The organism is Candidatus Allofournierella merdipullorum (assembly GCF_048426865.1).
Lineage (GTDB): Bacteria > Bacillota > Clostridia > Oscillospirales > Ruminococcaceae > Allofournierella_A > Allofournierella_A merdipullorum.
Genome location: NZ_DBFNWJ010000004.1, coordinates 1 through 55,580 on the forward strand (window position 1 = coordinate 1; position 55,580 = coordinate 55,580).

53 protein-coding genes, 2 tRNA genes and 1 other RNA gene (1 of these 56 running past the window's edge) are annotated in these 55,580 nt (G+C 62.9%); 37 read left to right on the plus strand and 19 right to left on the minus strand.

Going from position 1 to position 55,580, the window contains the following annotated elements; genetic code table 11:
- The 3 genes from ACMNAY_RS00725 to ACMNAY_RS00735 form a co-directional block, all read left to right on the plus strand.
- Positions 1 to 853 (plus strand): glycoside hydrolase family 25 protein (locus ACMNAY_RS00725; RefSeq protein WP_418718012.1); only part of this gene is annotated, 853 nt, incomplete at its 5' end.
- A gap of 161 nt (positions 854 to 1,014) precedes the next feature.
- Positions 1,015 to 2,397 (plus strand): sodium-dependent transporter, encoded by a 1,383-nt coding sequence (locus ACMNAY_RS00730; protein WP_418718013.1) that lies wholly within the window; start codon positions 1,015 to 1,017, stop codon positions 2,395 to 2,397.
- Between the two features lie 69 nt (positions 2,398 to 2,466).
- Positions 2,467 to 3,633 (plus strand): MFS transporter, encoded by a 1,167-nt coding sequence (locus tag ACMNAY_RS00735; protein ID WP_418718014.1) that lies wholly within the window; start codon positions 2,467 to 2,469, stop codon positions 3,631 to 3,633.
- Here ACMNAY_RS00735 and ACMNAY_RS00740 read toward each other — a convergent pair.
- On the minus strand, positions 3,587 to 4,474 hold the full coding sequence (locus ACMNAY_RS00740; RefSeq protein WP_418718015.1) for an MBL fold metallo-hydrolase: 888 nt from the start codon (positions 4,472 to 4,474) through the stop codon (positions 3,587 to 3,589). The two genes, ACMNAY_RS00735 and ACMNAY_RS00740, sit on opposite strands and share 47 nt — an antisense overlap.
- 124 nt (positions 4,475 to 4,598) lie before the next feature.
- Between ACMNAY_RS00740 and ACMNAY_RS00745 the strand changes: the two genes are divergently transcribed.
- The gene (locus ACMNAY_RS00745) at positions 4,599 to 7,226 is read left to right on the plus strand and encodes a cation-translocating P-type ATPase (RefSeq protein WP_418718016.1); all 2,628 of its coding nucleotides are present in this window, start codon (positions 4,599 to 4,601) and stop codon (positions 7,224 to 7,226) included.
- A gap of 44 nt (positions 7,227 to 7,270) precedes the next feature.
- Here the strand turns inward: ACMNAY_RS00745 and ACMNAY_RS00750 are convergent, their stop codons facing one another.
- From ACMNAY_RS00750 to ACMNAY_RS00760, 3 genes are all read right to left on the minus strand, one after another.
- Complete coding sequence (locus ACMNAY_RS00750) at positions 7,271 to 7,678, minus strand: DUF3842 family protein (protein WP_394978054.1); 408 nt, start codon at positions 7,676 to 7,678, stop codon at positions 7,271 to 7,273.
- A gap of 19 nt (positions 7,679 to 7,697) precedes the next feature.
- A complete protein-coding gene (cls, locus tag ACMNAY_RS00755; protein ID WP_418718017.1) occupies positions 7,698 to 9,290 on the minus strand; it encodes a cardiolipin synthase in 1,593 nt (530 codons plus the stop codon).
- 130 nt (positions 9,291 to 9,420) lie between these two features.
- Complete coding sequence (locus ACMNAY_RS00760) at positions 9,421 to 10,200, minus strand: peptidylprolyl isomerase (RefSeq protein ID WP_418718018.1); 780 nt, start codon at positions 10,198 to 10,200, stop codon at positions 9,421 to 9,423.
- Between the two features lie 191 nt (positions 10,201 to 10,391).
- Between ACMNAY_RS00760 and ACMNAY_RS00765 the strand changes: the two genes are divergently transcribed.
- From ACMNAY_RS00765 to ACMNAY_RS00775, 3 genes are all read left to right on the plus strand, one after another.
- Positions 10,392 to 10,718 (plus strand): DUF1292 domain-containing protein, encoded by a 327-nt coding sequence (locus ACMNAY_RS00765; protein WP_394967897.1) that lies wholly within the window; start codon positions 10,392 to 10,394, stop codon positions 10,716 to 10,718.
- A gap of 7 nt (positions 10,719 to 10,725) precedes the next feature.
- Positions 10,726 to 10,933: non-coding RNA, 6S RNA (gene ssrS / locus ACMNAY_RS00770), on the plus strand.
- A 565-nt stretch (positions 10,934 to 11,498) separates the two neighbouring features.
- Entirely contained in the window at positions 11,499 to 12,572 is a 1,074-nt protein-coding gene (locus ACMNAY_RS00775) for a hypothetical protein (protein ID WP_418718019.1), read from the plus strand.
- Positions 12,573 to 12,719: 147 nt separating this feature from the next.
- Here ACMNAY_RS00775 and ACMNAY_RS00780 read toward each other — a convergent pair whose 3' ends face one another.
- Positions 12,720 to 13,355 carry a lactate utilization protein gene (locus tag ACMNAY_RS00780; protein ID WP_418718020.1) on the minus strand — a complete coding sequence of 212 codons (636 nt, stop codon included), beginning with the start codon at positions 13,353 to 13,355 and terminating at the stop codon, positions 12,720 to 12,722.
- Between the two features lie 117 nt (positions 13,356 to 13,472).
- Between ACMNAY_RS00780 and ACMNAY_RS00785 the strand changes: the two genes are divergently transcribed.
- Entirely contained in the window at positions 13,473 to 14,444 is a 972-nt protein-coding gene (locus tag ACMNAY_RS00785) for a hypothetical protein (RefSeq protein WP_418718021.1), read from the plus strand.
- Entirely contained in the window at positions 14,441 to 15,337 is an 897-nt protein-coding gene (locus tag ACMNAY_RS00790) for a DMT family transporter (RefSeq protein ID WP_418718022.1), read from the plus strand. The genes ACMNAY_RS00785 and ACMNAY_RS00790 overlap by 4 nt, the downstream gene beginning before the upstream one ends.
- A 48-nt stretch (positions 15,338 to 15,385) precedes the next feature.
- Here the strand turns inward: ACMNAY_RS00790 and ACMNAY_RS00795 are convergent, their stop codons facing one another.
- Positions 15,386 to 17,137: an ammonium transporter gene (locus ACMNAY_RS00795; protein ID WP_418718023.1), complete on the minus strand. Its 1,752-nt coding sequence runs from the start codon at positions 17,135 to 17,137 to the stop codon at positions 15,386 to 15,388.
- 541 nt (positions 17,138 to 17,678) lie between these two features.
- On the opposite strand from ACMNAY_RS00795, the gene ACMNAY_RS00800 reads away from it, so the two are divergent.
- The gene (locus tag ACMNAY_RS00800) at positions 17,679 to 19,325 is read left to right on the plus strand and encodes a phosphotransferase (protein ID WP_418718024.1); all 1,647 of its coding nucleotides are present in this window, start codon (positions 17,679 to 17,681) and stop codon (positions 19,323 to 19,325) included.
- The gene (gene yfcE / locus ACMNAY_RS00805; protein ID WP_418718025.1) at positions 19,322 to 19,864 is read left to right on the plus strand and encodes a phosphodiesterase; all 543 of its coding nucleotides are present in this window, start codon (positions 19,322 to 19,324) and stop codon (positions 19,862 to 19,864) included. Before ACMNAY_RS00800 ends, yfcE begins: the two co-directional genes overlap by 4 nt.
- A 59-nt stretch (positions 19,865 to 19,923) precedes the next feature.
- Here yfcE and ACMNAY_RS00810 read toward each other — a convergent pair whose 3' ends face one another.
- Together ACMNAY_RS00810 and ACMNAY_RS00815 are read right to left on the minus strand one after the other, a co-directional pair.
- A complete protein-coding gene (locus ACMNAY_RS00810) occupies positions 19,924 to 20,592 on the minus strand; it encodes a Crp/Fnr family transcriptional regulator (protein WP_394967909.1) in 669 nt (222 codons plus the stop codon).
- A gap of 25 nt (positions 20,593 to 20,617) precedes the next feature.
- Positions 20,618 to 21,181, minus strand: a complete 564-nt coding sequence (locus ACMNAY_RS00815) for a manganese efflux pump MntP family protein (protein WP_394967911.1) — start codon at positions 21,179 to 21,181, stop codon at positions 20,618 to 20,620.
- A 172-nt stretch (positions 21,182 to 21,353) separates the two neighbouring features.
- On the opposite strand from ACMNAY_RS00815, the gene ACMNAY_RS00820 reads away from it, so the two are divergent.
- From ACMNAY_RS00820 to ACMNAY_RS00830, 3 genes are all read left to right on the plus strand, one after another.
- Positions 21,354 to 21,428 (plus strand) — tRNA-Gly (locus ACMNAY_RS00820).
- Positions 21,429 to 21,454: 26 nt separating this feature from the next.
- Positions 21,455 to 21,541: transfer RNA gene (locus tag ACMNAY_RS00825), tRNA-Leu, on the plus strand.
- Positions 21,542 to 21,609: 68 nt separating this feature from the next.
- Positions 21,610 to 21,936 carry a DUF6054 family protein gene (locus tag ACMNAY_RS00830; RefSeq protein ID WP_418718026.1) on the plus strand — a complete coding sequence of 109 codons (327 nt, stop codon included), beginning with the start codon at positions 21,610 to 21,612 and terminating at the stop codon, positions 21,934 to 21,936.
- A 7-nt stretch (positions 21,937 to 21,943) separates the two neighbouring features.
- Here the strand turns inward: ACMNAY_RS00830 and ACMNAY_RS00835 are convergent, their stop codons facing one another.
- The 3 genes from ACMNAY_RS00835 to ACMNAY_RS00845 form a co-directional block, all read right to left on the minus strand.
- A complete protein-coding gene (locus ACMNAY_RS00835; protein ID WP_418718027.1) occupies positions 21,944 to 22,429 on the minus strand; it encodes a hypothetical protein in 486 nt (161 codons plus the stop codon).
- A gap of 119 nt (positions 22,430 to 22,548) precedes the next feature.
- Positions 22,549 to 24,408, minus strand: a complete 1,860-nt coding sequence (locus ACMNAY_RS00840; RefSeq protein WP_418718028.1) for a hypothetical protein — start codon at positions 24,406 to 24,408, stop codon at positions 22,549 to 22,551.
- Positions 24,408 to 25,301, minus strand: a complete 894-nt coding sequence (locus ACMNAY_RS00845; RefSeq protein ID WP_418718029.1) for a radical SAM protein — start codon at positions 25,299 to 25,301, stop codon at positions 24,408 to 24,410. The genes ACMNAY_RS00840 and ACMNAY_RS00845 overlap by 1 nt, the downstream gene beginning before the upstream one ends.
- Before the next feature lie 136 nt (positions 25,302 to 25,437).
- Here ACMNAY_RS00845 and ACMNAY_RS00850 point away from each other — a divergent pair, with 136 nt between their 5' ends.
- The 23 genes from ACMNAY_RS00850 to ACMNAY_RS00960 all read left to right on the plus strand — a co-directional run bounded on the left by ACMNAY_RS00850 (position 25,438) and on the right by ACMNAY_RS00960 (position 47,084).
- Positions 25,438 to 27,429 carry a fructose-1,6-bisphosphatase gene (locus ACMNAY_RS00850; protein WP_418718030.1) on the plus strand — a complete coding sequence of 664 codons (1,992 nt, stop codon included), beginning with the start codon at positions 25,438 to 25,440 and terminating at the stop codon, positions 27,427 to 27,429.
- Positions 27,430 to 27,468: 39 nt separating this feature from the next.
- Complete coding sequence (gene deoD / locus ACMNAY_RS00855) at positions 27,469 to 28,188, plus strand: purine-nucleoside phosphorylase (protein ID WP_394967922.1); 720 nt, start codon at positions 27,469 to 27,471, stop codon at positions 28,186 to 28,188.
- Positions 28,189 to 28,202: 14 nt separating this feature from the next.
- Positions 28,203 to 28,613, plus strand: a complete 411-nt coding sequence (locus ACMNAY_RS00860; RefSeq protein ID WP_394967923.1) for a cytidine deaminase — start codon at positions 28,203 to 28,205, stop codon at positions 28,611 to 28,613.
- Positions 28,614 to 28,836: 223 nt separating this feature from the next.
- Complete coding sequence (locus ACMNAY_RS00865; RefSeq protein WP_394967925.1) at positions 28,837 to 30,036, plus strand: BMP family lipoprotein; 1,200 nt, start codon at positions 28,837 to 28,839, stop codon at positions 30,034 to 30,036.
- 162 nt (positions 30,037 to 30,198) lie between these two features.
- Positions 30,199 to 31,743: an ABC transporter ATP-binding protein gene (locus tag ACMNAY_RS00870; protein ID WP_394967926.1), complete on the plus strand. Its 1,545-nt coding sequence runs from the start codon at positions 30,199 to 30,201 to the stop codon at positions 31,741 to 31,743.
- Positions 31,740 to 33,005 carry an ABC transporter permease gene (locus ACMNAY_RS00875; protein WP_394967928.1) on the plus strand — a complete coding sequence of 422 codons (1,266 nt, stop codon included), beginning with the start codon at positions 31,740 to 31,742 and terminating at the stop codon, positions 33,003 to 33,005. Before ACMNAY_RS00870 ends, ACMNAY_RS00875 begins: the two co-directional genes overlap by 4 nt.
- Positions 33,002 to 34,033: an ABC transporter permease gene (locus ACMNAY_RS00880; protein WP_394978023.1), complete on the plus strand. Its 1,032-nt coding sequence runs from the start codon at positions 33,002 to 33,004 to the stop codon at positions 34,031 to 34,033. The genes ACMNAY_RS00875 and ACMNAY_RS00880 overlap by 4 nt, the downstream gene beginning before the upstream one ends.
- 157 nt (positions 34,034 to 34,190) lie before the next feature.
- Positions 34,191 to 34,526, plus strand: a complete 336-nt coding sequence (locus ACMNAY_RS00885; RefSeq protein ID WP_394978021.1) for a hypothetical protein — start codon at positions 34,191 to 34,193, stop codon at positions 34,524 to 34,526.
- Entirely contained in the window at positions 34,516 to 34,707 is a 192-nt protein-coding gene (locus ACMNAY_RS00890) for a helix-turn-helix transcriptional regulator (RefSeq protein WP_330057853.1), read from the plus strand. The genes ACMNAY_RS00885 and ACMNAY_RS00890 overlap by 11 nt, the downstream gene beginning before the upstream one ends.
- Positions 34,708 to 34,722: 15 nt before the next feature.
- A complete protein-coding gene (locus ACMNAY_RS00895) occupies positions 34,723 to 35,229 on the plus strand; it encodes a tyrosine-protein phosphatase (protein ID WP_418718031.1) in 507 nt (168 codons plus the stop codon).
- 232 nt (positions 35,230 to 35,461) lie between these two features.
- Positions 35,462 to 37,378: a molecular chaperone HtpG gene (gene htpG / locus ACMNAY_RS00900; RefSeq protein ID WP_418718032.1), complete on the plus strand. Its 1,917-nt coding sequence runs from the start codon at positions 35,462 to 35,464 to the stop codon at positions 37,376 to 37,378.
- Between the two features lie 129 nt (positions 37,379 to 37,507).
- Entirely contained in the window at positions 37,508 to 38,167 is a 660-nt protein-coding gene (locus ACMNAY_RS00905) for an HdeD family acid-resistance protein (protein WP_394967939.1), read from the plus strand.
- Positions 38,168 to 38,177: 10 nt separating this feature from the next.
- The gene (locus tag ACMNAY_RS00910; RefSeq protein WP_418718033.1) at positions 38,178 to 39,077 is read left to right on the plus strand and encodes a lysostaphin resistance A-like protein; all 900 of its coding nucleotides are present in this window, start codon (positions 38,178 to 38,180) and stop codon (positions 39,075 to 39,077) included.
- 2 nt (positions 39,078 to 39,079) lie between these two features.
- Positions 39,080 to 39,544 (plus strand): nucleoside deaminase, encoded by a 465-nt coding sequence (locus ACMNAY_RS00915; RefSeq protein WP_394978012.1) that lies wholly within the window; start codon positions 39,080 to 39,082, stop codon positions 39,542 to 39,544.
- Complete coding sequence (gene ymfI, locus ACMNAY_RS00920; protein ID WP_418718034.1) at positions 39,541 to 40,263, plus strand: elongation factor P 5-aminopentanone reductase; 723 nt, start codon at positions 39,541 to 39,543, stop codon at positions 40,261 to 40,263. The genes ACMNAY_RS00915 and ymfI overlap by 4 nt, the downstream gene beginning before the upstream one ends.
- A 52-nt stretch (positions 40,264 to 40,315) precedes the next feature.
- Positions 40,316 to 41,284: a glycoside hydrolase family 25 protein gene (locus tag ACMNAY_RS00925; protein WP_418718035.1), complete on the plus strand. Its 969-nt coding sequence runs from the start codon at positions 40,316 to 40,318 to the stop codon at positions 41,282 to 41,284.
- A 90-nt stretch (positions 41,285 to 41,374) separates the two neighbouring features.
- Entirely contained in the window at positions 41,375 to 42,535 is a 1,161-nt protein-coding gene (locus tag ACMNAY_RS00930) for an AI-2E family transporter (RefSeq protein ID WP_418718036.1), read from the plus strand.
- A 62-nt stretch (positions 42,536 to 42,597) separates the two neighbouring features.
- Positions 42,598 to 43,158 (plus strand): N-acetyltransferase family protein, encoded by a 561-nt coding sequence (locus tag ACMNAY_RS00935; RefSeq protein WP_418718037.1) that lies wholly within the window; start codon positions 42,598 to 42,600, stop codon positions 43,156 to 43,158.
- Complete coding sequence (gene vanR / locus ACMNAY_RS00940; RefSeq protein WP_418718038.1) at positions 43,155 to 43,844, plus strand: VanR-ABDEGLN family response regulator transcription factor; 690 nt, start codon at positions 43,155 to 43,157, stop codon at positions 43,842 to 43,844. Before ACMNAY_RS00935 ends, vanR begins: the two co-directional genes overlap by 4 nt.
- On the plus strand, positions 43,837 to 44,931 hold the full coding sequence (locus ACMNAY_RS00945) for a sensor histidine kinase (protein WP_418718039.1): 1,095 nt from the start codon (positions 43,837 to 43,839) through the stop codon (positions 44,929 to 44,931). The genes vanR and ACMNAY_RS00945 overlap by 8 nt, the downstream gene beginning before the upstream one ends.
- A 119-nt stretch (positions 44,932 to 45,050) precedes the next feature.
- Entirely contained in the window at positions 45,051 to 45,872 is an 822-nt protein-coding gene (locus ACMNAY_RS00950) for a M15 family metallopeptidase (RefSeq protein WP_394977999.1), read from the plus strand.
- Between the two features lie 79 nt (positions 45,873 to 45,951).
- A complete protein-coding gene (locus ACMNAY_RS00955) occupies positions 45,952 to 46,509 on the plus strand; it encodes an RNA polymerase sigma factor (RefSeq protein WP_394977997.1) in 558 nt (185 codons plus the stop codon).
- The gene (locus tag ACMNAY_RS00960; RefSeq protein ID WP_418718040.1) at positions 46,506 to 47,084 is read left to right on the plus strand and encodes a hypothetical protein; all 579 of its coding nucleotides are present in this window, start codon (positions 46,506 to 46,508) and stop codon (positions 47,082 to 47,084) included. The genes ACMNAY_RS00955 and ACMNAY_RS00960 overlap by 4 nt, the downstream gene beginning before the upstream one ends.
- Positions 47,085 to 47,155: 71 nt before the next feature.
- Here ACMNAY_RS00960 and trxA read toward each other — a convergent pair whose 3' ends face one another.
- The 8 genes from trxA to ACMNAY_RS01000 all read right to left on the minus strand — a co-directional run.
- Positions 47,156 to 47,467, minus strand: a complete 312-nt coding sequence (trxA, locus tag ACMNAY_RS00965; protein ID WP_394976058.1) for a thioredoxin — start codon at positions 47,465 to 47,467, stop codon at positions 47,156 to 47,158.
- 91 nt (positions 47,468 to 47,558) lie between these two features.
- Positions 47,559 to 48,575, minus strand: a complete 1,017-nt coding sequence (locus tag ACMNAY_RS00970) for a hypothetical protein (RefSeq protein ID WP_418718041.1) — start codon at positions 48,573 to 48,575, stop codon at positions 47,559 to 47,561.
- A 99-nt stretch (positions 48,576 to 48,674) separates the two neighbouring features.
- A complete protein-coding gene (leuB, locus tag ACMNAY_RS00975) occupies positions 48,675 to 49,745 on the minus strand; it encodes a 3-isopropylmalate dehydrogenase (protein ID WP_418718042.1) in 1,071 nt (356 codons plus the stop codon).
- A gap of 1 nt (position 49,746) precedes the next feature.
- Positions 49,747 to 50,241 (minus strand): 3-isopropylmalate dehydratase small subunit, encoded by a 495-nt coding sequence (gene leuD, locus ACMNAY_RS00980; protein ID WP_394976055.1) that lies wholly within the window; start codon positions 50,239 to 50,241, stop codon positions 49,747 to 49,749.
- The gene (gene leuC, locus ACMNAY_RS00985; protein ID WP_418718043.1) at positions 50,242 to 51,504 is read right to left on the minus strand and encodes a 3-isopropylmalate dehydratase large subunit; all 1,263 of its coding nucleotides are present in this window, start codon (positions 51,502 to 51,504) and stop codon (positions 50,242 to 50,244) included.
- A 28-nt stretch (positions 51,505 to 51,532) separates the two neighbouring features.
- Positions 51,533 to 53,185, minus strand: coding sequence for a 2-isopropylmalate synthase (locus ACMNAY_RS00990; RefSeq protein ID WP_418718044.1), 1,653 nt, complete (start codon positions 53,183 to 53,185; stop codon positions 51,533 to 51,535).
- Between the two features lie 428 nt (positions 53,186 to 53,613).
- Positions 53,614 to 54,915, minus strand: coding sequence for a hypothetical protein (locus ACMNAY_RS00995; protein WP_418718045.1), 1,302 nt, complete (start codon positions 54,913 to 54,915; stop codon positions 53,614 to 53,616).
- Between the two features lie 13 nt (positions 54,916 to 54,928).
- Positions 54,929 to 55,580, minus strand: the final stretch of a protein-coding gene (locus ACMNAY_RS01000; RefSeq protein WP_418718046.1) for an MBOAT family O-acyltransferase. The gene runs 833 nt beyond the window's last position; only the last 652 of its 1,485 coding nucleotides appear in the window; its start codon lies off the right edge, out of view; its stop codon occupies positions 54,929 to 54,931.

Below are 55,580 nucleotides of genomic sequence, written 5' to 3' on the forward strand. Positions count from 1 at the left end.
CCCCGCCGCCACCGTGGTGCTGTTTAAGGACGGCAAGCCTGTGGCCAACAGCGCCTTCAAGCTCACCGCCACAGAGGTCACCCTGAAGGTGGTCTACAGCGGCTGGCAGCCCAGCTTTGAGAGCAAGGAAGCCTTCTACGACCCCACCACCCACGAGAAGCTGGTGAACACCGAGAAGGTAATCGCCGGCGTGAAGTATAAATTCAACGCCAACGGCGTTCCCACCGTCTCCAACTCCGGCAACGGCCTGGTGAAGGGCATCGACGTGTCCAAGTACCAGTACAACATCGACTGGAACGCGGTGAAGGCCAGCGGCATCGACTTCGCCATCATCCGCGTGGGCTACCGCGGCTACGGCACGGGCGCTCTGGTCGAGGACCCCTACTTCCGCAAGAACATCCAGGGCGCCAACGCTGCCGGCGTCAAGGTGGGCCTGTACTTCTACAGCCAGGCCATCAACGAGCAGGAAGCCGTGGAAGAGGCCAGCATGGTCATCCGCCTCATTCAGGAGACCGGCGGCCGCGTGAGCTACCCCATCTACTTCGACACCGAGAAGGTGGCGAACGATACCGGCCGTGCCGACGGCATCAGCCGTGACCAGCGCACCCGCAACGCCGTTGCGTTCTGCAACGCCATTCAGGGCGCGGGCTACCGCGCCGGCGTCTACAGCTATGCCTCCTGGTTCTACAACAACCTGAACATGGCCAGCCTCACCGGCTACAGCATCTGGATCGCTCAGTACCGCGACCAGCTGGACTTCAAGTACAACTACGACATCTGGCAGTACACCAGTTCCGGCACCGTGCCCGGCATCTCCACCCGCGTGGATATGAACGTGAGCAAGCTGGGCTGACAAAAAAGCGCAAAAGCCCCCGGGAACCATCGGTTTCCGGGGGCTTTTCTCTGTTTTCGGCTTGCAAGTGGAAGGCGGACTCGCTATAATAGAGAAGTACTGCGCTAAAGCGGCAAAATTGCGGGCCGCGGCAGCGTGTCAATTCACTGTGAGGTGTTATCATGCAGCGTGAGAATTTCAAATCTCGGCTGGGCTTTCTGCTCATCAGCGCCGGGTGCGCCATCGGCATCGGCAATGTGTGGCGTTTCCCCTATGTGGTGGGGCAGAACGGCGGCGGCGCTTTCGTTCTTCTCTATGTGCTGTTTCTTGTAACGGTGGGCGTTCCGGTGCTCACCATGGAGTTTGCCATCGGCCGCGCCAGCCGTAAAAGCTGCGTTCTGGCCTACCAGCAGCTGGAGCCCGCCGGCACCAAGTGGCACTGGCACGGCAAGGTGGCCATGCTGGGCAACTATGTGCTGATGAGCTTCTACACCAGCGTCACCGGCTGGATGCTCTATTACTTCTACCGCTCTCTCACCGGCCAGCTGGAGGGCATGGACACCGATCAGGTGGCCGATGCGTTCTCCGGCATGCTGAGCCAGCCGGTCACCATGGGCTTCTGGATGGTGATCGTGGTCGTGCTGGGCTTTTTGATCTGCTCCATGGGCCTGCAGAAGGGCGTGGAGCGCATCACCAAGTGGATGATGCTGGCCCTGCTGGCGCTGATCGTGGTGCTGGCGGTAAACAGCGTGCTGCTGCCCGGCGGCATCGAGGGCGTCAAGTTCTATCTGGTGCCCGACTTCTCTGTGATGGCCGGCGAGACCGCCCTTGAGACGGTGCAGAACACCCTGGGCGTGGTCACCGCCGCGCTGAACCAGAGCTTCTTCACCCTGAGCCTGGGCATCGGCGCCATGCTGATCTTCGGCAGCTATCTGGACCGCCGGCACAGCCTGCTGGGCGAGAGCGTGCGCATCGCCGGTCTGGACACCTTCGTGGCCTTCACCTCCGGGCTGATCATCTTCCCGGCCTGCATGGCCTACGGCATCCCGGCGGACAGCGGCCCCAACCTCATCTTCATCACCCTGCCCAACGTCTTTAACGACATGCCCGCCGGCCGGGTGTGGAGCAGCCTGTTCTTTTTGTTCATGAGCTTTGCGGCCTTCTCCACCATCATCGCGGTGTTTGAGAACATCCTGGCCTGCACCATGGACCTCACCGGCTGGAGCCGCAAAAAGGCGGCCCTGGTGAACGGCGTGGTGGTCACGTTCATCTCGCTGCCCTGCGTGCTGGGCTTCAACGTCTGGTCCGCCTTTGACCCCCGCGGCAACGGCTCCGGCTTTATGGATGTGGAGGACTACCTCATCAGCAACATCCTGCTGCCCTTCGGCAGCCTGGTCTATCTGTTCTTCTGCATCAGCCGCGTGGGCTGGGGCTTCAAGAAATACCAGGCCGAGGCCAACCAGGGCGAGGGCGCGAAGATCCCCAACTGGATGCGGGTATACGTCACCTACATCCTGCCCATCTTCGTGGCGTTCCTGTTTATCCAGAGCGTTCTGGCCTGGTAAAACGCCGCTGCATCACAAAAAACCAAGGGGGCGCCAAGGCGCCCCCTTTCTTTGAAAAGGAACTCCGTCATGTACACCCTGCTTCTCGCCGTTATCTACCTTGTGTTCATCAGCCTGGGCCTGCCGGACTCTCTGCTGGGTTCGGGCTGGCCCACCATGCGCCTGGTCTTTGACCAGCCTCTCTCCGCCGCGGGCATGGTTTCCATGATCATCACCGGCGGCACCATCTGCTCCAGCCTTCTGTCCGAGCGGCTCACCGCCCGCTTCACCACCAAAGGCGTCACCGTGGCCAGCGTGTTTCTCAGCGCCGCGGCCCTGTTCGGCTTTTCCATTTCCACCCGCTTCTGGATGCTCTGCCTCTGGGCGGTGCCCTACGGCCTCGCCGCCGGCTGCATCGACTCGGCCATCAACAACTACGTGGCCCTGCACTACCGCTCCCGTCACATGAGCTGGCTGCACTGCTTCTGGGGCGTGGGCACCGTCATCAGCCCCTGCGTCATGAGCTGGGCGCTCACCCGCTCCGGCTGGCAGCTGGGCTACCGCACGGTGGCGCTGATGCAGCTGGCCATCGGGGCGGTGCTGGTGCTCACCCTGCCTTTGTGGCGGGCCCACGGCGGCGGGGAGGAACAGTCTGCCCGCGCCGGGCAGGTGCTGGGCATCCGGGGCGCGCTGAAGATCAAGGGCGCGCCCACCCTCTTCGTGGGCTTCTTCGCCTATTGCGGGGCGGAGGGCACCTCCATCCTCTGGGCCAGCAGCTATCTGGCAGGGGAGCGGGGCTTCTCCGCCGAGCACGCGGCGGCCAGCGCGGCGGTGCTCTATGTGGGCATCACCCTGGGCCGTTTTATCTCCGGCTTCATTGCCGACAAGGTGGGCGACCGGGGAATGATCCGCCTGGGTACGGGAGTCGTCGCTGCGGCGCTGGCAGTGCTGGCGCTGCCCGGCGGGGGAGAGCTGGGGGCGCTTTTGGGCCTCGGGCTTCTGGGCCTGGGCAATGCGCCGGTGTACCCGGCCATCATCCACGCAACGCCCGCCAACTTCGGGGCGGAAAACTCCCAGGGCATCATCGGCATGCAGATGGCCAGCGCCTATGTGGGCTCCACCCTGATGCCGCCCCTCTTCGGCCTCATCGCGAACCGGGCGGGCCTTTTCTGGATGCCTCTCTTTCTGGCACTGCTCATCCTGCTGATGATCACCATGCTGGAGACCACCTTCCGCACCGTGGCGAAAAACAGATAAAAAGGCGGCGGGGACGCATTTGCGTTCCCGCCGCTTTTTTGTCACAGTTCAAAAACTTCCAGATCTTCCGGCACAAAAAGATTGCCGGAAAAGAGGGCGCGCCCTCGGCGGTGTAGAGGGCCTTGCGCCGGGCGATGTTCTTGTCCTCGGTGTGGTAGAGGATGAGGTTCTCCGCGCCCAGCTCCTGGGCCAGCCGGCAGGCGTCCGCCGCGGTGGAGTGGTGCTTTTGGTAGGGCTTGAACACATCCGCCTGGCTGGCAAGGCAGAAGGCCTCGTGGAGCAGCCAGCGGCTGCCCTTGGCGTAGGGGCGCTCGGCCTCGTTGTAAGGTTCGTCGCCGCAGCAGGTCAGCTTTCCGCCGCCGGGCAGGGTGATGGAAAAACCGAACTGGGCCGCCTTGGTGGAGCCGATGTCGAAAAAGGTGGCCGTCTGGCCCAGAAGGGGCAGGCTCTCGCCGTTTTCCACAGTCACCAGATGGAGGCGCGCGTCCAGAAATCGGGTCTCCTTTTCGCTCAGCAGAAGCCCCGCCATGGTGCGCAAAAGGCCGGTCACCTCTTTGTGGGAGTAGATGGCGGCCTCTCCCTCGTACTGGCCCCGGGCCATGCCCTGCAAGATCATCCGCATCAGCCACAAAATGCCGGTGATGTGGTCCAGATGCTTGTGGGTGACGAAGATGGAGCGCACGTCCTGCCAGCGCACCCCGGTGGCTTTCAGCTGGCGAAAGATGCCGTTTCCGCCGCCCGCGTCCACCAGCAGGTGGTCGGAGCCTTCGGTGAGCAGAAAGCAGGTGTTGTAGCACTCGGTCACGGCGGCGTTGCCGGTGCCGAGAATGGTCAGTTTCATGGGTCAGCCCTCCTTTGCTTCAGTATACCCCCTTGGGCCCCTTTGCCGCAAGGGGGCTAAAACGCCCCGCCGCCCCATATACATACAAAAGGACAAGGCATTGCAAAGGAGGAAGGCGGGAGCCATGGAGTATTATCGGCAGACAGCGCGGGATGCCTTTGCCGCCCTGGGCAGCGCCCCGGAGGGCCTGAAACCGGGGCAGGCGGCGGCCCGGCTGGCAAAAACAGGGCCCAACGAACTGCGCAGGGCCAAAAAGGAGAGTGTGTTCCAGCGTTTTTTGCAGCAGATGGCGGACCCGATGATCGTGGTGCTGCTGGCCGCGGCGGCGCTCTCCGCCCTCACCGCCGCCTGCGCGGGGGAGAGCTTCGCCGACGTGTTCATCATTTTGGCGGTGGTGCTCATCAACGCGCTGCTGGGCGTGTTTCAGGAGAGCAAGGCGGAAAAGGCCATCGAGGCGCTGCAAAAGATGACCGCCGCCCACAGCCGGGTGCTGCGGGGCGGCCGCCCGGTGACGGTGGCCAGCCGGGAACTGGTGCCCGGGGATGTGGTGCTGCTGGAGGCGGGCTGCGCCGTGCCCGCCGACGGGCGCATCGTGGAAGCCGCCGCGCTGAAGATCGAGGAGGCGGCCCTCACCGGCGAGAGCGTGCCGGTGGAAAAGACCACCGCCGCCCTGCCCGCGGGGCGCGCCGTGCCTCTGGGCGACCGGCACTGCATGGCCTATATGGGCAGCACCGTCAGCGGAGGACGGGGCAAATTGCTCGTCACCGCCACCGGCATGGACACCGAGATGGGCCGCATCGCCGGAGTGCTGGCGGCCACCTCCCAGGGCAAAACGCCCCTGCAGCAAAAGCTGGCGGCCCTCAGCCGGTCGCTCAGCGCGCTGGTGCTGGCCATTTGCGTGTTCATCTTCGGCTTCGGCCTGTGGCGGGCGGGCAGCACCGACCTGCCCACCGTGCTCTCCAGCTTCATGGTGGCGGTGAGCCTAGCGGTGGCGGCGGTGCCCGAGGGCCTGGCGGCGGTGGTGACCATCGTGCTGAGCATGGGAGTCACCCGCATGAGCCGCCAGGGGGCGGTCATCCGCCGCCTCACCGCCGTGGAGACGCTGGGCTGTGCCCAGGTCATCTGCTCCGACAAGACCGGCACCCTCACCCAGAACCGGATGGAAGTGCAGCAGAGCTTTGGCCCCGAGGCGGAACTGGCCAGGGCGCTGGCCCTCTGCTGCGACGCGGTGCCCGGCCCGGGCGGAACGGCGGAAGGGGAGCCCACCGAGTGCGCGCTGGTGGAGTACGCGGCGAAGCTGGGCTTTGCCAAAGCGGCCTTGACCGCCGCCGAGCCCAGGGTGGCGGAACTGCCCTTTGACTCCGCCCGCAAGCGGATGAGCACCTTCCACACCCGGCGGGGCAAGCCGGGGGTGATCCAGTACGTCAAGGGCGCGCCGGACGTGCTGTTGGAAAAGTGCACCCACTGGCTGAAAAACGGCGCGGCGGTGCCCCTCACCGCCGCCGACCGGGCAGCTATCCTGTCACGGAACCGGGCCATGGCCCAAAGCGCCCTGCGGGTTCTGGCGGCGGCGAAGCGGGAGTGGCCCGCCCTGCCCGCCCGCCTTGCCCCCGAAACGGCGGAGCGGGAACTGGTGTTCATCGGTCTTGTGGGCATGATGGACCCGGTGCGCCCCGAGGCCGCGGCGGCCATCGCCCGCTGCCGGGCGGCGGGCATCCGCCCGGTGATGATCACCGGCGACCATAAAGACACCGCCGCCGCCATCGGCCGGCAGCTGGGCATTTTGCAAAGCGAGAGCCAGGCGGTCACCGGCGCGGAGCTGGACCGGCTGAGCGACGCGGAACTCATCCGCCGCGCGCCCTCCCTCAGCGTCTACGCCCGGGTGCAGCCCCAACACAAGGTGCGCATCGTGAAGGCGTGGAAAACGGCGGGCTGCGTCACCGCCATGACCGGCGACGGCGTGAACGACGCGCCCGCTCTCAAAGCGGCGGACATCGGGGTGGGCATGGGCCTTTCCGGCACCGACGTGACCCGCAACGTGGCGGACATGGTGCTCACCGACGACAACTTCGCCACCATCGTCACCGCCGTGGCCGAGGGGCGGCGCATCTACGCCAACATCCGCAAGGCGGTGCAGTTTTTGCTGGCCAGCAACGCCAGCGAGGTGCTGAGCATCTTTTTCGCCACCCTGATGGGCGTGCAGCTGCTGGGGCCGGTGCATCTGCTCTGGATCAACCTCATCACCGACTGCTTCCCCGCCCTGGCGCTGGGCATGGAAAAGGCGGAACCGGGCGCGATGGACTGCCCGCCCCGCCGCCCCGGCGAGAGCATCTTTGCCGGCGGGCTGGGGTTGGACGTGGCCTGGCAGGGCCTCTTGGTCACCGGCCTGACGCTGGCGGCCTACTTCACCGGCGTGCGGCTGGAAACAGGGCTTTGGCAGCTGACCCAGAGCGGCACGGGGGTGAGCATGGCCTTTCTGACCATGAGCATGGCCGAAATTTTCCACAGCTTCAATATGCGCAGCCAGCGGGGCAGCGTGTTCGCCCTGCCCACCCACAACCCTTGGCTCTGGGCGGCCATGGCGGGCAGTCTGGTGTTGAGTCTGGGGGTGCTGGCCTGGCCGCCCGCCGCCGCTGCCTTCGGCTTTGCGCAGCTGGCCCCCGCCCAGTGCGGCCTGGCGCTGGCGTTGGCGCTGGCGGTGCTGCCGGCGGTGGAGCTGGGCAAAGGTCTGCTGCGCCTGGTTTCGAGATAACAAAAAGCCCGCGCCCCCAAAGGGGCGCGGGCCGTATGCCTTGCTCAAACAAATTCCAGAATGCGCCGGGCGGCGTCGCTGATGTAGTCCGCCAGGGGCAGCTCCGGCAGCCCCGCGATGGAGGCGCCGCACCGGGTGGCGGGAATGAGCACCTTGTGGGCGGTGCTGGAGGCGATGGCTGTGGCCATGGCCGGGCTGCACTCGCCCAGCATGCTGTTTGCCATCACCAGGCCGATGGGCCCGGCGATGATCTGGGCCTTGCCGGCGTTCCAGATCACCGCGTTCTCGCCGGTGGCCCCGGCGCTGGCCCCCGCCTTGAGCATGGCGGCGGTGGCGGCGGCATTGGTGCCCACCGCAATCACTTCGCCGGCATAGCCCCCGGCGCGGAGTTTTTCAATGAGCGAGCGGCCAAAGCCGCCGCCCTGGCCGTCGATCACAACGATTTTTGCCATTTGTCACGTTTCCTTTCTCTTATAAAAGCGGCGCGAACAGCCGCAGCAGGACCCGGAAGGCCCGCTTTGGCAGCGACACGTTTTTCACGTCTTCCCAGGTGACTTCGTGGCTCACCTGCATGCAGCGCACAAGGTCCGCGTGCACGTCCTGCACCATCCGCCCGCCATAGAACACGCAGCAGTTCTCAAAGTGGAGGTACAGGCTGCGGTAGTCCATGTTGGCGCTGCCCACCACGGCGGTCTTGTCGTCCGAGACGTACATCTTCGCGTGGATGAAGCCGGGGCTGTATTCAAAAATGCGCACTCCCGCCTTCATCAGCACCGAGTAGTAGCTCTGGGTCACCCAGTAGACGTATTTTTTGTCCGGGATGCCCGGTGTGATGATGCGCACGTCCACGCCGCTCTTGGCGATGAGACTCAAAGTCGTGATCATCTCGTTGTCCACCACCAGATAGGGGGTGGCGATGTAGACGTAGTCGGTAGCCTGCTGCAGAATGTTGAAGTAGACGTTCTCCGCCACCGCTTCCTCGTCCAGGGGTGAGTCGCCGTAGGGCTGCACCATGCCGTCGGCGGAAAAGCGCAGGGTGGGGGCGAACTGCTCCAGCCGGCTGGAATCGCCGGTGGTGAAGTCCCAGCTTTCCAAAAACAGGGCGGTGAGGTTGTAAACGCCGCTGCCCCGCAGCATCAGGCCGGTGTCCTTCCAGATGCCGAAGCGCTTTTTGCGGTTGATGTATTCGTCGGCGAAGTTGAGCCCGCCGATGAAGCCCACGTTGCCGTCGATGACGGTGATCTTGCGGTGGTCCCGGTGGTTGAACATGGTGTAGTCGGAGATGTGGGCCGACAGCCGGAAGGGGGAGAACCGGTGGCACTGGATGCCCCATTCCCGCAGCTGCTCGTCGTAGTCCTCCGGCATGGTGAGCATGCAGCCCCAGCTGTCGTACAAAAGGCGCACGTCCAGCCCGGCGGCGGCCTTCTCTTTCAGGATTTCAAGGGTGGTGTCCCACATATAGCCGGGCTTTAAGATGAAATACTCCATGAAAATGGAGCGCTCGGCCTTTTTCAGCTCTTCCAGAAAGCGGGGGAAGAACTCCTCGCCCCAGGCGTAGTATTCGCTCTGGGTGTCGGCGTAAAGGGGCGCGCCCGCGTTACGGATGAGGTAACGAGCGCTGCGGGCAAGGCTCTTGTCCTGCACTTCCAGCCGGCGCAGGGCCTCCGGGTCCTGGGGCAGGGTGCGGCTGAGGCGCGCGCAGATGGAGGCCATACGCCGCGCGTGGCGGTTGGTGGTGTTGCGGTGGCCCCAGAACAGATAGAACACCACGCCGAGGGGCGGCATCAGCAGGATGATGAGGATCCACATCATCTTGTAGGCGGGGTTGATGCCGTCGTGTTCCAGAAGGGCGATCACCGCCAGCACACTGACCACCACCGCCCCGATGTAGAAGGGAGCGGAAAAGCGCCCAAGCGCCACCGGGATGGAGAAGGTGAGCACGATCTGCAACAGCAGAAGGATGACAAAGAAGAAGGTGCGGGTGTAAAGGCCGCGGCCCAGCCGGCGCTTGGCTTTTGTGACCTTCTGCCGGGCGTTTTTCATCTGCTGCGAAGTGTTGGACACGGCGTTTCCCTCCTTTCTTCTGATACAACGAGGTTCTACCGGCTATTATAACACAAATCGACCCGCCGCACCAACGAAGGGACCGCCGGCGGCAAAAAAAGCCCCGGCAAAAGCCGGGGCAAAGCTGGTTTTATTCCGCGGCAGAGCCGGAAGCGGGCGCGGACGCCGGCTGGGAAGCCGGGGTCGGGTCGGGCGCGCCGTAGGTGGAGATGGTCACCGAGTTGATGGTCACCGGCTCCAGGATCTGGCCGTCCTCGCCTTTTTCACCGCCGGCGATGGCGTCCACCACGTCCATGCCCTCATAGACCTGGCCGAACACCGTGTCGGTGTTGTCCAGATAGGGCAGCCCGCCCACGGCGGCATAGGCGTCGATCACTTCCTGGCGCACCCCCGCGCCTTCCAGCGTCTCGCGGGCGGCTTTGTCCACGCTGGAGGGCAGCGCCTGCACAAAGTAGAACTGGCTGGTGGTGGAGGGGGCAGAGTCCGGGCTGTTGGCGGCACACAGCGCGCCGGCGTAGTGATGCAGCTTGTCGGTGTACTCGGCGGGGAAGGGGTTGCCGTTCCAGATGGTGGAACCGCCAAGCCCCGTGCCGGAGCCGTCGCCGCTCTGCACCACAAAGCCGTATTCCGCCCGGTGGAAGGTAAGGCCGTTGTAGTAGCCCTGGTTCACAAGGCCCACGAAGTTGTCCACTGCCATGGGCGCAAGGTCAGGGTAAAGCACCGCCCGGATCTCGCCGGCGCTGGTGTCGAAGATGGCGATGGTGTCGCCCTCGGCGGGGGCGGTGAACTGCACCTCGGCGGACTCATAGGCCTGCCGCTTGACGGTATCCCCAGGCTGAGGGTCGCCGCCGCAGCCGGCCAGCACCCCGGCGGCCAGCAGGCAGGCGGCAAGAAAAGCAAAACGTCGCATGGATATCTCCTTTAACTGGAAACAGAATGTATCAGTATTATAGCATACGCCGGGGCAAAATAGCAGGGGGAACACAAAAAGTTTCACATCCCGCGCCCGGCGATTGGGGATTGACGGCGAAAGCAAAACAAGGTACACTAAGACCAGAAAGAACCGGCGGCCCACCGCCGCCCGTGAAAAAGGAGAAAGCCATGGCCGAGACCAAAGTGCCCCCCACCGCGCAGGAAGAGGACGATTACACCCCCGATCTCATCACTCTGGAAGACGAGGACGGCAAGGAGCACGTCTTTGAGGTGATCGACGCGGCGGATCTGGACAACACCCACTATATGGCGCTGGTGCCCTATGTGGAGGACGAAAAGCAGCTGGAGGAGACCGAGGCCGAGCTGATCCTGATGAAGGTGGGCGAGGACGAAAACGGCGAGTATCTGGACATCGTCGAGGACGACGAGGAGCTCTACAAAGTGAGCAAGATGTTCGAAAAGCGCCTGCAGGAGTTCTTCGACATCGAGCAGTAAAAACGCGGCATTCCTGCCTTGTTCGATTTGTTGCGGCTTGATATAATCCTACTAATCAAATTCAGGGAGCCCGGCGGTTGACCGGCAGATTGCAGACCTCCCGCCCCGCGCATGCGCGGGCCAAGGCGGACGAAGGGAGCGAGAAACCGGGCACAGGGCACCCACCTGCCATTCGGTAGGTTTTGATTGGTCGCAGACGGCAAGGCGGGGCCTTATAGAAAGAAACAGGGACGCACCCAGATGGGCGCGTCCCTGTTTTTTGAGCAGAAAAGAAGGACACATGACGAACCAGTCATGTGTCCTTCTTTTCTGTAGAAGAATCCTCCAGATTATCCAAGGCATATTTAATGCACTGGACGGTTAGGCGATTCAAAGATATCCCCTCTTTGTTGCAGAGTTGCTCCATTCTGTCCACAAGTGATTTCTCAAGGCGGAACGTGCGGTTGACATATTCCTCCTTCTGAATTTTAAATGCCATAGACTCACCTCTGCTTTAATTGTAGATAAAATTGGAGATGTTTTATACACTGTGATATATTGTGCTATTTACACTTGAAAACACAGTGTATATGTGCTATTTTGAAGATAGACATAAACAAGATGGGAGGAGAAAAGCGGATCGACGCCTTTATACTGAAGCATGGCATTTTGAATCAGCAACATAAATGTCCGAAATGTGGGGAACATTTGGTGGAAACTGGTTGCGGGCATTAGTATCGCCCGTGTCGGTAAAGACAGAAAAGCGGCCTCCGAAAAGGCGGCCAAGGGAGGAAGAGTTTTATGTATGGAGCACGCCGATTCTTTCAAATGAAGTTTCTCGGTTTGGCATTGGCAGTCTTATGTGCAGTCAACCTGTCGGGCTGTGCTGCACCAGTGGAAGTTACCATGTCGAGTTCTGGAAAAACGGACGATCAGGGGAACGCATATATCTGCGTGGAAACAAATCTGCCCGATGGGACGGAACTTCTTCTTGCACTGAGCAACGATTCCTACTCCGCGCAAGCACAAGCCGCTGTCATAGATGGTCAAGCGGTTTTTGGCCCTCTAACCAATGGAGACTATCCTTTGAATGCTGGTGAGTATTTCGTGGATGTGGTTATGCCCTATGTTGCTGTGCAGGAAGAGAGTGTAAAACAAGTTCTGGGAAAAGGCGGGAAAAATCTGGCGGGCAGCCTTGTGGTCGAATCCGAATCGGATGGCAAGTACATTCAATACAACACGGAGTGGACAATGCCGTCTCTGCTTGATCCGCTGACTGATAGGGAAGCAGTGCTGTGCATGGGCGGCGCCAATGTTGCAATGCTTTATGCTGCACTGGCAGACGGCAATGATGCGGGGCCCTATGTGGTCCAACTGTCCTTTGAGCGGGCGATATATTCTTCAACGACTTCTGATATGTTGATTGACTATACGATGACGACATCACTGAACAACCAGGAGTATCCGCAGACAGGCGGAAAAGATGCATGCTTGATTTTGGAGGGGTTAGGGGGAACAGCGCCTAAGGGAACGATTATTGATGATTGGTTTATCTATGCCCCGTGGGCTGAAGTGATGTATGACCAGCCCAGCATTGATGCCGGTCTGGCGTATGAATACAGTGAGGAAGAACTGGAGCGTGTGAATATAGCCCTTGCGCAGTTTTTAGGATGGTTCAATACGGATGGCTCCTCACAGGAATTGACGGCTAATACGCCGAGTGGCGGATTCGACAGTGCAGACAGCAGCGAAGAATTGGCGGAAGGCGAATTCTGGTGCCTGGGCAAAAACGATACCTGCCAGAACAAAACATACCGTGCGGATGACCTTTATTGCGATCAGTGCGACCCCGATGATGACAACATGGAAGGCTGACAGGCAACAAGGATCGGAGCACTGCCATATACAGCTACACCCACCTGCCATTCGGTAGGTTTTGATTGGTCGCAGACGGCAAGGCGGGGCCTTATAGAGAAAAACAGGGACGCACCCAGATGGGCGCGTCCCTGTTTTGCGTTTGGTTCAAAAGCCCAGCGGCTCGCCCACCAGCAGCACTTTGATGCGTCCCGGAATGCGCTGGAAGCTGTGGATGGTGGTGGTGCAGCAGATGCGGGCCGGGCTGTGGCAGTGCTCGCATTTGCCGGTGACGGCGCAAGGGGTGGCGCAGGAAAGGCGCACCGTGTTGGCCGGCGCGGCAATGGCCTCCACCCGCTCCTTCGCGGCGTCCAGGTCCTTCACGATCTTGTTGCAGCCCACCACCAGCAGCACGTTTTCCGGCCCGAAGGTGATGGCCGCCACCCGGTTGGAGTTGCCGTCCACGTTGTAAATTTCGCCCGCCTCGGTGATGGCGTTGGCGCTGGCCAGATACCAGTCGGCGCTGAACACCCGGCGGTAGAGCTTGCCCAGCTCCTCGCCCGCAAGGCCAGTGCGGTCCAGAAACTCATAGCGCCCGCTGGCCAAAAGGTCCATGACCCCCGTCTCGGCCAGGGTCATGCTGCCGCCGTTTGCCACCGTGGCCCCCTCCGGGATGAGCTGCTCCACAAAGGCGCGCACCCCGGCGGCGTCGGGCAGATACCAGCCCTCCATGTTGTTGGCCTTCAGGGCGGCGATCACCCGTCTGGCCCGCTTTTCGATGTTGTCCTTCACAGCGTCGTGCATCTTCCGTTCCTCCTTGCGGCAAAGATTGCTTGTGCTCCCATTATACCACATTGACAGAAAGGTCGGAACGTGTAGAATAGAAGAAGACGCATTCTGCGAAAGAAGGAGAGCCGCCCCATGGCAAAACGACTGCGCGCCGGCGATGTGATCCCGGAGTTCCGCTTCGACACCCCCTACCACCCCCAGCAGAGCTTCTACCAGCTGCTGGAGGGGGACAAGCCGGTATTTCTGGTGTTTCTGCAAAACTTCGGCCACCCGCTCACCCGGAACTGCATCATGGAATACATCAAGTCCGCCGACGCGCTGCGCAGCGCCCGGCTGGTCTGCGTGGTGCGGACCAAGCCCCAGACCATCTCCAAAGCCATCCCCGAGGGGGCCATGCCCTACGAGCTGATGTGCGACGCCGAGGGCGTGCTCTACCGCTTTTTTGCCGTGCCCAGCGAGAAGAGCCGGCTGAAGTGCTTCTCCCTCAAGGCGATGAAGATCCTGAACGCGGCCAAAAAGCAGGGCTTCCATCCCCAGCCGGGGCAGGCCTGGCAGCTGCCGCTGACGCTGCTGGTGGGCCCGGCGGGCCGGGTGCTGCTGGCCCACTACGGCGCCACCCTCACCGACCTGCCCGAGGACTGCCTGGCCATGGAGGAACTGGCCGCCGACCTGCTGCCCACCCTGCCCGCCGAGTGGCTGGGGGCGGCGCCCGCCGCGGCGGACAGCTTTGCCGCCGCCTTCGAGGCGCCCGACGCCCCGACGAAGGGCGGCGAGGCGCCGCGGCCCGTCCCCGGGACGACAGCCCGGTCTGCCGCTCCCGCCGCCGGGGAGCAGGCGCAGCCGGAGGCTGCCGCCGGAAGCTTTGACACGGCGCTGGACGCCGTCGACGCCGCGCCGCCGGCCGCGCCTGTTCCCGAAGAGAAGGACGCGCCGCCCCGGGAGGAGAGCTTTGACACCGCCCTGGGCGACTTTGAGCTGCCCGACACCCCCGACGCGCCCGCCGCGCCCCCGGTGCGGCCCGAGGCCCCAAAGCCCCGGCGGTGGATCTGTCCGCCCTGGGGTTCGGCGCGGGCAATTGAGGCGGGGGAGGGACCGTATACTTGAAACAGGAACTGAAATATCTGCCGGTGCTGGCGCTCACCGCCCTGATCTGGGGCGTGGCCTTTGTGGCCCAGAGCGTGGGGGGCGAACATGTGGGCCCCTTCACCTTCAACTGCGTGCGCAGCCTGCTGGGCGGCGCGGTGCTGCTGCCCATGATCCCGCTGCTGGGCCGTCTGTCCGGCAACCGGCGGGAGGAGGCCGCCCCGGCCGACCGGAAAAACCTCTGGCTGGGCGGCGCTTTGTGCGGCATCATCCTGGGCCTGGCCAGCAGCCTGCAGCAGTGGGCGCTGGAATACGCCAGTGTGGGCAAGGCGGGGTTCATCACCGCTTTGTACATCGTCATCGTGCCGGTGCTGGGCATCTTTTTCCATCGCATGCCCGGCGCGCAGGTGTGGCTGGCGGTGGTGGTGGCCGTGGCCGGGCTCTATCTGCTGTGCTGGAGCGGCGGCGCCGCCCTCGGCCCGGGGGAGTGGATGCTGTTCGGGTGCAGCGCCCTGTTCAGCCTGCACATCCTCGTCATCGACCACTTCTCCCCCCTGGTGGACGGGGTAAAGCTCTCCTGCATCCAGTTTTTCGTGGCGGGGCTGTTCTGCGCGGTGCCCACCCTTCTCTTTGAAAAGCCCGCTGTGTCCGATGTGCTGGCCGCCTGGGCGCCCATCCTCTACGCCGGCGCGCTCAGCTGCGGCGTGGCCTACACCCTGCAGGTGGTGGCCCAAAAGCACGTGGAGCCCACCCTGGCCAGCCTGACCCTCAGCCTGGAGAGCGTGTTCAGCGTGCTGGCGGGCTGGCTGCTGCTCCACCAGACCCTCACCGCCCGGGAGCTGGCGGGCTGCGCGCTGGTGTTCTGCGCCATCGTGCTGGCCCAGCTGCCCTCGCGGAAAAAAGTGAAACACTAACAAAAGGGAGTTCCCCGCGGGGACCTCCCTTTTGTTTCATAAAAGCCGTTATTCCACATCCTGCAGGGCGGCGAACCCTTCCTCGCCGGTGCGCACCTTCACCACATTGTCCACGCCGTAGACGAAGATCTTGCCGTCGCCGATGTGGCCGGTGTACAGGGCCTTCTTGGCGGCCTCGATCACCGTCTCCACCGGGATGGTGCTCACCACCACCTCCACCTTCACCTTGGGCAGCAGGGTGGCGTCGATCTCCACGCCGCGGTACTTCTCGCCCGCGCCCTTCTGGATGCCGCAGCCCATCACCTGGGTCACGGTCATGCCGGTGACGCCGATGTCGTTCAGCGCCTTCTTCAGATGGTCGTAGCGGGACAGGCGGGAGATGATGACCACCTTGTGGATGCCGCTGGAGGAGGCCGCGGGGGCGGCCGCGACCTTCACGGCGGCCTCCTTCTGGGCGTCGCTGGCGGCCTCGTAGCGGTCGGCGCCCAGGTCGGTGTTCTCGTTCACATCCATGGTCATGGTGTTGGAGATGTCCATCAGGGCAAAGCCCGCGTAGGCGGAGGGCAGGCCGTGCTCGGTGGCGTCCAGGCCGGCGATCTCCTCCTCCTCGCTGACCCGCAGCCCGAAGATGGCCTTGATGAGCAGGAAAAAGACGGTCATGGTCACGCCGGTCCAGGCCAGCACGGTGACGATGCCCAGCAGCTGGGCGCCCAGCAGGTCAAAGCCGCCGCCGTAGAACAGGCCGGTCAGGCTGTCGTTGCCGGGGGCGGTGGTGGTGGCGAACAGGCCCACCGCCAGCGTGCCCCACAGGCCGTTGAAAAAGTGCACGGCCACCGCGCCCACCGGGTCGTCCACATGGAGCACGCTGTCCAGAAACCACACGCCGAACACCACCAGCACGCCGGCCACCGCGCCGATGACGATGGAGCCCAGGGCGTCGGTCACGTCGCAGGAGGCGGTGATGGCAACAAGGCCCGCCAGTGAGGCGTTCAGGCACATGGAGATGTCCGGCTTGCCGTAGCGCACCCAGGTGAACACCATGCACACCACGGTGGCCACCGAGGGCGCGACGGTGGTGGTGAGGAACACCGAGCCCAGCTGCGCCACGCTGGTGCAGGCGGCGCCGTTGAAGCCGTACCAGCCCAGCCACAGGATAAAGCAGCCCAGGCACCCCAGGGCCAGGTTGTGCCCCGGGAAGGCGTTGATCTTGACCACCTTGCCGCTGTCATCCCGCACGAATTTGCCGATGCGGGGCCCCAGCAGCTTTGCGCCGATGAGGGCGGTGAAGCCGCCCACCATGTGGATGGCGCAGGAACCGGCGAAGTCGTGGAAGATGGTGTTGGATGCCAGCCAGCCGCCGCCCCAGATCCAGTGGGCCTCGATGGGATACACCAGCGCGGAGATCACCGCCGAGTACACGCAGTAGGACAAAAAGCGGGTGCGCTCGGCCATCGCCCCGGACACGATGGTGGCGGTGGTGGCGCAGAACACCAGGTTGAACACGAAGTTGGACCAGTCGAAGCTTTCATAGGCGGTGAAGATGTCCAGCCCGGGCTTGCCGATGAAGCCCAGCAGGTCCTCGCCCATTAAAAACCCGAACCCGATCAGGATGAACACGATGGTGCCGATGCAGAAGTCCATCAGGTTCTTCATCAGGATGTTGCCGGTGTTTTTTGCCCGGGTGAAACCGGCTTCCACCATGGCGAAGCCCGCCTGCATCCAGAACACCAGCGCGGCGCCGATCAAAAACCAGACCGCAAAAAGCTCTGTATCAACAGCACTCATGATCTCTTGCGTCATACATTTCCTCCCCTTTCTCTGTGCGCCCCACCCCCGCAGGAGAGCGGGACGAAAAAGAAGGGAGATTTTCCCGAAGCCGCGGTCTTCGGAAAAATCTCCCTTGATTTGTTTTCGATTATAGCGCACCGCGGCAAAAAAACAAGCCGGAAAAATGCTTGAAAAAAGTCGGGTAAGACAAGCGGAAATTCTCTTTAACGCACAAAAGTGATAAAGCAAGGCGGCGCGGCGGAGGCACGCTGTACAAAAAACAAAGAATAAAGTTGAAAATATTTGGGCCTTGCCCCGCGGCCCCGGGCGCATGAACGGGCGGCGCCCTGCGCGGCCGCCACGCCCGCCGGGGCGTACACGCGGGGCGCGCCGCCCGGGAGAGCACACGCCGAACACCACCGGTGCGCCGGCCGCCCGCGCCGGGAAAAAGCGTGGCATGGCCGTGCGCAAAATTTGCAAAAGGGGCGCGGCCCGGTTGAAACCCCCGCCGCTTTCCTCTATAATAAAAAAGATGAAGCCCCGTTCTCGCGGGGCCGGAAAAGGAGACGACGCAATGCCGAATCTGTTGATCTTAGGCGCGGGCGGTTTCGGGCGCATGATCTACGAGAGCGTGGAGAGCACCCGCCAGTTTGACAAGATCGCCATGCTGGACGACGCCGCCAAGGGCCCCGAGGTGATCGGCAAACTGGTGGACTACACCGCCCTGCACGCGGAATATCCCTGTGCGGTGGCGGCCTTTGGCAACAACAAGCTGCGGGTGCAGTGGGTGGACCGCCTGCTGGAGGCGGGCTTTGTGGTGCCCACCATCATCCACCCCTCGGCGGTGGTCAGCCCCTCGGCGGTGATCGGCGCGGGCAGCTTTGTGATGCAGCGGGCGGTGGTGAACACCCACACGGTGCTGGGCAAGGGGTGCCTTGTCAACTGCGGGGCCATCATCGACCACGACACCGTGGTGGGCGACGGCGCCCACATCAGCCTGGGCAGCGTGGTGAAGGCCAACTGCACGATCGAGCCGGGCCGCAAGGTGGAGGCGGGCGAGGTGATCTTCGCCCAGCGCCGGGTCATCGACGGGGTGGACAGCCGTGAGCTGCAGGATGCCCTCTACGCCTTCGGCTTCGGCAACCAGTGCAGCTACGTCAAGCCCTTCGGCGCGGGCCACATCAACGAGACCTACGCGGTGTACATGCCCGGTGAGACGGGCGACGAGCTGAGCTATGTGCTGCAGCGGGTGAACACCCATGTGTTCAAGAATCCCAAGGAAGTGATGCAGAACATCTTCGGCGTCACCGAGTATCTGCGCACCGTCATCCGGGCGGAGGGGGGCGACCCCGACCGGGAGACTTTGAGCTACATCAAGACCAAGAGCGGCGAGAATTATTACCAGGACACCCGCGGCCTGCCCTGGCGCTGCTACAACTACATCGCCGACTCGGTGTGTTACCAGAGCGTGGAGACCCCCGAGCAGTTCTACCAGTCCGCCCGCAGCTTCGGCACCTTCTTAAAGCAGCTGGACGGCTACCCCATCGAGACGCTCCACGAGACCATCCCCAAATTCCACGACACCGAGAGCCGCCTGCGGGCCTTCAAGCGGGCGGTGCAGCGGGACGTGAAGAACCGGGTGAAGAGCTGCAAAAAGGAGATCGACTTCGTGCTGGAGCGGGCGGCGGACTGCAGCGTGCTGATGGACGGGCTGCGCAGCGGCAAGCTGCCTTTGCGGGTGACCCACAACGACACCAAGCTGAACAACATCCTCTTTGACGCCGCCACCGGCAAGGGCATGTGCATCATTGACCTGGACACCATCATGCCGGGCCTGGCGCTCAACGACTTCGGCGACTCCATCCGCTTCGGCGCCACCCGCGCGGCGGAGGACGAGCCGGACGTGAGCAAGGTGCACTTTGAGCTGGACCTCTTCGAGGCCTACACCAAAGGGTATCTGGAGACCGCCGGCGACGTGCTCACCGCCGCGGAAAAGGAGTATCTGCCCTGGGGCGCCCGGGTCATCACGCTGGAGTGCGGCATGCGTTTCCTCACCGACTACCTGCAGGGAGACGTCTACTTCAAGACCCAGTACCCCACCCACAACCTGGTGCGCTGCCGCACCCAGTTCAAGCTGGTGGCCGAGATGGAACAGCACTTCGACGAGATGAAGGCCATTGTGAAAAAATACAGTGAAATGCCCGGGGGAGAGAAAGAATGAAACTGCTCATCGCCTCCGACCTGCACGGGTCGGCTTACTATTGTGAAAAACTGCTGGCGCGCATTGATGCCGAACAGCCGGACAAAATTCTGCTGCTGGGCGATCTGCTCTACCACGGGCCCCGCAACGACCTGCCCCAGGGCTACGCCCCCAAGCAGGTCATCCCCATGCTCAACGGCCTGAAGGACAAGATCATCGCCGTGCGGGGCAACTGCGACGCCGAGGTGGACCAGATGGTGCTGGAGTTCCCCATCCTGGCGGACTACACCACCATCCTGCTGGAGAACGGCCGCACCCTGTTTGCCACCCACGGCCACCTCTTTGACCCGGAGCATCTGCCCCCGCTGCCGGCGGGCAGCGCCTTCGCCTTCGGCCACATCCATGTGAAGCACGCCGAGCGGCAGGGCGACACCCTCATCCTGAATCCCGGCAGCGTGTCCATCCCCAAGGACGGCAGCCACAGCTACATGGTCTACGAAAACGGCACCTTCACCGCCAAGACCCTCGACGGCGAGCCGGTGGCCAGCGTGGCCTTCTGAAAAAACAAAACGCGCGGCGCGGAAAGAACGTCTTTCCGCGCCGCGCGCTTTTTTGTTTGTTACCGCAGGCTGTCGCCGGCGATGGAGACAAGGCGCTCCTCGTCCAGCACCTGCAAACTGCCCCGGCCCAGCTTCACCAGACCCTCGGCGGAGAAATACCGCAGCATCCGGGTGATGACCTCCCGGGCGCTGCCCAGATGCTGGGCGATGGCGTCGTGAGTGAGGGCCAGCGTGGCCGAGCCGGTCAAACGGCTCTCCTCCACCAGAAAGGCCGCCAGGCGGCTGTCCAGATGCTTGTAAAGGATCTGGTCCAGCAGCCACATCACGTCGGAAAAACGGCTGGCGATGAGCTCGGTGGTGAAGTTCGCCACCGCCGCCGACTGGCGCATCAGCTCTTTATACACCGGCGCGGGAATGCGCCAGAACACCGTGTCCTGCTCGGCCTGCACCGAGATGTCGAACTGCAGGCTGTTCAGCATGCAGTAGGCGCTCATCAGGCATACGTCCCGGCTGAACAGCCGGTACAGCGTGACCTGCCGCCCGTCCTCCGACAAAGAGAAGCCCCGTAGCTGGCCGCTCACCAGCACCAGCAGGCCCACGCAGTCGGCGGTGCCGTTGTGGATGACCTCGCCCTTTTTCACATGCTCCAGCGTGGCGGTGCTCTCCAGCTTCGCCTGCTGCTGGTCGGTCAGTTCCTTCCAGAAGGGAAGATATTCCCGAAACTCCATGCCTCGCGCCTCCCGTCTTGTTCGTTCACAGGCTCAAAAAGCCCAGATGCTCCAAAAGGACCTTGATGCCGATGAGAATGAGCACAATGCCGCCCGCCAGCTCCGCGCCGCCCTTGTAGCGGGCGCCGAAGCGGTGGCCCACCCAGACGCCCACAGCGGACAGGCAGAAGGTGGTCACGCCGATGAAGCTCACCGCCCAGAGGATCTTCACGTCCAGCAGCGCAAGGCTCACCCCGGCGGCCAGCGCGTCGATGCTGGTGGCCACCGCCAGCGGCAGCATCTCTTTGGGGGAGAAACCCTTGTCCGCCGGGCAGGCCTGTTCCCGGGACTCCCGGATCATCCCCACGCCGATGAAGGCCAGCAGGCCGAACACCACCCAGTGGTCAAAGCCGCTGATGAACCGGGCGAACTGAGCGCCCAGAATGAAGCCCAGCAGGGGCATCAGCGCCTGGAACCCGCCGAAGTAAAGGCCGGTGATGACCATGTGGCCCGGTTTCAGTTTGGGCTGGCTGAGCCCTTTGCAGATGGACACGGCAAAGGCGTCCATGGAAAGACCCACCGCCAGAATAAAAAGCTCCGCAAGATTCATAAAAAACACCCCGCCGCGCCTTTGAACGCGCCTTTTGAAAAGTCTGTAAAACGGTTCCATTATAGCATGGATCGGCCGAAAGTAAAGGGAGAGCGGCGCCCCGGCAAAGGAATGAAAAAAAGTGCTTGCATTCGGCGGGGGGCTATGATATAATACAACTCGCAGCCGATGTGCAGGTGTCGTACAACGGCTAGTACATCAGCCTTCCAAGCTGAGGACGTGGGTTCGACTCCCATCACCTGCTCCAACAGCGGTTCGGCTGGCGATACACATGCGGATGTGGCGGAATTGGCAGACGCGCTAGATTCAGGTTCTAGTGGGGGCAACTCCATATGGGTTCAAGTCCCTTCATCCGCACCAGCGGCCCCGGTTTTTGACCGGGGCCGTTTTCTTTTACCAAACGCAAAACGGTGGAAGGAGCGAAGAGTATGGCAAAACTGGAAAAGACCCTCGCCGTCGATTTTGACGCGCTGCTGGCACGCATCGAGCAGGGCATTTTGGAGGGCAGCGTCTCCGCCTCGCTGGAGGCTTCCAGCGATTTTCGGGAGGACGGCGCCCGGTGCAGCGTGCGTGTGTTCGAGCGGTTCAGCTACGCCGGCGGCAACCGTCTGAGCATGAGCGTGACTCTGTTCCAGAGCGGGGAGGGGCCCGTTCACCTTTCCGCCATCACCGCCGGCGGCAGCCAGGCCCTGTTCTTCAAAATCAACACCTGGGGCGAAGAGACTTTTCTGGACAAGCTTCGGGAACTGCTGTAACGAAACGTCACAGCGCTGCCGGGGCCAGCTTCAGCACCGAAAGAGTGGCCGCGCCGGCGCGGTTGGCCACGCTGCTGTTGCAGGTCAGCCGCAGGCTGGCCGGCGCCGACAGATGCAGGATGAACGTGTTGGCCCCGGTGGCGCTGGAAGACCCGGCGCTCTCCTTGAAGTAGGCCCCGTAGAACAGATAGGGCGTGCCGTTGACGGAGGGCGTGACCTGCAGGTAACCGGCTTCCTCCAGCACGGGGGCAACGCTGTAGGAGATATAATAGTATCCCGGCAGCAGGTCGATCTGTTCATCGTTGGTCAGAACGATGCTGCCCGTCGGGTCCGCCACGCCTGTCACCCAGGGAATGGGCGCGCCGTTCTGAAAGCGCTTTTCAAAAATAAAAAAGGACGCAAAGGCAGTGCACGGCCTCTCGCCGGGGCATTGCTCCGGGCAGGATGTGCGGCAGCTGCAGCCGGCCCTGCCGGCGCGATCTGTTTTTTCCATTGTGGATTCCTCCCAACACAAAGTCTGATAAAACAGGATATGCCGCCGCCGGGCGGGAGGTGCCCCGGCAAATGAAAGGCCCCGCAGGACAACGCCCTGCGGGGCCTTCGGTTTATCATTTATTCCACCTGGTAGATCGCATAGTCGCCATGGCTGAAGGCCAGCGTGCAGTTTTGCTGATACCATTCTTCATCCGCGGCAAACTCACTGCGCTCAAACCCGCTGAATACCACGTAATCCACGCCCCACTCCTCCAGAAGGTCGGCGCTGGGCGTTTCGTACATCGCTTTGGCCGCCGCCTGCTGGTCGGCGTAGTCAAGGCCGTGGTAATAGAGATAGCTGGGGCTGCCGCAGAGCACCGTGCGCCCCGCCAGGCTGGCCACCGCGTTGATGTGCTGGGTCCCGGTCAAAAACAGGGCGTGGGGGTCGGTCTCCTCCTTGGCCCAGTCGGCGGCGGCAATGGCGTCGGCGGAAAACTGCTGGTATTCGCTCACCAGTTCCCGCCCCACGGTCAGCACGCTGCCGAAGGTGGCCAGAAACACCAGCACGCCTGCCAGCGCCGCGCCGACGGCCTTTTGGGGCAGCTTTTTCACCAGCCGGCAGAGCAGCCCCGCCACAAGGACGCAGCCCAGCAGGTGCCAGACGAACAGGAGTTTATTGTTGTCGTAGTTGTTGGGCTGGAACACAACGAACTCGCTCAAGAGCAGAATGACCAGCCCGCCGCCGTAGAACCAGCGCAAGGCCTTGTCCGCGGCGATGAAGGCCGGGATGAGCAGCAGATACACCACGCCGATGTTCTTGATGTAGAACCAGAAGTAGTTGTCGCCCTCGTTGGCCCAGTTGAAGGAAAGACGCAGAAAACGCTCGCCTCCCTGCACGCCGGGCAGGATCTCCCCCAGCATCTGGGGCAGCCAGAACACCGCGCACACCGCCGCAAACACCAGCCAGGGGGCAAGGGCGGCGCGGCTGCGGTCGGTGAGCAGCTGACGGAAAAACAGCACCCCGCAGATGAGCACCAGTGCTAGGGCGGCGTGGGTCTGGGTGAGGGGCAGGGGCGCGGCCAGCAGCGCCAGGCCGGGCCAGAGTTCCCGCCGGCCTTCCAGCGCAAAGGCCGCCAGCAGCGCCAGAGCGGGGAAGAGCAGCGCCCAGCCGAACAGGGTGGCCCGCTGGGGCACCAGCATGTCCACGATGGGGTTCACCCAGCGGATGTTCTCCTGCACATAGTTGGTGGGCGTTTCGTAAAAGGCGGTGAAGATGCGGGTGAAGTTGCCCTTTTCGCCGCCCAGGAAGTAGACAAAGCCGAAACCGCTGCCCATGAAGAACAGCCAGAAGCCAAGGCTGGCCGCTCCGGCGCTTTTCAAAAGCCGCCTGGCCAGCAGCCAAACCCCGCCGAACACCGCCGGCAGCGCCGTGAACTGGGGCAGCAGGCAGGCGAACTTCAGCCCCGCCCCCAGCAGCAGAAACACGCTGGACACGCTCTCGCCCAGATAGTGGTAGCCCGCCACCGTCTGCCCCGCCAGCAGCGAAAAGCCCGGCGGGAAGTCGCCCTGCTGGGCCAGCGCCTGGATGAGGGCCAGGTGCATGGGAAGGTCGCCGTAGGTGCTCTGGCCGCACCAGTAGGCCCCGTCCTTTAAAGAAAGGGTGTGGGTGAACAGCAGCCAGAAGGTGAGGCACAGCGCCGGCAGAATGCACAGCCAGAACCCCCGCTCCGCCTTTCCGCCCATGGCCGTGCCCGCAGCGGGCAGCCAGCCCCACACCGCAAGGCCCGCCGCCGCGGCCAGCGCCGTCAGCGCCGCGGGCAGGGTGAAGTCAAAGACCAGCGCCGCCAGCGCGGGCAGCCCCGCCAGCAGCGCCGTGGCAAAGGCGCTGGCGAACACCACCCGCTCCTGCAAGTCAGAATGGGGCACAAACCGGCGGGCAAGGCCCGCGCCCGCCGCCAGAAATATCCCCATATAAACAAGGCTCAACACATTTCCCATCATACGCCCTCCAGGTCGAAGGGAGGCGTGTACTCCTCCTTCGCGCTGCTCTTTTCCTGCATGTAGCCCTCGGTCAGGCCCAGCTCCACCGCCCGGTCGATGACCTGCCGGTACTCCCAGGTGGAAATGCGCCGGTCCAGCGGTTTCATCTCCTTCGCCTTATAAAAAGGTGTGTACTGGCTCATCAGACTGGGGATGAAGCTGCCCTTTGGCAGGGTGGCCATCCAGTCCAGCACCGCCCGGCTGTCCGCTAGGGCGCCCGGCAGCGCCAGGTGCCGCAGAATGACCCCCTTTTGCAGGTAGCCCTCTTCGTCGAACACCGGCGGCCCCGCCAGCTCCAGCATGGCTTTTACCGCTTTTTCGCAAACGGTGAAGTAATCCGCTGCATCGGAATACTTTTTGGAGATTTCTGCCGAAATATACTTAACGTCGCAGAGCCATACGTCCACATAGTTCTTCAAAGCGGCCACCGTTTCCGGCGTTTCGTAGCCGCCGGTGTTCCACACCACCGGCAGGGCCAGGCCCCGGGCGCGGGCGGAATCCAGGGCGGCGGTCACCCAGGGCAGCCACTGGGTGGCGGTGACGAGGTTCAGGTTGGCCGCGCCTTTTTCCTGCAATTCCAGGAAAATGTCCGCAAGGCGCGCTTCGTCGATGTCCTTGCCCAGCCCCTGCTGGCTGATGGCATAATTCTGGCAGTAGCAGCAGCCCAGGGAGCAGCCGGTGAAGAACACCGTGCCGCTGCCTTTTTCGCCGCTGATGCAGGGCTCCTCCCAGAAGTGGAGGGCCGCACGGGCAACGCGCAGCTGCCCGCCAGCGCCGCAGCGCCCGGGGCGTTTTGTGCGGTCCGCGCCGCAGCGGCGGGGACACAGTTCGCAGTGGGTGGGAATGACCATGGGACACGACCTTTCGCGGGGGTTTTAAATTTTCCGTGAATATTGTACCATATTTCCTGCCCGGTGTGGTATAATGGCCGTGAAAGCTGATCGTGCAATCTTTCCCCGCAAAAAGACAAATGAAAGGACGGATGTCATGCGCTCCGGGGCGGATAAGCTGCGCAAAGACCTGAAATATCTCACCCTGCTGGCGCGGGAGTACCCCTCCATCGCCAGCGCCTGCAGCGAGATCATCAACCTGCAGGCCATTCTCAAGCTGCCCAAAGGCACCGAGCATTTCATGAGCGACCTCCACGGCGAGGCCGAAGCCTTCACCCACATCATGAACAACGCCTCCGGCGTCATCAAGGAAAAAGTGGACCGGGTGCTGGGCGAAGAGGTGAGCGAAGCCGAACGGGCGGAGTTCGCCACCCTCATCTACTATCCCAACCGCAAGCTGGACGAGCTGAAAGCCCGCCAGACCGACCTGCCCGCCTGGTACCGGCAGACCCTGTTCCGGCTCATCGACGTCTGCCGGGTGGTGTCCAGCAAGCACACCCGCAGCTTCGTGCGCAAGCGGCTGCCCAAAAACTACGCCTACATTCTGGACGAGCTGCTCCACGCCCACTTCGAGGACCACGACAAGGAATTCTACTACAATGAGATCCTGAACAGCATCCTGGCGGTGGACCGGGCGGACGACTTCATCGAGGCGCTGTGCGAGCTCATCAAGACGCTGGCGGTGTTCAAACTGCACATTCTGGGCGATATTTATGACCGTGGCCCCCGGCCGGACCTCATCATGGAGCAGCTGATGGCCCACCACTCGGTGGACATCCAGTGGGGCAACCACGACGTGGTCTGGATGGGCGCGGCGGCGGGCAGCCCCATCTGCATCGCCACGGTGCTGCGCACCACCCTGGCCTACAACAATCTGGAAGCGGTGGAGGACGGCTACGGCATCAACACCCGCCCGCTGGCCCTCTTTGCCGAGAACACCTACCGGGACTGCGACATCCACCATTTCTATCCCCAGGTGGACGAGAGCCGCGGCCCCTACCACCGCAGCGAGCTGGCAAGGGTGGCCCGGATGCACAAGGCCATCGCCGTCATCATGTTCAAATTGGAGTGCGCCGTCATCGACCGCAACCCGGACTTTGAGCTGGAGGGCCGGGATTTTTTGCGCCGCATCGACTTTGCGGCGGGCACGGTGGACGTGGAGGGCCGGCGCTATCCTTTGCAGGATGACGACCTGCCCACCGTGGACCCGGCGGACCCCGCCCGCCTCACCCCTGCCGAGGAGGAGGTGCTGGCCTCCCTGTGCCGCAGCTTCACCGACAGCGAGCGGCTGCAGCGCCATGTGCGCTTTCTCTACGCCAAGGGCGGCGTGTACCACATTGAGAACGGCAACCTGATGTTCCACGGGGCGGTGCCCCTCACCGAGTCCGGCAGCTTCCAGGTGGAGACCTTCGAGCAGCACGGCTACGCGGGCAAGGCGCTGATGGACTACTGCGACGAGCGGGCCCGGCGGGCCTATTTCTCCCCCGAGGGCAGCGAGGCCTGGCAGACCGGCTGCGACTTTCTGTGGTATCTGTGGTGCGGCAAGCTGTCGCCCCTTTACGGCCGGGCCAAGATGACCACCTTCGAGCGCCTCTTCGTGGCGGACAAGATCACCCACGTGGAACCCAGCAACCCCTACTACCGCTATGTCAACGACACCCGCATGGATCGGGCCATTCTGGCGGAGTTCGGGCTGGACCAGACCCGCAGCCATATCGTCAACGGCCACGTTCCCGTGCGCACGGTGGAAGGGGAGAGCCCGGTGAAAGGCGCCGGGCGGATGATCCGCATCGACGGCGGCTTCTGCCGTGCCTACCACCGGCGCACCGGCATCGCAGGCTATACTCTGGTCTACAACAGCCACGGCCTTTCCCTGCGGGCCCACCAGCCCTTTGAGACGGTGGAGAAGGCCATCAGCGAGAATCTGGACATCGTGTCCAGCGTGGATGTGTTCGAGACCACCAAAAAACGTGTGCTGGTGGGCGACACGGACAACGGCCGCAAGCTGGCCGCCGACGTGGAGGACCTCAAGCGCCTGGTGGCCGCCTATCAGACCGGCCTTGTGAAAGAACGCCCCGAGGGCCGATGAGCCCTTTTCCATAATTTCATTCAAAAGGAGAGAACACTTATGTCTACCCCCCACAACAAAGCCGAAAAAGGCCAGATCGCCAAGACCGTCCTGATGCCCGGCGACCCCCTGCGTGCGAAATTCATCGCCGAGACCTTCCTGGAGAATCCCGTGCTCTTCAACGACGTGCGCGGCATGCTGGGCTACACCGGCACCTACCAGGGCAAACAGGTGAGCGTGATGGGCAGCGGCATGGGCATGCCCAGCATCGGCATCTACTCCCACGAACTCTACGCCCAGTACGGCGTGGAGAACATCATCCGCATCGGCTCCGCCGGCTCCTACACCGACAAGGCAAAGCTCTACGATGTGGTGCTGGCCACCGCCGCCTACTCCGAGAGCAGCTTTGCAAAGACTATGTCCGGCTTTGAGGGCGACACCATCCTGCCCAGCGCCGAGCTGAACGACCGTCTGCGCGCCAGCGCCGCCGCCCAGGGCATTCCCCTGGTGGAGGGCGTCATCCACTCCAGCGACGTGTTCTACCGCCACGACGACCGCAAAAACCCCACCTACTGGGAGATCCTGCGGGACGAGAAGGGCTGCGTGGCCGTGGAGATGGAGAGCTTCGCCCTCTTCCACAACGCCGCCGTGCTGGGCAAAAAGGCCGCCTGTATCCTCACCATCTCCGACAGCTTTGTCAGCCCGGAGATCACCACCCCCGAGCAGCGCCAGACCACCTTCACCAACATGATGAAGATCGCCCTGGGCGCAGCCGAGTGAGAAAGGAAAACACCATGACCAAACAGGAGCTCATCCGCGCTGCCTTCGCCGCCCGGGAGAAGGCCTATGCGCCCTATTCCCGTTTCAAGGTGGGCGCGGCGCTGGAGGCAAAGGACGGCCGGGTGTTCACCGGCTGCAACATCGAGAGCGCCACCTACACCCCCACCTGCTGCGCCGAGCGCACCGCTCTGGTGAAGGCGGTGAGCGAGGGCGTGCGGGAATTCAGCCGCATCGCCATCGTGGGCGCGGCCGAGGGCAAGGTGAACACGCTGGTCACCTCGCCCTGCGGGGTGTGCCGCCAGTTCCTCTATGAGTTCGGCGGCGACGAGCTGCAGGTCATCCTGGCCAAAAGCGAGGACGATTACCTGGAAATGACCCTGGGCGAGCTTTTGCCCATCGGCTTCGGCCCGGCGAATCTGGAGTGAGAAAAAGCGCTTTGCGGCGCAAAAAAAACGGATCGGGAGCGGCGTGTGTAACTTTTTGTAACTGCCCGTTTTGCTCTGAAATCCTTGAAAACCGGACTTCGGGGCTGTATACTTGTATTGCGCCGCCGGGCATCTGAGTGCCCGGCACACACAAAAAGGCCGGCCCGTCGGGCTGCATCGCAGCGCGGCATGCCGCCGGCCAAAGAAAAAAGGAGAGTCAAACATGAAGAAGTTTATCGCTCTTGTTATGGCTGCGGCGATGGCTTTGTCTCTGGCTGCCTGCGGTGGTACTCCTGCGTCTACCCCCGCTTCCACTCCTGCCAGCGAGCCCACCTCCGCCTCCACCCCTGCCAGCGAGCCTGAGCAGACCGACGCTGTGTCCGCCGATGACATCGAGGACAACATGACCAGCGCCGACGGCACCTACGAGATCGCCTTCATCACCGATGTGGGCCAGCTGAAGGACAAGTCCTTCAACCAGGGCACCTACGACGGCGTTAAGCTGTACGCCGCCGCCAACGGCCTGAGCTACAAGTACTACCAGCCCGCCAACGGCGACCAGGCCACCGACGACGACCGTTACGACGCCATGAAGGCCGCTGTTGAGGGCGGCGCCAAGGTGGTCGTTTGCGCCGGCTTCATGCAGGAGACTGCCCTGAAGCGCGCCGCCGCCGAGTTCCCCGAGGTTCCCTTCGTCTTCATCGACGGCTATCCTCTGGCCGATGAAGAGGGCAACACCCTGACCAACGTTGCTGCCATCGCCTTCAAGGAAGAGCAGGCTGGTTACTTCGCCGGCTACGCCGTTGTGAAGGACGGCTTTGAGAAGCTGGGCTTCTCCGGTGGTGGCGGCGGCACCAACCCCGCTTGCTGCCGCTTCGGCTACGGCTTCGTGCAGGGCGCCAACGCTGCCGCTGCCGAGCTGGGCAAGACTGTCGACATGAACTTCTCCTGGGAGTACGGCGCTTCCTTCGGCGCTTCTCCTGAGCTGCAGACCATGATGGAAGGCTGGTACGCCAACGGCACCGAGATCGTGTTCGCCTGCGGTGGTTCCATGTTCCAGTCCATCTCTGCTGCTGCTTCTGCCAACGACGGCTATGTGGTCGGCGTTGACGTGGACCAGTCCGCTCAGTCCGACACCGTTATCACCAGCGCCATGAAGGGCCTGGCCGACGCTGTGCAGTGGGCTGTTGCCAAGGTCTACGACGGCACCTTCTCCGAGATCGGCGGCGTTGCCACCAGCCTGGGCGTTGCCGAGCATGCTGTGGGCCTGCCCACCGCCGAGAGCTCCTGGCGTTTTGAGACCTTCACCGCGGAAGAGTACAACGCTCTGTACGAGAAGGTCCTGAACGGCGAGCTGATCATCGACAGCGATTACAACAACCTGGAGCAGGAGTACTCCAACCTGAATCTGAACATCATCTGATCGTTTCTCTTGATGTGAACGAAAGGGGGCGAAGGCATTGCCTTCGCCCCCTTTTTTTGTACCGGTGAAAGGCGGGAATTTTCTTGTGTTTTGCCCGTCTGTACGGTATAATAAAAACTGTTACAAACGCACATTTTATGCGGAGGAGGCGGGACCAAAATCATGCAAACCGAGAACATCATCGAGATGTTGCACATCACCAAAGAGTTCCCCGGTATCATCGCCAACGACGACATCACCCTCCAGTTGCGGCGGGGTGAGATCCATGCCCTGCTGGGCGAAAACGGCGCGGGCAAATCCACGCTGATGAGCGTGCTGTTCGGCCTGTATCAGCCGGAAAAGGGTGAGATCCGCAAGAACGGCGAAGTGGTGAAGATCAACAACCCCAACGACGCAACGGCTCTGGGCATCGGCATGGTGCACCAGCACTTCAAGCTGATCGACGTGTTCACCGTGATGGACAACATCATCCTGGGCGCCGAGACCACCCGCATGGGCTTTTTGCAGAAGAAGGAAGCCCGGGCCAAGGTGCAGGCCCTCTCGGAGAAGTACGGCCTGAAGGTGGATCTGGACGCCAAGGTGGAGGACATCACCGTTGGCATGCAGCAGCGCGTGGAGATCTTGAAGATGCTCTACCGCGACAACGAGATCCTCATCTTCGACGAGCCCACCGCCGTGCTCACCCCGCAGGAGATCGACGAGCTGATGAACACCATGCGCGAGTTTGCCAAAGAGGGCAAGAGCATCCTGTTCATCTCCCACAAGCTCAATGAGATCATGTCGGTGGCCGACCGGGTTACCGTTCTGCGCAAGGGCAAATACATCGGCACCGTCAACACCGCCGACACGGACAAGCAGTCCCTCTCCAACATGATGGTGGGCCGCCCCGTGCAGCTGGAAGTGGTCAAGCAGCCCGCCAAGCCCGGTGAAACGGTGCTCAAGGTGGAGCATTTCTCCATGCCCGGCAAGGGCGGCCACAAGCACAACGCGGTGAACGACGTGAGTTTTGAGGTGCGCGCGGGCGAGATCGTTTGCATCGCGGGCATCGACGGCAACGGCCAGACCGAGTTCATCCACGGCCTCACCGGGCTGGATAAGTCCAATGGCGGCCATATCACCCTGTGCGGCAAGGACATCACCCACGCCTCCATCCGTCACCGGGGCGAAGACATGAGCCACATCCCCGAGGACCGTCACAAGCACGGCCTGGTGCTGGACTTCACGCTGGAGCAGAACATGGTGCTCCAGACCTATCTCGAGCCCCGCTTTGAGCATTTCGGCTTCATCGACAACGGCGCGGTGCGCCAGTACGCCGAAAAGCTGATCGCCCAGTACGACGTGCGCAGCGGCCAGGGCCCCGTGACCATCGCCCGCAGCATGTCCGGCGGCAACCAGCAGAAGGCCATCATCGCCCGCGAGCTGGACCGGGGCAAGCCCCTGGTGGTGGCGGTGCAGCCCACCCGCGGCCTGGACGTGGGCGCCATTGAGTACATCCACGGCCAGCTGGTGGCCCAGCGGGACGCCGGCAAGGCGGTGCTGCTGGTCAGCCTGGAGCTGGACGAGGTGATGAGCCTCGCCGACCGCATCCTGGTGATGTACGAGGGCGAGATCGTTGGCGAGCTCGACCCCAAGACCACCACCGTGCAGGAGCTGGGCCTCTACATGGCCGGCGCAAAACGAGCAAAGAAGGAGGGTGAGGGCGCATGAACGGAGGACTTTCCAAACTGTGGCAGAAGGACGGCACCAAGTCGGTGCTGGCCTCGCTGATCTCCATTCTCATCGGCATGGCCGTGGGCGGCGTCATCATCCTGGTGGTGGGCCTGGGCAACGAAAACCTGGGCCTCGCCGGCGCCTGGGAGGGCATCCGCCTGGTGTTCGGCGGCCTGTTCAGCACCGGCCGCAACGCCGCCGGTCAGCTGACCTTTGGCTTCAATCCCACCAGCGTGGGCAACATGCTGTTCCGCGCCACCCCGCTGATCCTCACCGGTCTGTCGGTGGCGGTCGCTTTCAAGACCGGTCTGTTCAACATCGGTGCCCCCGGCCAGTACCTGATGGGCACCGCCGCCACCCTGATGCTGGCGCTGGGCATCCCCACCGAAACGGTGCCCGCTCCGCTGGTGTGGCTCATCGCCTTTTTGGGCGGTATGCTGGCGGGCGCGCTGTGGGGCTGCATCCCCGGCCTGGTCAAGGCCTTCCTCAACATCAATGAGGTGCTGGCCTGCATCATGACCAACTGGATCGCCGCCAACCTGGTCACCTGGATGTTCGACGGCAGCAACTACCGCAACCTGGTGGAGAACACCAAGAGCGGTTACATCTACAAGACCAGTTACAACGGCGTGCAGACCGCAAAATTCGGTCTGGACAAGCTGTTCCCCGGCTCGCAGGTAAACGGCGGCATTATCATTGCCATCGTCATTGCCATCCTGGTCTACATTCTGATGAACAAGACCACCCTGGGCTATGAGCTCAAGGCCTGTGGCGCCAACCGCCACGCCGCCCGCTACGCCGGCATTGGCGACAAGCGCAACATCGTTTTGAGCATGGCCATCGCCGGCGCGCTGTCCGGCGCCGCCGCCTCTCTTTACTATCTTGCCGGCAATACCGAGTTCTTCTGGTCCACCTACCAGACCCTGCCCGCCACCGGTTTCAACGGCATCCCCGTTGCCCTTCTGGCGGCCAGCAATCCCATCGGCGTCATCTTTACCGGCTGCTTCATGTCCATGCTGGACATCGTGGGTCTGCAGCTGACCAACCTGACGGCTTACAACGAGTACATCACCGATGTCATCATCGCCGTGATCGTCTACCTCAGCGCCTTCTCGCTGGTCATCAAGCTGTGGCTCAGCGGCCGCGGCAAAAAGCACAAGGCGGCCCCCGCGACGGCTGCCGCCCCGGCTCCCGCGCCGGATACACCGGCTGACGCTCCGGATGGAGCGCAGGACGCGAAAGGAGGCGAGGCGAAATGACCTTTCTGATCCAACAGACTCTGACCTATGCCGTGCCTCTGATGATCGTGGCGCTGGCGGGCGTTTTCGCCGAGCGCAGCGGCATCATCAACCTGGCTCTGGAAGGTATCATGATCTTCGGCGCCTTCATCGGCGTGCTGTTCGTCAACCTCACCCAGAAAGCGGGCGTCTTTGCCGAGGCAAAGGCCGCCGGCGACTGGGTGGCTCTGCAGGGCTTCATGGTGCTGGCCATGGCCGTTGCCGCTCTCATGGGCGCGGTGTTCTCGCTGCTGCTCTCCTTCGCCTCGGTGAACCTGAAGGCGGACCAGACCATCGGCGGCACCGCTCTGAACCTGCTGGCTCCCGCCCTGGTGCTTTTCTTCATCCGCATCATCGCCAACCAGAACACTCTGCAGATGGCCGAAGGCGACTCCGCCAGCTGGTTTATGATCAAGAAGAGCTTCTTCGGCTATGGCCGCGGCGATGAGATGGGCTTCTTCGGGCGCACCTTCATCGACAAGACCTATCTTGCCACCTACATCTGCATCCTGCTGTTCATCGTTCTGTCCATCCTGCTTTACAAGACCCGCTTCGGTCTGCGCCTGCGCAGCTGCGGCGAGAATCCCCAGGCAGCGGACTCTCTGGGCATCAACGTCTACGTTATGCGCTACGCCGGCACCACCATTTCCGGTGCGCTGGCCGGCATGGGCGGCTTCGTTTACGCCCTCACCACCGCCAACTGCGCCTCCACCGGCGACGTGGCGGGCTTCGGCTTCCTGGCCCTGGCCGTCATGATCTTCGGCAACTGGAAGCCCCTGAACATCGCCGGCGCGGCGCTGCTGTTCGGCCTGTTCAAGTGCATCGCCGCCTCCTACGCCAGCATCGACATCAACGGCGACGGCGTGTTCCTGCTGGCCGATCTGGGCATCAGCCCCCATTTCTACCGCATGCTGCCCTACCTTATCACCCTGCTGGTGCTGGCCTTCACGAGCAAGAAGAGCCGCGCTCCCAAGGCGGAGGGCATCCCCTACGACAAGAGCACCCGCTAAAGGCGGACACCGCTCAAAACAAGCTTCCTGCGGGCGCCGCAAACGCGGCGTCCGCATTTCTTTAAAACGAAATGTCAAAAACTCTTGACATATCATACTACCCATGATATGCTGATGATGTCAAAAGAATTTGACATTTTGAAAAGGAGGCAGCGCAATGGATCCTGTAACGCAAGGCATGTTCACGTGGGATAACTTTTTCCTGATTTTGTTCGGGCTTTTTCTGCTGGGCACCATCGCTCTGGATGTGGCCATGGTGGTCTCGCTGGTGCGGGTGGGGGATGAGCGCCGCCAGCTCATCGTCTGGAAGGCCGGGTCCTTCACCCTGCTCATCACGGTGCTGACCCAGGTGTTCGACGTGGTGGAGGCGGTGGTGCGGGCCCAGAAGCTGCAGTCCAACCCCTTTATCGACCTCAGCGTCACCGCGGTGACCTACTTCGTGGTGCTGCTGGTGTTAAAGAAACGGTACGGTGATTTTGAACGTGGAAAATAAGATTCGCGAAATGCGCCGGGAAAAGGGCCTTTTGCAGGAGCAGCTGGCCAAAAAGTGCGGTGTTTCCCGCCAGACCATCAACGCCATCGAGAACAACAAATACGACCCCACCCTGGCGCTGGCCTTCAAGCTGGCCCAGGAACTGGGCACCACCGTGGACGAACTGTTCACGCCGGGCTGAGAGGGAGGAGAGCACATGCACCGTTTTTTTGCCGCCACCAAAAACACCCGGGCCATCCTGCCGGGCTGTCTGCGCTACGTCCGCAGCGACGTGCCCTTGCGGGTGACGGAGGAAGAAAAACAGTGGCTCATAAGCAACAACATCACCACGGCGGTAGACCTCCGCACCGGGAAAGAGCGGGCGGCAAAGCCCTGCCCGCTGGAACAGGATGAACGATTTCATTACCTGCACCTGCCGGTGACCGGCGGCGATGTCCTTCCCGAAAGCCCTGCGTGGGTGGCCCAGTCCTACATCAACATGGTGGATGACCAGATGAAACGCATCCTGCAAATCATTTCCGAGGCGCAGACCAACGTGCTGTTCTTCTGCACCGCCGGCAAGGACCGCACCGGCGTGGTGGCGGCCCTTCTGCTGCGGCGGGCCGGCTGCTCCGAAGAATACATCCTGCAGGACTATCTCCTTTCAGGCCAGAATCTTGCCGACGACCTGGAAGCGTATGCCCAAGCAAACCCCCGGTGTTGATCTGGCAGTCATCACTCCCCGCCGCGAAACGATGGAGCAGTTCCTCCGTTCCGTCACACCTTAAAGAAGTTTGCCCCCGACCGAAGCGCGGGGGCTTTTTTGAACGCTTTTTAAATTTTGTGTGAAAGCCCTTGCTTTTTTGTGCAAAACGCGCTATAGTTAATTAGCACTCTGATATAAAGAGTGCTAAAATTATCTGATATGAGATTTGATATAAAGGGAGCGAACATACATGGCAGTGAAACAATTCAAAGCCGAAAGCAAAAAGCTGCTGGACCTGATGGTCAACAGCATCTACTCCAACAAGGAGATCTTTCTGCGGGAGCTCATCAGCAACGCCAGCGACGCCATTGACAAGCTCTATTTCAAAAGCCTCACCGACCACTCGGTGACCACCGCCAAGGAGGACTATAAGATCCACCTGACGCTGGACAAAGAAAAACGTACCATCACCATCACCGATAACGGCATCGGCATGACCAAGGAGGAGCTGGAAAAGAACCTGGGCACCATCGCCCGCAGCGGCAGCTTCGACTTCAAGAAAGAGAACAAAGCCGACGATATTGACATCATCGGCCAGTTCGGCGTGGGCTTTTACTCCGCCTTCATGGTGGCCAGCCAGGTCACGGTCATCAGCCGGGCCTTCGGCAGCGATACCGCCTGGAAGTGGGAGAGCAAGGGCGCCGAGGGCTACACCATCACCGAGGCGGACAAGCCCGAGGTGGGCACCCAGGTCATCCTGGTGGTGAAGGAGAGCACCCCCGAGGAAAATTACGACCGTTTCCTGGACGAGTACACCCTGGTGGGCATCGTCAAGAAGTACAGCGACTATGTGCGCTATCCCATCCAGATGTACCGGGAAAAGACCCGCCAGAAGGAAAAGCCCGCCGACGCCGGCGAGGATTACACCCCTGAGTACGAGACCTACACCGAGCTGGAGACCCTCAACAGCATGGTGCCGCTTTGGAAGCGCTCGAAGGGCGAGGTGACCGACGAGGAGTACAACCAGTTCTATAAAGATAAGTTCTACGACTTCACCGACCCCGCCCGGGTCATTGTGAGCCGCACCGAGGGCACCGCCACCTATAACGCCTTGCTGTTCGTGCCCGGCCGCGCGCCCTACGACTACTACACCCGCGACTACGAAAAGGGCCTGCAGCTCTATGCCAGCGGCGTGCTCATCATGGAAAAGTGCGCCGACCTTCTGCCGGACCACTTCAGCTTCGTCAAGGGCGTGGTGGACAGCCAGGACCTGAGCCTCAACATCAGCCGTGAGATGCTGCAGCAGGACGGGCGGCTCAAGCTCATTCGCACCAGCCTCGAAAAGAAGATCAAGAACGAGCTGAACGCAATGAAAACTGGCGACCGGGAGAAGTACGAGGAGTTCTTCAAGAACTTCGGCCGCCAGCTGAAATACGGCTGCTACGCCGACTACGGCATGAACGCCGACCAGCTGAAGGACCTGCTGCTGTTCTACAGCGCCAAGGAAAAGAAGATGGTCACCCTGGCCGAGTACGTGGAGAAGATGGCCGAGGACCAGAAGTTCATCTACTACGCCGCCGGCGATTCCGCCGACCGCCTGGCCAAGCTGCCCGCCGCCGAGATGGTGCTGGACAAGGGCTGCGACGTGCTGTTGCTCACCGAGGACGTGGACGAATTCTGCCTGCAGATGCTGCGCCGCTATGGCGAAAAGGATAAGGAGAAGGAGTTCAAGAACGTCTCTTCCGGCGACCTGGGCCTTGAGACCGAGGAAGAGAAGAAGGCCGCCGAGGAAAAGACCGAGGCCAACAAGCCCCTGTTCGACGCCATGAAGGAGGCGCTGGCGGGCAAGGTGGAGGCGGTGCGCCTGTCCACCCGGCTGAAGAGCCACCCGGTGTGCCTGTCCAGCGAAGGGCCCCTGTCTCTGGAGATGGAGAAAGTGCTCTCCGCCATGCCCGGTGCGGAGGGCGCGCCCAAGAGCCAGAAGGTGTTGGAAATCAACGCCGACCATCCCATCTTCGCCGCTCTGCAAGGCCTGCAGGAGAAGGGCGAGAGCGAAAAACTGGGCAAATACGCCCGCATCCTTTACGACCAGGCCCTGCTTATCGAGGGCCTGCCCATCGAGGACCCTGTGGCCTACGCCCAGGCGGTGTGCGAGCTGATGCAATAAAAAAGGTTCGGGGCGGCCCGTGGGGGCCGCCCCGTCTTTTGTTTGCGCCGCGAATATGGTATACTAAACCTATGGAACGCCAACAGGCAGAGCCTGAGAACGGCCCTGCGGGAAAGGACGGTCAAAACAATGACACATATGAAAAAGGGATTCCTGCTCTCGGCGCTGGCCTTCATGCTTCTGGGCCTGGCGCTGCTGCTCTGGCCGGAGGCCTCGCTGCGGCTGGTGTGCTACCTCTTCGGCGCGGTCATCCTCATCAAGGGTCTGCTGAGCGTCTGGGGCTATGTGCGGGCCGAAGAGCGTTTCTTCTTCGATTACTTCGGCCTTGTGTTCGGTGTTGCCGCCGCGGCGCTGGGCGTGTTCCTGCTCATCAAACCGGATACTGTGGTCTCGGTCCTGCCCATTCTGGTGGGCCTGTACGTCATCGTGGACGCGGTGGTGCGGCTGCAGTCCGCCTTTGAGCTGAAAGCCATGGGCTACGCCCACTGGTGGAGTTTCCTCGTTCTGGCGGGCCTGTCGGTGGTGCTGGGCATTCTGATGGTGGCCAATCCCTTCGAGACGGTGCAGCTGCTTGTGATGGCCATCGGCGTTATCCTGCTGGTGGAAGGCGCGCTGAACCTCATCAGCGGCGTCTACGCCGCTGTACTGGTGCGTGGCCTGGAGCGCACCGCCAAGGACGCCGCACGCCAGCTGGACAAGCTGACCGAAACGCTGGACGGCCGCCCCGCGCCCGGCAAGGACCGGCCGGTGGACGTGGACTACAAAGACCTTTCCGATGAGGACCGCTGAGGCCCTCCCCATGGGCGCGGCCCGCGCCGCCGCGTTGCGGCGGGCGGGAGCGGCCTGCGGCTGTGCCGCGCTGGGGTATCTGGCGGCGCGCTCGGTGCTCACCGCCCTGGCGAACGCCCTGCTGGCGCTGCGTGTGCCGGGGGCGAGCCTTGCCAACCCGGCGGGCACCGGCCTTGCGACGGCCATTCTGCTGCAGGCGCTGGTGAGCGCCCTGTCCCTGGCCGCGCCCTTTGTCTTGCTGCGTCTTGCGGGCAGCACGCCCGCCCCGGCGCCCCGGCGCATGAACGCCGAGCAGTGGGCGGCGCTCTTTCTGCTTTTCTGGCTGCTGATCATGGGTGGCAACCTGCTGGCCGGCGCCTTCACCGGCTCGGGCAGCGGGCAGATGGATCTGCCCCCCTCCGGCCTTGCGCTGGCGGCGGCCTGGCTGGCGGTCTGCCTTGTGCCCGCCGTGGGGGAGGAACTGCTCTTCCGCGGCCTTTTGCAGGGCTGGCTTCGCCCCTTCGGCCCGGTCGTGGCCGTGGCGGGGCAGGCACTGCTCTTCGCGCTGCTTCACGGGCGCGCGCCGGCGGTGGCGGCCGCTCTGTTCGGCGGCACGGCGCTGGGAATTGCGGCGGCCTGCTCCGGCAGCCTTGTGCCGGGCATGGCCTTCCATCTTTACAACAACACTCTGGCCTTTGCCGGGCAGTATTGCCAGCAGTACGGCGCGCCCCAGATCATCTGCTATCTGCTGATGTTCCTGCCGCCCCTGGCCGCCCTGGCCTTCGCGCCCTGGCGGGCGCTGCCCCGCCGCGGAGCGGGCCGCCTGCGGGGGCAGGGGAGAGAGTGCCTGCGCCTTCTGCGCAGCCCCGGCTATCTGGCAGCGCTGGCAGTGCTGGTGGTGCTGAGCCTATTCAAGACCATTGGGGGATGAACATGACCGACGAACAACTGATGCGCCTTGCCATTGAACAGGCGAAAAAGGCCGCCGCCCTGGGCGAAGTGCCGGTGGGCGCGGTGGTGGCCAAGGACGGCGAACCGGTGGCCATGGCCTACAACACCCGGGAGACCGGCAAAAACGCCACCCATCACGCCGAGCTGCTGGCCATCGACGCCGCCTGCAAAGCGTTGGGCGGCTGGCGTCTGTGGCAGTGCGAGCTGTTCGTGACGCTGGAGCCCTGCCCCATGTGCAGCGGCGCTATCATCAACAGCCGCATCAAGCGGGTGGTCTACGGTGCGGCGGACCCCAAGGCGGGTTGCTGCGGTTCCCTCACCGACCTGTTCGCCCTGCCCTTCAACCATCGTCCCCAGGTGGAGAGCGGCCTGCTGGCGGAAGAATGCGCCCAGCTTTTGAAGGATTTCTTTGCGGCCCTGCGCAAAAAACGGGAGGAAGCGCGATGAAAACGGTACTTATCACCGGCGCGGCCCGGGGCATCGGAGCTGCCGCAGCCGAAAGCTTTGCCGAGGCGGGGTATCAAGTGGTCATCAACTACCTGCACAGCGACGAAAAAGCCGAAGCCCTGGCCGCCCGCTGGCCGGGCCGGGCGCTGGCGGTGCAGGCGGACGTGGCCGATCCCGCCCAGGTGGAGGCGATGTTCTCCGCCGCCGAAAAAGCCTTTGGCGGGGTGGACGTGCTGGTGTGCAACGCGGGCATCGCCGCCCAGCAGCTGTTCACCGACGTGACCGACGAGGAGTGGCGGCGGATGCTGGACGTGCACCTTTCCGGGGCCTTTTACTGCTGCCGCCGGGCGCTGCCCCATATGATACACCAGAAATGGGGCCGCATCCTTACCGTCAGCTCCATGTGGGGGCAGGTGGGCGGCAGCTGCGAGGTGGCCTATTCCGCCGCAAAAGCGGGCCTCATCGGCCTGACCAAGGCGCTGGCGAAGGAAGAAGGCCCCAGCGGCGTCACCGTCAACTGTGTGGCTCCCGGCGTCATCGACACCGATATGATGTCCTCCTTCTCCGCCGAGGACAAGGCGGCCCTGGCGGAGGAAACGCCTCTGGGCGCTCTTGGCACCCCGAAGCAGGTGGCGGATGCGCTGGTCTTTCTGGCCGGCGACGGGGCAAGCTACATCACCGGCCAGGTGCTGGGCGTCAACGGCGGCCTGGTGACTTAAAGGAACGAACCATCCCTCTCTTTGCATACCATAGCGAAGAGGGGGGCTTTTTATGGAGATTTTCCAGACGGGCATTGACGTGTCCCGGTACCAGGGGGTCATCGACTGGCAGCAGGTGGCGGCGGGCAAGCAGTTCGCCATCGTGCGTGCGGTATCCTCAAACAGCGGCGGGGTCTATGTGGACCCCTATTTTGAACGGAACGTGGCCGGGGCCCATGAGGCGGGCATGCGGGTGGGCGTTTATTACTATACCTACGCCCGCACCGAGGCGGCGGTCATCAACGAGCTGGAGACTCTTTTGCCGGTGCTGGAGGGCCTGCGGCTGGAATATCCCGTGTTCGTGGATGTGGAGGCCTCCAGTCTGCAAAGCCTTGGCCGCACCGAATTGACGAATCTGGTGCGCTTTGCCATGGACATTCTGGACCAGAAGGGCTGGTTCCCCGGGTTTTACACCTACACGAACTTTGCCCAGAACTATCTGAACATGGCCGAACTGGCGGCCTATCCTTTGTGGATCGCCGACTACCGGGGCTATGTGGGGTATCCGGGCAGCTACGACATGTGGCAGTATTCCAGCACCGGGCGGGTGAACGGCATTTCCGGCAACGTGGACCTGAACTACAGTTACAAGGATTTTCTGCCGCTCATCAAGGCGGCGGGCAAAAACGGCTTCGACCGTGGCCCGGCCACTCTGCCGCTCACGAACACCGAGCTGGTGGTGTATCAGAGCGGGGCGTCCTATTATTACGCGCCGGACCCGGCGGCTTTTTCGGGCGCGCTGCCTGTGGGACGCTATCCCGCCCCGGAAGTCACCGACGGCGAGTGGAACGGCGCGGTGTGGGCAAAAATTGACTATCTGGGCGGGCAGTACTGGGTGCCGCTGCAGGCGGGCGTCACCGGCCTGTCGGAGATCGGCGGCGGGGACTGCGAAGAGGTGCGCGCCCAGCTGGAACGGGCCCAGGAGCAGCTGGACCTGACCCGCCAAAGCCTCGACTGGCTGCTGGGCGAGCTGGAAAGCTGAAAACACCGCTTGCGCATCGGCCCAAAGCAGGATACAATAAGGGAAAGCCCCCGGCGGGGGCGAGAAAACAAAAAGTGAGGGCCTGCAACTATGCAGTTTGATAAAAAAACCATCCGAACGCTGCTGCTCATGGCCAGCTTCTGCATCGTGCTCTATTGGGGCCTGCAGAATCTGGACCGTGTGGGCGGCATCCTGAACGGGCTGTGGGGCCTTGTGTCTCCCTTTGTGCTGGGCGGCAGCATGGCCTTTATTCTGAACGTGCCCATGCGGGCCATCGAAAAGGCGCTGCCCAAAAAACTGGTCAAGGGCCGCCGTGCGGCGGCTCTGGTCCTGACGCTGCTGGCGGTGGTGGGCGTGATGGCGCTGGTGCTGCTGCTCATCCTGCCTCAGCTGGGCCGCACCATTGCCAGCATCGGCGCCCAGCTGCCCGGTTTCTGGACCGACTGCCAGAAATGGCTGGCGGATCTGATGGTGCAGTATCCCATGCTGGAGGAGTGGATCTCCACCGAGTTCATCACCGACTGGCAGAGTGCCGTCTCCGCCGTGGCGGAGTGGTTCAAGAACGGCGGCTTTGCGCTGGTGGGCAACGCTGCCACCGCCGCCACCGGCATCGTGATGCAGTTTGTAGACTTCTTCATCGGCCTCATCTTCGCGCTGTACCTGCTGGTGTGCAAGGAGACTCTGACGCGGCAGGCGAAAATGCTGCTCTACGCCTGGGGCCCCGCTCAGCGGGCGGATAAGGTGGTGGAGGTGGCGCAGCTCACCAACCACACCTTCTCCAAATTCCTCTCCGGCCAGTGCCTGGAAGCCTGCATCCTGGGCGGCCTGTTCGCGGTGGGTATGCTGCTGTGCCGTATGCCGTATGTCACTCTGATCAGCGTTCTGGTGGCCGTCACCGCCCTCATCCCGGTGTTCGGCGCCTTCATCGGCTGTTTCTTGGGCGCGTTCTTCATTCTGGTGCAAAACCCCATCCAGGCGGTGTGGTTCGTGGTGCTGTTCCTCTGCATCCAGCAGATCGAGGGCAACCTCATCTACCCCAAGGTGGTGGGCAACTCGGTGGGTCTGCCCGGCATCTGGGTGCTGATGGCCGTCACCATCGGCGGCAGCGCCATGGGCGTGGTGGGCATGCTGGTGATGATCCCCGCCTGCTCGGTGGCCTACAGCCTGCTGCGCACCGCCACCCGCCGCAAGCTGCGGGAAAAAGGCGTGCAGCGGGAGAAATACCTGCCCGGCGCACCCAAGGCAAAATAAAAATGCCCGGCCCCGGCCTGTAAAAGGCCGGGGCCGAAATGTAAAAAGAGGAGGAAGACCCCATGCTTGTGGAACCCATCACCCGCACGCTGAACGGCCACACGCTCACCCTGCGCTGCGCGGCGGAAGAAGACGCGGAAATGCTTCTTGCCTATCTCAAGACCACCTGCGGCGAGACCCCCTGGCTGGCCCGCGGGCCGGAGGAAGTCACCATGACCGCGGAGGAGGAAAAAACCTTCATCTGCGGCCAGAACGAGTCTCCCGTGAACCTGATGCTGCTGGCCTTCTGGGACGGCGAGCATGCCGGCAACGCCTCGCTGATGGGCTTTTCCATGGCGCGCTACCGCCACCGGGCTCAGCTGGGAGTGGCCCTCTATCAAAAATTCACGGGGCAGGGCATCGGCACCGCCCTGCTGGAAGAACTCATCGCCATCGCCCGTCAAAAGGGTCTGGAACAGCTGGAACTGGAGGTGGCCGCCCACAACACCGGTGCAATCGCCCTTTACAAAAAGCTGGGGTTTGAGGTGTGCGGCACCCTGCCCCGGAACATGAAATTTCCCGACGGCAGCTACGAGGACGTGCTGTATATGGCAAAGCCGCTGGGGAAGGAGAATGCGGAATGAACGAGACCATCCTTGTGGTGGACGACGAAAAGGAGATCGCCGACCTGGTGGCGGTGTATCTCAAAAACGAGGGCTACCGGGTACAGCTCTGCGGCACCGCCGTCGAGGCGCTGGCCAGCCTTGAAGCGGACAAGCCGGACCTGGCCATTCTGGACGTGATGCTGCCGGACATGGACGGTTTTTCTCTCTGCCGCCGCATCCGCCAGCAGCATCTTTTCCCCATCGTGATGCTCACCGCCCGGGTGGAGGATATGGACAAGATCACCGGCCTCTCCCTCGGGGCGGACGACTACATCACCAAGCCCTTCAACCCGCTGGAACTGGTGGCCCGGGTCAAGACCCAGCTGCGGCGCTATCTGCGCTACGACGCCGCCAGCACCGGCGAGCCGGACCGGCTGGACATCCGGGGCCTGAGCATCTCCAAAGAAGGGCACAAGTGCACCCTGAACGGCAAGGAGCTGTCCCTCACTCCCACCGAATTCAATATCCTCTGGTATCTGTGCCGGCAGCAGGGCAAGGTGGTCTCCTCCGAGGAGCTGTTCAGCGCCGTGTGGGGCGAAAAGTATCTGGACAGCAGCAACACCGTGATGGCCCACATCGCCCGCCTGCGGGAAAAGCTGGGCGAACCGCCCCGCAGGCCCCGCTATGTAAAAACTGTCTGGGGGGTGGGTTATACCGTTGAATAAGAAACGAGAAAGCGGCTTTGGCCGCCAGCTCATCGCTCAGATGTTCACGGCGATGTTCTTCACCGCCGTGGCGTTTGGCGTGCTGGCTGTGGTGGCCTGGTGGGCGGGAAACAGCCGCACCTGGCAGGGCTGGGAGCCCAACTACGCCCTGTTCAGCTGGGCCAAGGATAATTTTCTGCTGGTGGCCGCCTGCGGGCTGCTGGCGGTGTGGTTTCTGGTGGGCTGGTGGTTTTTGCGCCGGGCCCTCAAAAGCACCGAAACGCTGCTGCAGGCGGCAAAACGGCTGGCCCATCCGGACGAAGAACCCATCCGTCTGCCCGCCGCGCTGAAAGCGGCGGAGGACGAACTGAACCTCGCCCGGGAGCAGGCCCTGCGCAGCGCCTACGTGGCCCGGGAGGCGGAGCAGCGCAAGAACGACCTTATCGTCTATCTGGCCCATGACCTGAAAACGCCCCTCACCAGCGTGGTGGGCTATCTGACCCTCTTGCAGGAGGAGCCGGACCTTTCCCCCGAAATGCGCGCCCGCTACACCGGCGTCGCGCTGGACAAGGCCCTGCGCCTCGAGGACCTCATCAATGAGTTCTTTGAGATCACCCGGTTCAACCTCTCGGCCATCGAGCTGGAAAAGGAGCGGGTGGACCTCAGCCGCATGCTGGAGCAGATGATGTGGGAATTTAAGCCCCTCATGGCGGACAAGGGTCTGGAATGGCAGGCTCAGCTGCCGCCGAAGGTGCTGCTGAACTGCGACCCGAACAAGATGGAGCGGGTGCTGGATAACCTCATCCGCAACGCCATCAGCTACAGCGAGCCGGGCAGCCCCCTGATTCTCAGCCTCGCGGAACAGGAGGGAAAGGTGACCATCCGGCTGGAGAACCGGGGCCGCACCATTCCCCCGGAGGCTCTTGCCCGCCTGTTCGAGCGCTTTTACCGGGCGGACTCCGCCCGTGCCACCCGCAGCGGCGGCGCGGGGGCTGGGCCTTGCCATCGCAAAGGAGATCGTCACCCGCCACGGCGGGCAGATCTCCGCCGAAAGCTTCGACAACCGGGTCATCTTCACGGTGGAAATGCCCGCGTCATAAAAATGTAAGGTTTTGAACATAAAAACTTACGTTTTCCGTCCCGAAATGGAAAAACAGCCGCCGCCCTTTCCCGGTACAATGGGGGTACCGCGAAAGGGCGGTTTTTGTATCGGGAGGGAAAGAAACAATGGAACAGCGGCGAAGGATAAAGCGGCCGCCCACGGGGCGGCATCTGCGCACCGGGAGCGCCCGCCGCCCCGGCCATCAGACCTCACAGCGCATTTTTACCCGCCGCGCCCGGCGGCGCCGTGGCCGCCGGCTGTTGGCTCTGGCGGCGTTTTTGCTGGCGCTGGCAGGGGTGTGGCGGCTGTCCGCCTGGGCCGCAGAAGGGGTGCAGGCCCTGCTGGAACCGCCCCCGGTGAGCAGCGCGCCAAACAGTACACCGACCGGCGCGCTCGCTGCTGAAAGCTGGGAGCTGACACTGGTGAACGCAGATCACCCTCTGCCCGAAGACTGGCAGGTGCAGCCGGTGGAGGTGAAGGGTGGCCAGCGGGTGGACGAACGCATCCTGCCTGCGCTGCAGCAGCTGTTCGACGCGGCCCGGGCCGAGGGGCTTTACCCGGTGGTGGCCTCCGGCTGGCGTACCACCGAGGAACAGCGGCAGATCATGGAGGATAAGATGGAAGCCTACCGGCGGGAGGGCTACCCCGAGCTTCTGGCCCGTCAGGCGGCGGCCCAGTGGGTGGCCCAGCCGGGCACCAGCGAGCACGAGCTGGGCCTGGCGGTGGACATCAACCCGGACGAGACCATGGGCACCGGGCGCGAGCTTTACGACTGGCTGCTGGAACACGCCTGGGAATACGGCTTCATCAAGCGCTACCCGGCAGACAAGGTGGACATCACCGGCATCTCCAACGAGCCCTGGCACTACCGCTATGTGGGGCAGGAAGCCGCCCGCGCCATCACCGAACAGGGCCTGTGCCTGGAAGAATATCTGGAGCAGGCATAATTTTTTTCAAAAACGTGTAGCGTCCGGCTTTAAAACCGTAGTATAACGGGTGAAAACCGAAAGGAGGCGGTGAAACATCATGGAAGACGGGCAGATCGTCGGGCTTTTCTGGGCGCGGTCGGAAGAAGCGCTGCGGGCGCTGGACGAAACCTACGGCGGGCTGTGCCGCAGCCTTGCGCTCAACATCCTGAACGACCGCCGGGACGCGGAGGAATGCGTGAACGACGCCTACCTCGGCCTCTGGCGTGCAATACCGCCGGCACGGCCCGCGCCGCTGCGGACCTATCTGTGCCGGGTGGTGCGCAATATTTCTCTGAACGCCTATTACAAAAAGCACGCGGCCCGGCGCAGTGCCGCCGGTTGCGTGGCCTTTGAGGAGCTGGAGGAATGCCTCGCCGGCGGGGACGAGGCGGTACAGACGCTGGAAACGAATGAACTGGCGCGGTCCATCGAGCGCTTTCTCGACACCTTGAGCCGGGAGGACCGGGTCATCTTTCTCCGCCGCTACTGGTTTGCGGACAGCTGCCGCGAAATCGCCGGCCGGGTGGGCCTTTCGGAAAAGAACGTCACGGTGCGCCTTGCGCGCATGCGGCAGAAGCTCAAAGAGCGTCTGGCCGGGGAAGGAGTGTTTGTATGAACGGGAAAAAACTGCTGGAAGCTGTGGGCGAAGTGAACGACAGCTATGTGGAGGAGGCAGCCGGATATCGTAAGAGCCGCAAAGCACCCCTCTGGCTACGGTGGGGAGCCGTGGCCGCCTGCCTGTGCGTTGCGGCGGTGAGCGCCGCTGTGCTGCTCCGCGGCAATGAAGGGCTGACGCCCGACCCCGCGCCGGTGGAAGTGACCAACCCCATCATCACTGTGGACACCGTGGAGGAGATGGAGGAATATCTGGATTTCCCCGTCCCTGTGCTGGACAAGGAGACCGCCGCCCTCTCAGTGCTGGTGGTGCAGGGCTACCCTGTGATGGGGCAGGTGGAATACGCCGACGGCTCCTTGTACCGCGTGCAGTACGGCAGCGAGGACGTGAGCGGCATTTACGGCGGCGAAACGGTGGAAACACGGGATATGACCGGCGTGCAGGTGGAGTGCTGCACCTTTGAGGGCAGTTCCTATGCCGTTTGGACGGACGAGGGATTTTCTTTCAGCTACACCGGTGACGTCAACGAGGTGGAGACCCTCATCGGCCTGTTTCGCCAGGCGGCAAAGGGCTGAATTTTGCGCAACAGAAAACTCCCCCGGCGGGCCCGCCGGGGGAGTTTTGTTCTGCTTTGGGATTTTGCGGCTCAGCCCAGCAGCTTTTCCACCGCGGTCTTGGGCACCAGGCCCACGCTCTTGTTCACCACCTGGCCGCTCTTGAAGACCATCAGGGTGGGAATGCTCATCACGCCGTACTGGGTGGCCAGCTCGGGGCTCTGGTCAATGTCCAGCTTGCAGACCTTCACCTCACCGGCCTTCTCGGCGGCAATTTCGTCCAGAACCGGGGCCAGCATCCGGCAGGGGCCGCACCAGGTGGCCCAGAAGTCCAGCAGCACCGGCTGGGTGCTGTGCAGCACCTCGGCCTCAAAATTCTTGGAATCCACATGCACAACGCTCATTGTCTATATCTCCTTTCGGCGGGTCTGCCGCCTCTTTGTTTACCTTACGCTCATAGCATACCCCAAACGGGGCGCGTTTACCGTGATTTTGTCACGTTGCCCTTTGGGGCAGCGCCCGGGGCTGCAGCAGGGCTTTCACTTCGTCGGTGTAATCAAGGCCGAGGATGAGGGCGGTTTCTTCGCCGGGCACCGCGCCCTTCGGGAAGAACACCTCCAGCGCCTCGCCGCGGAACACCGCCCGGCTCTCATCAAAGGCCGCCAGCAGTTCGCTGCGTTTTGGCTCATCGGTGATGCCGGCAGCGTCCAGCAGGGCGGCGGCCAATTCGTTGCCGGTGCAGGTGAACAGGTTTTCGGGCCCCAGCGCCTCCCCGGTGGCCTTGTCAAAGGCGGCGCAGAGGGGTTCTTCGGTGACCACCCGTCCGCCCAGGGGCAGCGTCACCTTGGTGACGAACCAGAGGGTGCTGTCGTTTTGGGCGCAGAGGTTCACTTCCTGCCCCAGGGTGTAAAGTTCAAAATCTTCGCCCTCTGCCTTGTATGCGGCGTGGGCCTTTTCCAGCTGGGTGGGCAGGTCGTAGAGGATGCCCTGGGCATCATAAAAGCCGAGGATATTTTCTTTGGCTTCCTCGGCCAAGCCGGGCACGCTCTCGATGGTGTCCGCGGCTTCGCTGCCCAGCCGCTCTTTCAGCAGCACCGTGCCGTCCGGGGCGCAGTACTCCCGGTCAAAGCTGGCCTGCCAGACCGACAGGGAAGTACCGTCGGCAAGGGTCAGCCCTTCCGGCTGCTGGGCCGCATCGATTTGCACGCTGCTGGCCTCCAGAGCCACAGGCTCGCCGCCGAAAAGGGAAGTGCGCCCTTTCACCGAAAGACGCAGGGCGGGCCAGTTTTCGGAATAGAGGTCGCCGGGTTCGGTGCCCTCCGGCCAGGCTACCACCGGAACGTTTTCCGCCACCTTGACGGAAAAGACCGTGCCCCCATCCCCCTGCAGGGTGAAGGTGCGGGCGGCCCCGTCGCCCGGAGCGGTGAGGGTGCCGGTGTAGGTGCGCTCGCTGCACCCGGCCAGCAGCAGGGCGGCCAGAGCGCAGACGACAAGAGCCGACAGTCTTTTCATGGCTGGTATACCTCCCGGTCGATTCTACCCACAGTATAGCACAAAGGCCCCGGCCCGTCCAGCAGGACGGGCCGGGGCAAAGCGCATTTTTAAAGGGTTTTACAGCCGGGCGGCGATGGCGTCGCCCATCTCCGAGCAGCTGGCGGGGGTGCAGCCCTCGGCCATCATGTCGGCGGTGCGCAGGCCGTCGTTCAGCGCCTTGTTCACCGCGGCCTCGATGGCGGCGGCCTCCGCGTCCATGCCGAAGCTGTACTTCAGCATCATGGCGGCGGAAAGGATGGTGCCGATGGGGTTCGCCTTGTTCTGACCGGCGATGTCCGGGGCGGAGCCGTGGATGGGCTCGTACATGCCCCGGGTGCCGTCCCCCAGGCTGGAGGAGGGAATCATGCCGATGGTGCCGGTGAGCATGCTGGCCTCGTCCGAGAGGATGTCGCCGAACATATTGCCGGTCACGATGACGTCGAACTGGCTGGGGTCCTTCACCAGCTGCATGGAGGCGTTGTCCACGAACATTTCGCCGTACTCCACCTCCGGGTACTCCTCCTTGATGCGGTGCAGCACCGCCCGCCACAGGCGGCTGGTGTCCAGGACGTTTGCCTTGTCCACGCAGGTGACCTTTTTGCGGCGCTTCATGGCGGTCTCAAAGGCGATGCGGCCGATGCGCTCGATTTCGTGCTCGGCATAGAGCATCACGTCGGTGGCCACCTTCTCGCCGTTTTCCTCCACCGTCTTGTGTTCGCCGAAGTAGATGCCGCTGATGAGCTCCCGCACTACCAAAAAGTCGATGCCCTTTTCCACGATGGAGGGCTTCAGGGGGCTGGCATCCGCCAGCTGGGGCCACAGCTTGGCCGGGCGCAGGTTCGAGTAAAGGCCCATGCCCGCCCGCAGGCGAAGCAGGCCCTTTTCCGGGCGCTGGGGCCCGGGCAGGCCCTCCCACTTGGGGCCACCCACCGCGCCCAGCAGCACGCTGTCGGCGGCAAGGCATTTGTCCAGCATGGCCTGGGGCAGCGGGTCGCCCCACTTGTCGATGGCAACGCCGCCCATGTCCACGTCGTCGTAGGTGAAGGTGTGGCCGTATTTTTCGGCGATCTTATCCAGCACCTTGATGGCTTCGTTTACGATCTCCGGGCCGATGCCGTCGCCCCGGATCACCGCGATGGTCTTGTTCATTTCACTGCGCCCCTTTCTGCCGGATGCTGTTCATCAGCCCGCCGGCGCGGATGATGTCCTGGATGAAGGCGGGGAAGGGCTGAGCCTGGAAAGTCTCGCCGGTGGTCACGTCGGTGATGACGCCGGTGTCAAAGTCCACCGCCACCTCGTCCCCCGCGTTGATGGCCTCGGCCGCCGCTTCGCACTCCAGAATGGGCAGGCCGATGTTGATGGCGTTGCGGTAGAAGATGCGGGCGAAGCTCTTGGCGATGACGCAGGCGGTGCCGCTGGTCTTGATGACCAGGGGCGCGTGCTCCCGGCTGGAGCCGCAGCCGAAGTTCCAGCCGCCCACCATGATGTCGCCGGGCTTGACCTTGTTCACAAAGTCCGGGTCGATGTCCTCCATGCAGTGACGGGCCAGCTCCGCCGCGTCCTGGCTGTTCAGATAGCGGGCGGGAATGATGACGTCGGTGTCCACATTGTCGGGGTATTTAAAAACAGTTCCCTGTGCGTTCATTTACTCCACCTCCCGAGGGTCGGTAATGTGCCCGGCCAGCGCGCTGGCGGCGGCGGTGGCGGGGCTTGCCAGATACACTTCGCTCTTCACATGGCCCATGCGGCCCACAAAGTTGCGGTTGGTGGTGGAGATGCACCGTTCGCCTTCCGCCAGAATGCCCATGTAGCCGCCGAGGCAGGGCCCGCAGGTGGGGGTGGACACGATGCACCCCGCGTCGATGAAGGCCTCCAGCCAGCCGTTCTGTAAACAGGCCTTGTACACCGCCATGGTGCCGGGGATGATGATGCCCCGCACGCCCGGCGCGATGGTCTTGCCCTTCAAAATCTCGTAGGCGGCCTCCATGTCCTCCAGGCGGCCGTTGGTGCAGCTGCCGATGACCACCTGGTTGATGGCAACGCCCTCGCTCTCCTTGGCGGTGTGGGTGTTCTCCGGCAGGTGGGGCCAGGAGACGGTGGGCTCGATGGTCGAAAGGTCGATGTGGATGGTCTTTTCGTACTCCGCGTCCGGGTCGGCCTCGTACACCGTCCACGCCCGGCGGCTGCGGCCGGTGAGGTAGGCCACGGTGACCTCGTCCACCGGGAAGATGCCGTTCTTCGCGCCCGCCTCGATGGCCATGTTGCAGATGCACAGGCGGTCGTCCATGGAGAGGGTGGCCACACCCGGGCCGGTGAACTCCATGCTCTTGTAGAGCGCACCGTCCACGCCGATCATGCCGATGATGTGCAGGATGACGTCCTTGCCGCTCACCCGGGGGCCCAGCTTGCCGGTGAGGTCAAAGCGGATGGCGGCGGGCACCTTGAACCAGGCCATGCCGGTGGCCATGCCCGCGGCCATGTCGGTGCTGCCCACGCCGGTGGAGAAAGCCCCCACCGCGCCGTAGGTGCAGGTGTGGCTGTCGGCGCCGATGATGCAGTCGCCGGCGGTCACGATGCCCTGCTCGGGCAGCAGCGCGTGCTCAATGCCCATCTTGCCCACATCGAAGAAGTTGATGATGTCGTACTTCGAGGCGAACTCCCGGCACTGTTTCGACTGCTGGGCGCTCTTGATGTCCTTGTTGGGCACGAAGTGGTCCAGTACGATGTTGATGCGGGCGTTGTCGAACACGCCGGTAAAGCCCGCCTTTTCGAACTCGTTGATGGCCACCGGGGTGGTGATGTCGTTGCCCAGCACCTGGTCCAGTCTGGCGTTGATGAGCTGGCCGGCTTTTACCTCGGGCAGTCCCGCGTGGGCGGTCAGGATTTTCTGGGTCATGGTCATTCCCATGGTCTTTCCCTCCTCTATATTGCTTGCGTCACTTGTTGTTGACGGCGCTCACCAGCGCCTTGATGCCGGCGCGGATGATGTCGGTGTCGGTGCCTGCGCCCCAGGTGGTGGAGCCGTCGCCCCAAACAAGGCCCACATAGCTGGCGGCCTGGCTGGTGGAGCCGTGCTCCAGGCTGTGTTCGGAGTAGGTGCTGATGGTGAAGTCAAGGCCGGTGGCGGCCTTGACGGCGTTGCACACCGCGTCCAGACGGCCGTTGCCCTGGGCGGAGGCTTCCCGTACCTTGCCGCCTTCCTCCAGGGTGACAACGGCGAAGATGCCGCTCTTCTGGATGAAGTGAGCCTCGGCGATGTTCAAAGGACTGGTCTTGTTGAGATAGGTCTTTTCGAAGATGTCCAGCACCTCGGCGCTGGAAAGCTCCTTGTGGGCGTGGTCGGAAACGCCCTTGACGGTGTAGCCGAAGTGCTCCCGCATCTTGGGGGGCAGGTCGTAGCCGTGGTCCTGGGCCAGCAGATAGCCGATGCCGCCCTTGCCGCTCTGGCTGTTGATGCGGATGACGTCCGCCTCGTAGCGGCGGCCGATGTCGGTGGGGTCCAGGGGGATGTAGGGCACCGTCCACTCGTGGAGGTTCTTTTCTTTGCGCCAGGTCAGACCCTTAGCGATGGCGTCCTGATGGCTGCCGGAGAAGGCGGCGAACACCAGCGCGCCGGCGTAGGGGGTTCGCTCGTAGACGTGCATCCGGGTCACCCGCTCGTAGAGCTCCACGATGGCGGGCATGTCGGAGAAGTCCAGATGGGGGTCAACGCCGTGGGTGTACATGTTCATGGCCAGGGTGATGATGTCCACGTTGCCGGTGCGCTCGCCGTTGCCGAACAGGGTGCCTTCCACCCGGTCCGCGCCTGCCAGCAGGGCCAGTTCGGTGTCGGCCACGCCGCAGCCCCGGTCGTTGTGGGGGTGCAGGCTCAGCACAACGCTGTCGCGGTATTTCAGATTGTCGCTCATGTACTCGATCTGGTTTGCGTAGATGTGGCTCATGCTCATGGCCACCGTCACCGGCAGATTGATGATCATGGGCTTATCCGGGGTGGGCTGCATGATGTCCAGCACCGCGTTGCAAACTTCCAGGGCGTACTCCGGCTCGGTGCCGGTGAAGCTCTCGGGGCTGTATTCAAAGCGGAAGTTGCCCTCGTATTCCTCGGCCAGTTTTTTCACCAGCGCCGCGCCGTCGGTGGCGATTTTTTTGATCTCGTCCTTCGACTTCTTGAACACATGCTCCCGCTGGGCCACGCTGGTGGAGTTGTAGAAGTGGATGACCGCGCTGGGCGCGCCCTTCACCGCATCGAAGGTCTTGCGGATGATGTGGTCGCGGCACTGGGTCAGCACCTGCACTGTCACGTCGGCGGGAATTCGGTTCTGCTCGATGAGGGTGCGCAGGAACTCGTATTCCGTCTCGCTGGCGGCGGGGAAGCCCACTTCGATTTCTTTAAAACCGATTTTGACCAGCAGGTCGAAGAACTCCAGCTTTTCTTCCAGGCTCATGGGCACGATCAGGCTCTGGTTGCCGTCCCGCAGGTCCACGCTGCACCAGGCAGGCGCCTTCTCGATGTGGTCCTTGTGCACCCAGCGGTATTCGCACTTGGGGGGATTGTAATAGCCCACGCTGTACTTGGTCACGTCCATCATTGCAACAGTTCCTCCTTCTGTCTGCTTTGAAGAACGAAAAAAGCCCCCGTCCCTCAAAGCATTGCTTTGAGAGACGAGGGCTTTCAGACAAATTTTTGAAAAGCACCCGCGGTACCACTCTCATTGCCGCCCGAAAAGGCGGCCTCTTGTACGGTCGGCATTTCTGCGAACCGCGCCCGTATAACGGCGGGTGCCGCCCGGGCCTACAGGGCATTTGAGCCGTTGAGTCCGGGTGCTCCGGGGCCAGTATACCCGCGCCGCGCTGCCGCCTCGCACCAACCGGCGGCTCTCTGAAAAACGCTTTGCCCGGGCTTTCTCCCCATCTGCGCATCGTTTATAATGCTACCATTTTACCTTGGGAAAGCAAGTTTGTCAAGCGGCAATTTTCAAAAAAAGCCGGGGCCCTTCGGCCCCGGCAAAACGGTGATTTAAAGCCCCGGTGTGGCGGCCTCAGCCTGGGCCAGCCATTCCTCATCCACCACAACGCAGACGGCGTCGTAGCCGATGAGGGCGTTCGCGCTGTTTTCGGTCTCGCCGTACTCCTGGAGATACAGCTGCTCGTAGGCGGTCTGGCCGCCCGCCAGCGCATCTTCGATGCCCGGGAACATCAGCCGCAGGGCCTCGGGCTTGCAGTGCAGCCCGTCAAAGAACATGCTCTCCTGCACGCCCACCCGTCCGGCGTGGTAGCTGCCGTAGACCGGGATGCCGTGCTTTGCGGCAAACTCGCGCACCCAGGGTTCCACCTCAAAGAAGCCGGTGAGCCCCTGGGGGTTGTTGTAGACGTGCAGGGCGATGAAGGGGTGGTAGGGGGTCATCAGGAACACCACGTTCACGCCCTTTGCCTGTACATGCTCAATGAAACGGCTGAACAGGCCGGTCCAGTAGGCGTCCATCTGCTCGAAGCCGTGGAGGGCGTTCAGCGTGCCCGCCTGGGCCAGCACCTCGGCCATCACCTGGTCGTAGTTCCAGCTGCGGAAGTTCACGGGGTACTGGATGCTGCCGTCCGAGCGCTTCACCGCGTAGTCCAGATTTTCGATGCTGCCGGTGACGGCCTTGAAGGGAATGTCCTGCCCTTCCTCGGTGAGCACCGCGCCGGTCTGGCGCTGCTTGAGGTAGTAGGTCACGTTGCCCTGGAAGTAAGCCGGGTCCACCAGCGCTTTCCACAGTTCCACCGTGTCCGGCTCTTCGTAGTCCGCGTTGATGCCCAGGCCCTTTTCCAGAAACTCGGCGAACAGCTCCGAGTCGGAGTTGCGGTTGATGTCCGGGTCGGCGTTGAACAGCCAGGGGTCCACTTCCAGAATGAGGTTTTGAGGCAGCTTGTCCTCCCGCTCAAAGAGGTACCAGATGCTCATAATGTCCATGGGGCCCGCGCCGCTGATGCCGGCGTTGAAGAAGCTGCCGCCGCCCACCAGATCTTCGCTGAGCTGCAGCACTCGGCTGGAGCCCAGAGCCAGCGTGTCAGGTGCCTCGGTCAGGTTCTGGGCGTACACTTCCAGCACCTGCCGCTCGTCCATCTGGTCATAGCCGGAGACGGTGCTGCCCTCCAGCAGCAGGTTCGCCACCTGGCGGGGAGCCAGCTCGCCCTGGAACAGACCGCTCACGTCCACCTTGTAGTTGAACCACACCATGAACAGCAGGATGGGCAAAAACAGGCAGAATTTGAGGCCGATCTCGGCAAAGGTCAACAGGCGCACCCCGAGAAAGCGCAGGGGAGAATTCCGTTTTTTCATGTCTGCGCCTCCCTCAATACTGCTGGTAGATGAAAGCGGACTGGCCGAAGGCTGCGAAGAAAAGGATGGCCAGTGCCAGCAGGTAGTACAGCGGCCAGCGGATGACGAACCACTGGCGGCGGATCCACTCCGCCACCGGGCCGCGCCATTCCACCAGTTCCACCAGCGCGCAGCCGCCCACAAGCACCGCAATGAGCTGCAGCGTCAGGCCGCGGTCCAGCACGCCGGCAACGAAGGCGCTCAGGCCGATGTCCCAGCCGCGGAACATGCCGGCAAACACCGTGCCCGCCGTGGCGCCGTAGAGGTCGGCGGCAAAGAACACGATGCAGAAGGTGAACAGCAGGTAGACGATGGCCCGCTGGATGAAGTCCTTGACGGGCTTTGCGCGGTAGAGGGGGTTCTTTTTGGCCAGCTTGCGCCGCTTTTTGGCGGTGGCTTTGCCCACCACCAGGAACAGGCCGTTCAGCACGCCCCAGATGACATAGCCCCAGCTGGCCCCGTGCCACAGGCCGCTGATGGGGAAGATGATGAACACGTTGAACCAGCCCTGCAGCTTGCCCCACACGCCGGGCAGGCCCCGGTTATAAAAGGCCAGAGGGGTGAAGATATAATCCCGGAACCAGTTGGTCAGGCTCATGTGCCAGCGGTTCCACAGCTCGGTGTAG

Excerpts from the sequence above, each read along its gene's own strand:
- ACMNAY_RS00880 (WP_394978023.1), top strand. The coding sequence starts at position 33,002 with ATGACCTTTCTGATCCAACAGACTCTGACCTATGCCGTGCCTCTGATG.
- ACMNAY_RS00800 (WP_418718024.1), top strand. The coding sequence starts at position 17,679 with ATGCCGAATCTGTTGATCTTAGGCGCGGGCGGTTTCGGGCGCATGATC.
- ACMNAY_RS00955 (WP_394977997.1), top strand. The coding sequence starts at position 45,952 with ATGGAAGACGGGCAGATCGTCGGGCTTTTCTGGGCGCGGTCGGAAGAA.
- ACMNAY_RS00740 (WP_418718015.1), bottom strand. The coding sequence starts at position 4,474 with ATGAAACTGACCATTCTCGGCACCGGCAACGCCGCCGTGACCGAGTGC.
- ACMNAY_RS00840 (WP_418718028.1), bottom strand. The coding sequence starts at position 24,408 with ATGGGAAATGTGTTGAGCCTTGTTTATATGGGGATATTTCTGGCGGCG.
- ACMNAY_RS00895 (WP_418718031.1), top strand. The coding sequence starts at position 34,723 with ATGCACCGTTTTTTTGCCGCCACCAAAAACACCCGGGCCATCCTGCCG.
- ACMNAY_RS00785 (WP_418718021.1), top strand. The coding sequence starts at position 13,473 with ATGGCAAAACGACTGCGCGCCGGCGATGTGATCCCGGAGTTCCGCTTC.
- ACMNAY_RS00730 (WP_418718013.1), top strand. The coding sequence starts at position 1,015 with ATGCAGCGTGAGAATTTCAAATCTCGGCTGGGCTTTCTGCTCATCAGC.
- ACMNAY_RS00960 (WP_418718040.1), top strand. The coding sequence starts at position 46,506 with ATGAACGGGAAAAAACTGCTGGAAGCTGTGGGCGAAGTGAACGACAGC.
- ACMNAY_RS00990 (WP_418718044.1), bottom strand. The coding sequence starts at position 53,185 with ATGATGGACGTGACCAAGTACAGCGTGGGCTATTACAATCCCCCCAAG.
- leuB (WP_418718042.1), bottom strand. The coding sequence starts at position 49,745 with ATGAACAAGACCATCGCGGTGATCCGGGGCGACGGCATCGGCCCGGAG.
- leuD (WP_394976055.1), bottom strand. The coding sequence starts at position 50,241 with ATGAACGCACAGGGAACTGTTTTTAAATACCCCGACAATGTGGACACC.
- ACMNAY_RS00995 (WP_418718045.1), bottom strand. The coding sequence starts at position 54,915 with ATGAAAAAACGGAATTCTCCCCTGCGCTTTCTCGGGGTGCGCCTGTTG.
- vanR (WP_418718038.1), top strand. The coding sequence starts at position 43,155 with ATGAACGAGACCATCCTTGTGGTGGACGACGAAAAGGAGATCGCCGAC.
- ymfI (WP_418718034.1), top strand. The coding sequence starts at position 39,541 with ATGAAAACGGTACTTATCACCGGCGCGGCCCGGGGCATCGGAGCTGCC.
- ACMNAY_RS00765 (WP_394967897.1), top strand. The coding sequence starts at position 10,392 with ATGGCCGAGACCAAAGTGCCCCCCACCGCGCAGGAAGAGGACGATTAC.
- ACMNAY_RS00910 (WP_418718033.1), top strand. The coding sequence starts at position 38,178 with ATGGGCGCGGCCCGCGCCGCCGCGTTGCGGCGGGCGGGAGCGGCCTGC.
- ACMNAY_RS00935 (WP_418718037.1), top strand. The coding sequence starts at position 42,598 with ATGCTTGTGGAACCCATCACCCGCACGCTGAACGGCCACACGCTCACC.
- yfcE (WP_418718025.1), top strand. The coding sequence starts at position 19,322 with ATGAAACTGCTCATCGCCTCCGACCTGCACGGGTCGGCTTACTATTGT.
- ACMNAY_RS00750 (WP_394978054.1), bottom strand. The coding sequence starts at position 7,678 with ATGGCAAAAATCGTTGTGATCGACGGCCAGGGCGGCGGCTTTGGCCGC.
- ACMNAY_RS00865 (WP_394967925.1), top strand. The coding sequence starts at position 28,837 with ATGAAGAAGTTTATCGCTCTTGTTATGGCTGCGGCGATGGCTTTGTCT.
- ACMNAY_RS00735 (WP_418718014.1), top strand. The coding sequence starts at position 2,467 with ATGTACACCCTGCTTCTCGCCGTTATCTACCTTGTGTTCATCAGCCTG.
- ACMNAY_RS00860 (WP_394967923.1), top strand. The coding sequence starts at position 28,203 with ATGACCAAACAGGAGCTCATCCGCGCTGCCTTCGCCGCCCGGGAGAAG.
- ACMNAY_RS00835 (WP_418718027.1), bottom strand. The coding sequence starts at position 22,429 with ATGGAAAAAACAGATCGCGCCGGCAGGGCCGGCTGCAGCTGCCGCACA.
- ACMNAY_RS00905 (WP_394967939.1), top strand. The coding sequence starts at position 37,508 with ATGACACATATGAAAAAGGGATTCCTGCTCTCGGCGCTGGCCTTCATG.
- trxA (WP_394976058.1), bottom strand. The coding sequence starts at position 47,467 with ATGAGCGTTGTGCATGTGGATTCCAAGAATTTTGAGGCCGAGGTGCTG.
- ACMNAY_RS00875 (WP_394967928.1), top strand. The coding sequence starts at position 31,740 with ATGAACGGAGGACTTTCCAAACTGTGGCAGAAGGACGGCACCAAGTCG.
- ACMNAY_RS00845 (WP_418718029.1), bottom strand. The coding sequence starts at position 25,301 with ATGGTCATTCCCACCCACTGCGAACTGTGTCCCCGCCGCTGCGGCGCG.
- leuC (WP_418718043.1), bottom strand. The coding sequence starts at position 51,504 with ATGGGAATGACCATGACCCAGAAAATCCTGACCGCCCACGCGGGACTG.
- ACMNAY_RS00850 (WP_418718030.1), top strand. The coding sequence starts at position 25,438 with ATGCGCTCCGGGGCGGATAAGCTGCGCAAAGACCTGAAATATCTCACC.
- ACMNAY_RS00760 (WP_418718018.1), bottom strand. The coding sequence starts at position 10,200 with ATGCGACGTTTTGCTTTTCTTGCCGCCTGCCTGCTGGCCGCCGGGGTG.
- ACMNAY_RS00780 (WP_418718020.1), bottom strand. The coding sequence starts at position 13,355 with ATGCACGACGCTGTGAAGGACAACATCGAAAAGCGGGCCAGACGGGTG.
- htpG (WP_418718032.1), top strand. The coding sequence starts at position 35,462 with ATGGCAGTGAAACAATTCAAAGCCGAAAGCAAAAAGCTGCTGGACCTG.
- ACMNAY_RS00970 (WP_418718041.1), bottom strand. The coding sequence starts at position 48,575 with ATGAAAAGACTGTCGGCTCTTGTCGTCTGCGCTCTGGCCGCCCTGCTG.
- ACMNAY_RS00830 (WP_418718026.1), top strand. The coding sequence starts at position 21,610 with ATGGCAAAACTGGAAAAGACCCTCGCCGTCGATTTTGACGCGCTGCTG.
- ACMNAY_RS00950 (WP_394977999.1), top strand. The coding sequence starts at position 45,051 with ATGGAACAGCGGCGAAGGATAAAGCGGCCGCCCACGGGGCGGCATCTG.
- ACMNAY_RS00745 (WP_418718016.1), top strand. The coding sequence starts at position 4,599 with ATGGAGTATTATCGGCAGACAGCGCGGGATGCCTTTGCCGCCCTGGGC.
- ACMNAY_RS00775 (WP_418718019.1), top strand. The coding sequence starts at position 11,499 with ATGTATGGAGCACGCCGATTCTTTCAAATGAAGTTTCTCGGTTTGGCA.
- ACMNAY_RS00810 (WP_394967909.1), bottom strand. The coding sequence starts at position 20,592 with ATGGAGTTTCGGGAATATCTTCCCTTCTGGAAGGAACTGACCGACCAG.
- ACMNAY_RS00930 (WP_418718036.1), top strand. The coding sequence starts at position 41,375 with ATGCAGTTTGATAAAAAAACCATCCGAACGCTGCTGCTCATGGCCAGC.
- ACMNAY_RS00885 (WP_394978021.1), top strand. The coding sequence starts at position 34,191 with ATGGATCCTGTAACGCAAGGCATGTTCACGTGGGATAACTTTTTCCTG.
- ACMNAY_RS00815 (WP_394967911.1), bottom strand. The coding sequence starts at position 21,181 with ATGAATCTTGCGGAGCTTTTTATTCTGGCGGTGGGTCTTTCCATGGAC.
- ACMNAY_RS00795 (WP_418718023.1), bottom strand. The coding sequence starts at position 17,137 with ATGACGCAAGAGATCATGAGTGCTGTTGATACAGAGCTTTTTGCGGTC.
- ACMNAY_RS00870 (WP_394967926.1), top strand. The coding sequence starts at position 30,199 with ATGCAAACCGAGAACATCATCGAGATGTTGCACATCACCAAAGAGTTC.
- ACMNAY_RS00925 (WP_418718035.1), top strand. The coding sequence starts at position 40,316 with ATGGAGATTTTCCAGACGGGCATTGACGTGTCCCGGTACCAGGGGGTC.
- ACMNAY_RS00915 (WP_394978012.1), top strand. The coding sequence starts at position 39,080 with ATGACCGACGAACAACTGATGCGCCTTGCCATTGAACAGGCGAAAAAG.
- deoD (WP_394967922.1), top strand. The coding sequence starts at position 27,469 with ATGTCTACCCCCCACAACAAAGCCGAAAAAGGCCAGATCGCCAAGACC.